Source organism: Proteiniphilum sp. (assembly GCF_034331125.1).
GTDB lineage: Bacteria > Bacteroidota > Bacteroidia > Bacteroidales > Dysgonomonadaceae > Proteiniphilum > Proteiniphilum saccharofermentans.
The window spans coordinates 115344-164361 of the sequence record NZ_JAXQGC010000009.1; the positions used below are offsets into that span (position 1 = coordinate 115344).

At 44.1% G+C, this 49018-nt stretch carries 43 protein-coding genes and 1 tRNA gene (1 of these 44 running past the window's edge); 15 read left to right on the forward strand and 29 right to left on the reverse strand.

What is annotated here, in order from left to right; genetic code table 11:
• A protein-coding gene (locus U2P89_RS02880; protein WP_313379644.1) for a hypothetical protein crosses the window boundary here: on the forward strand, positions 1-1363 show its 3' portion. It extends 74 nt beyond the left edge of the window; 1363 of the gene's 1437 nt are visible here — the last part of the coding sequence; the start codon falls outside the window, past its left edge; it ends in the stop codon at positions 1361-1363.
• Positions 1364-1585: 222 nt separating this feature from the next.
• Here U2P89_RS02880 and U2P89_RS02885 read toward each other — a convergent pair whose 3' ends face one another.
• The 8 genes from U2P89_RS02885 to uxaC all read right to left on the reverse strand — a co-directional run bounded on the left by U2P89_RS02885 (position 1586) and on the right by uxaC (position 12399).
• Positions 1586-2917: a DUF1080 domain-containing protein gene (locus tag U2P89_RS02885; protein WP_409568025.1), complete on the reverse strand. Its 1332-nt coding sequence runs from the start codon at positions 2915-2917 to the stop codon at positions 1586-1588.
• Between the two features lie 51 nt (positions 2918-2968).
• Positions 2969-4390, reverse strand: a complete 1422-nt coding sequence (locus tag U2P89_RS02890) for a Gfo/Idh/MocA family oxidoreductase (protein WP_322190569.1) — start codon at positions 4388-4390, stop codon at positions 2969-2971.
• 77 nt (positions 4391-4467) lie between these two features.
• Positions 4468-5751, reverse strand: a complete 1284-nt coding sequence (locus U2P89_RS02895; RefSeq protein WP_322190570.1) for a lactate racemase domain-containing protein — start codon at positions 5749-5751, stop codon at positions 4468-4470.
• Between the two features lie 117 nt (positions 5752-5868).
• Positions 5869-7323 (reverse strand): decarboxylating NADP(+)-dependent phosphogluconate dehydrogenase, encoded by a 1455-nt coding sequence (gnd, locus tag U2P89_RS02900; protein ID WP_322190571.1) that lies wholly within the window; start codon positions 7321-7323, stop codon positions 5869-5871.
• A gap of 247 nt (positions 7324-7570) precedes the next feature.
• Positions 7571-8650: a PfkB family carbohydrate kinase gene (locus U2P89_RS02905; RefSeq protein ID WP_076931876.1), complete on the reverse strand. Its 1080-nt coding sequence runs from the start codon at positions 8648-8650 to the stop codon at positions 7571-7573.
• 111 nt (positions 8651-8761) lie between these two features.
• On the reverse strand, positions 8762-9574 hold the full coding sequence (locus U2P89_RS02910) for an SDR family oxidoreductase (protein ID WP_313379639.1): 813 nt from the start codon (positions 9572-9574) through the stop codon (positions 8762-8764).
• Positions 9575-9665: 91 nt separating this feature from the next.
• Positions 9666-10916, reverse strand: coding sequence for a tagaturonate epimerase family protein (locus U2P89_RS02915; RefSeq protein WP_313379637.1), 1251 nt, complete (start codon positions 10914-10916; stop codon positions 9666-9668).
• A 76-nt stretch (positions 10917-10992) separates the two neighbouring features.
• Positions 10993-12399, reverse strand: coding sequence for a glucuronate isomerase (gene uxaC / locus U2P89_RS02920; protein WP_313379636.1), 1407 nt, complete (start codon positions 12397-12399; stop codon positions 10993-10995).
• 593 nt (positions 12400-12992) lie between these two features.
• On the opposite strand from uxaC, the gene kduI reads away from it, so the two are divergent.
• The 7 genes from kduI (at position 12993) to U2P89_RS02955 (ending at position 20930) form a co-directional block, all read left to right on the forward strand.
• On the forward strand, positions 12993-13835 hold the full coding sequence (gene kduI / locus U2P89_RS02925; protein WP_313379634.1) for a 5-dehydro-4-deoxy-D-glucuronate isomerase: 843 nt from the start codon (positions 12993-12995) through the stop codon (positions 13833-13835).
• A 70-nt stretch (positions 13836-13905) separates the two neighbouring features.
• The gene (locus U2P89_RS02930) at positions 13906-14697 is read left to right on the forward strand and encodes a gluconate 5-dehydrogenase (RefSeq protein ID WP_313379633.1); all 792 of its coding nucleotides are present in this window, start codon (positions 13906-13908) and stop codon (positions 14695-14697) included.
• A gap of 118 nt (positions 14698-14815) precedes the next feature.
• Entirely contained in the window at positions 14816-15955 is a 1140-nt protein-coding gene (locus U2P89_RS02935) for a DUF4861 family protein (RefSeq protein ID WP_313379630.1), read from the forward strand.
• A gap of 1 nt (position 15956) precedes the next feature.
• On the forward strand, positions 15957-16994 hold the full coding sequence (locus tag U2P89_RS02940; protein ID WP_091907992.1) for a sugar kinase: 1038 nt from the start codon (positions 15957-15959) through the stop codon (positions 16992-16994).
• 207 nt (positions 16995-17201) lie between these two features.
• On the forward strand, positions 17202-17870 hold the full coding sequence (locus tag U2P89_RS02945; protein WP_313379627.1) for a bifunctional 4-hydroxy-2-oxoglutarate aldolase/2-dehydro-3-deoxy-phosphogluconate aldolase: 669 nt from the start codon (positions 17202-17204) through the stop codon (positions 17868-17870).
• 51 nt (positions 17871-17921) lie between these two features.
• Entirely contained in the window at positions 17922-19388 is a 1467-nt protein-coding gene (locus tag U2P89_RS02950) for an MFS transporter (RefSeq protein ID WP_091907994.1), read from the forward strand.
• Positions 19389-19559: 171 nt separating this feature from the next.
• Entirely contained in the window at positions 19560-20930 is a 1371-nt protein-coding gene (locus U2P89_RS02955; protein WP_092025009.1) for an alpha-L-fucosidase, read from the forward strand.
• A 99-nt stretch (positions 20931-21029) separates the two neighbouring features.
• Here the strand turns inward: U2P89_RS02955 and U2P89_RS02960 are convergent.
• From U2P89_RS02960 to U2P89_RS02975, 4 genes are all read right to left on the reverse strand, one after another.
• Positions 21030-21103, reverse strand: a tRNA-Ile gene (locus U2P89_RS02960).
• A 143-nt stretch (positions 21104-21246) separates the two neighbouring features.
• Positions 21247-23100 (reverse strand): 4-hydroxy-3-methylbut-2-en-1-yl diphosphate synthase, encoded by a 1854-nt coding sequence (locus U2P89_RS02965; RefSeq protein ID WP_322190572.1) that lies wholly within the window; start codon positions 23098-23100, stop codon positions 21247-21249.
• A 10-nt stretch (positions 23101-23110) separates the two neighbouring features.
• Complete coding sequence (locus U2P89_RS02970) at positions 23111-23491, reverse strand: VOC family protein (RefSeq protein ID WP_076931898.1); 381 nt, start codon at positions 23489-23491, stop codon at positions 23111-23113.
• 147 nt (positions 23492-23638) lie between these two features.
• The gene (locus tag U2P89_RS02975) at positions 23639-24367 is read right to left on the reverse strand and encodes an MBL fold metallo-hydrolase (protein WP_322190573.1); all 729 of its coding nucleotides are present in this window, start codon (positions 24365-24367) and stop codon (positions 23639-23641) included.
• 225 nt (positions 24368-24592) lie between these two features.
• Between U2P89_RS02975 and U2P89_RS02980 the strand changes: the two genes are divergently transcribed.
• The 4 genes from U2P89_RS02980 to U2P89_RS02995 all read left to right on the forward strand — a co-directional run bounded on the left by U2P89_RS02980 (position 24593) and on the right by U2P89_RS02995 (position 28789).
• A complete protein-coding gene (locus U2P89_RS02980; RefSeq protein ID WP_091908002.1) occupies positions 24593-25279 on the forward strand; it encodes an MIP family channel protein in 687 nt (228 codons plus the stop codon).
• 212 nt (positions 25280-25491) lie between these two features.
• Positions 25492-26349 (forward strand): enoyl-ACP reductase FabI, encoded by an 858-nt coding sequence (locus tag U2P89_RS02985; RefSeq protein ID WP_076931900.1) that lies wholly within the window; start codon positions 25492-25494, stop codon positions 26347-26349.
• A gap of 72 nt (positions 26350-26421) precedes the next feature.
• Positions 26422-27030, forward strand: a complete 609-nt coding sequence (locus tag U2P89_RS02990; protein ID WP_091908004.1) for an L-threonylcarbamoyladenylate synthase — start codon at positions 26422-26424, stop codon at positions 27028-27030.
• A 76-nt stretch (positions 27031-27106) separates the two neighbouring features.
• On the forward strand, positions 27107-28789 hold the full coding sequence (locus tag U2P89_RS02995; RefSeq protein WP_091908006.1) for a S41 family peptidase: 1683 nt from the start codon (positions 27107-27109) through the stop codon (positions 28787-28789).
• A 30-nt stretch (positions 28790-28819) separates the two neighbouring features.
• On the opposite strand, the gene U2P89_RS03000 is transcribed toward U2P89_RS02995, so the two are convergent.
• The 14 genes from U2P89_RS03000 to dnaG form a co-directional block, all read right to left on the reverse strand.
• Positions 28820-29179: a hypothetical protein gene (locus U2P89_RS03000; protein WP_091908008.1), complete on the reverse strand. Its 360-nt coding sequence runs from the start codon at positions 29177-29179 to the stop codon at positions 28820-28822.
• A 44-nt stretch (positions 29180-29223) separates the two neighbouring features.
• The gene (gene dusB / locus U2P89_RS03005; RefSeq protein WP_091908009.1) at positions 29224-30210 is read right to left on the reverse strand and encodes a tRNA dihydrouridine synthase DusB; all 987 of its coding nucleotides are present in this window, start codon (positions 30208-30210) and stop codon (positions 29224-29226) included.
• Positions 30207-30563, reverse strand: a complete 357-nt coding sequence (locus tag U2P89_RS03010) for an arsenate reductase family protein (RefSeq protein ID WP_019538245.1) — start codon at positions 30561-30563, stop codon at positions 30207-30209. Before U2P89_RS03010 ends, dusB begins: the two co-directional genes overlap by 4 nt.
• Before the next feature lie 311 nt (positions 30564-30874).
• Entirely contained in the window at positions 30875-32965 is a 2091-nt protein-coding gene (locus U2P89_RS03015; RefSeq protein ID WP_322190574.1) for an alpha-L-fucosidase, read from the reverse strand.
• A gap of 131 nt (positions 32966-33096) precedes the next feature.
• Entirely contained in the window at positions 33097-33513 is a 417-nt protein-coding gene (locus U2P89_RS03020; protein WP_091908011.1) for an EamA family transporter, read from the reverse strand.
• Between the two features lie 10 nt (positions 33514-33523).
• The gene (locus tag U2P89_RS03025; RefSeq protein WP_322190575.1) at positions 33524-34453 is read right to left on the reverse strand and encodes a siderophore ABC transporter substrate-binding protein; all 930 of its coding nucleotides are present in this window, start codon (positions 34451-34453) and stop codon (positions 33524-33526) included.
• 178 nt (positions 34454-34631) lie between these two features.
• The gene (locus U2P89_RS03030) at positions 34632-35390 is read right to left on the reverse strand and encodes an ABC transporter ATP-binding protein (RefSeq protein ID WP_019538240.1); all 759 of its coding nucleotides are present in this window, start codon (positions 35388-35390) and stop codon (positions 34632-34634) included.
• Positions 35387-36337, reverse strand: a complete 951-nt coding sequence (locus tag U2P89_RS03035; protein WP_322190576.1) for an iron chelate uptake ABC transporter family permease subunit — start codon at positions 36335-36337, stop codon at positions 35387-35389. Before U2P89_RS03035 ends, U2P89_RS03030 begins: the two co-directional genes overlap by 4 nt.
• A complete protein-coding gene (locus U2P89_RS03040) occupies positions 36334-37275 on the reverse strand; it encodes an ABC transporter permease (RefSeq protein WP_076931910.1) in 942 nt (313 codons plus the stop codon). The genes U2P89_RS03035 and U2P89_RS03040 overlap by 4 nt, the downstream gene beginning before the upstream one ends.
• A 261-nt stretch (positions 37276-37536) precedes the next feature.
• Positions 37537-38745 carry an LL-diaminopimelate aminotransferase gene (locus U2P89_RS03045; RefSeq protein ID WP_322190577.1) on the reverse strand — a complete coding sequence of 403 codons (1209 nt, stop codon included), beginning with the start codon at positions 38743-38745 and terminating at the stop codon, positions 37537-37539.
• Positions 38746-38889: 144 nt separating this feature from the next.
• On the reverse strand, positions 38890-39714 hold the full coding sequence (gene dapF, locus U2P89_RS03050; RefSeq protein ID WP_322190578.1) for a diaminopimelate epimerase: 825 nt from the start codon (positions 39712-39714) through the stop codon (positions 38890-38892).
• 315 nt (positions 39715-40029) lie between these two features.
• Positions 40030-41340 carry an ABC transporter permease gene (locus U2P89_RS03055; protein ID WP_322190579.1) on the reverse strand — a complete coding sequence of 437 codons (1311 nt, stop codon included), beginning with the start codon at positions 41338-41340 and terminating at the stop codon, positions 40030-40032.
• A 73-nt stretch (positions 41341-41413) separates the two neighbouring features.
• Positions 41414-42313: an ABC transporter ATP-binding protein gene (locus tag U2P89_RS03060; RefSeq protein ID WP_322190580.1), complete on the reverse strand. Its 900-nt coding sequence runs from the start codon at positions 42311-42313 to the stop codon at positions 41414-41416.
• A gap of 121 nt (positions 42314-42434) precedes the next feature.
• Positions 42435-44462, reverse strand: a complete 2028-nt coding sequence (gene dnaG, locus U2P89_RS03065; protein WP_076931923.1) for a DNA primase — start codon at positions 44460-44462, stop codon at positions 42435-42437.
• Between the two features lie 112 nt (positions 44463-44574).
• On the opposite strand from dnaG, the gene U2P89_RS03070 reads away from it, so the two are divergent.
• Positions 44575-45594, forward strand: coding sequence for a branched-chain amino acid aminotransferase (locus U2P89_RS03070; RefSeq protein WP_076931924.1), 1020 nt, complete (start codon positions 44575-44577; stop codon positions 45592-45594).
• A 1-nt stretch (position 45595) separates the two neighbouring features.
• Here U2P89_RS03070 and U2P89_RS03075 read toward each other — a convergent pair whose 3' ends face one another.
• Positions 45596-46072: a CYTH domain-containing protein gene (locus tag U2P89_RS03075; protein ID WP_076931925.1), complete on the reverse strand. Its 477-nt coding sequence runs from the start codon at positions 46070-46072 to the stop codon at positions 45596-45598.
• Between the two features lie 335 nt (positions 46073-46407).
• On the opposite strand from U2P89_RS03075, the gene U2P89_RS03080 reads away from it, so the two are divergent.
• Positions 46408-47010 (forward strand): RNA polymerase sigma-70 factor, encoded by a 603-nt coding sequence (locus U2P89_RS03080; protein WP_322190581.1) that lies wholly within the window; start codon positions 46408-46410, stop codon positions 47008-47010.
• An 8-nt stretch (positions 47011-47018) separates the two neighbouring features.
• Here U2P89_RS03080 and U2P89_RS03085 read toward each other — a convergent pair whose 3' ends face one another.
• Both U2P89_RS03085 and U2P89_RS03090 read right to left on the reverse strand, forming a co-directional pair.
• A complete protein-coding gene (locus U2P89_RS03085; protein WP_076931927.1) occupies positions 47019-47324 on the reverse strand; it encodes a helix-turn-helix domain-containing protein in 306 nt (101 codons plus the stop codon).
• Positions 47296-47637, reverse strand: coding sequence for a type II toxin-antitoxin system RelE/ParE family toxin (locus tag U2P89_RS03090; RefSeq protein WP_076931928.1), 342 nt, complete (start codon positions 47635-47637; stop codon positions 47296-47298). Before U2P89_RS03090 ends, U2P89_RS03085 begins: the two co-directional genes overlap by 29 nt.
• A 138-nt stretch (positions 47638-47775) precedes the next feature.
• Between U2P89_RS03090 and U2P89_RS03095 the strand changes: the two genes are divergently transcribed.
• Positions 47776-48849: a FecR family protein gene (locus tag U2P89_RS03095; RefSeq protein WP_322190582.1), complete on the forward strand. Its 1074-nt coding sequence runs from the start codon at positions 47776-47778 to the stop codon at positions 48847-48849.
• Positions 48850-49018: the final 169 nt, after the last annotated feature.

Consider the following 49018-nt stretch of genomic DNA (forward strand, 5'->3'; position numbering starts at 1 on the left):
AAAAGTCAAAAAAGTAGATAGCTTATTAACGGTTGCATCAGCTGAAGTCTCTAACGTGAATCCAATAGGGGTAATTGAATCTGCAACCAAAGCTTTAACATTAAGCAGGGAAATCAATTACTCAAGAGGAAAGGCAATGTCTTCTTTTTATATCGGACAGGTCCTTATTTATATGGGAGATTATGAAAAATCGCTGGAATACCTACAACTCTCTCAAAAAGAAAAATACACATCGAAAAATGATATCATAAAATCAGAGATCTGCAGGATCAAGGGACAAGTATTTTTCTATTTGGGATTAAAGGAAGCTTCATTTCGTGAATTCCAAAAGGCTTACGAATACGCAATACGGATTAAAGAAAAAAAAGAACGTGACCGCTATGTGAGCTTGGCTTATGAAAATCTCGGCATAGCATATACAGCAGTGAGAAATAAGCCTGACTCAACCTTTTATTTTTATAGAAAGAATAAGGAGCTACTCGACAAAACGGACGAAAACCTTACATTCAGAAACAAAATCAACCTTTACACCCTTATTGGTAATTATTATAGGGATAAAGAGGTGTTCGACTCTGCAACCGTATGGTACAATCAGGCAAACTCACTCATTACCAAATATGATTATCCTTACTCCTCATGGCTCTGCGCACATTGGAGTGACCTCCATTTAATGAAGGGAGAACCCGACGCTGCCCTCAATTGCGTCAAAAAAGGATTGGAATGTGCAAAAAGGACAAATCTCAGAAATGAATTACCAGGATTATATCAAAAAATAACGACTATCTATTCCAAAAATGGAATGGAAGACTCCGCGCGCTTTTATCAAAACATGTACCAAGAAATCTCAGATGAGCTCTCCACCTCAAGAGAAGGAGCCACGGAGAAAGCCATGCAACTCCTTTTAGAAGAGGAACGTAAATATGCGCAGATGAGATTCAACAAGACACTCTCCATCATCGTTTATTCCATAATAGCCACGTTGTTGGGTATCTATCTATTCTGGCAAAGGAAAAAAGCAATACTGGAAGCAACAGAGCGAGAAGTATCCGTATTGCAAGACAAACTGAACGATGCCTTTGATGAGGTGATAGAATTGGCCAGAGAAAATGATCCCTCCTTTCTTGCACGGTTTAGAATGATATATCCCGAATTCATCAATAACTTGCTCAAGGCACATCCTCAATTAATTGAGTCTGAGCTGTGGCTCTGCGCGATGGTTTATTTAAATTTCTCCTCGAAAGAGATTGCCCAATACGCCTTCATTACACACCGTTCGGTGCAAACCCGGAAGAGCCGGTTAAGAAAGAAATTGGGTATTCCTGCCGATGTCGATTTATATCAATATATGATATCTCTTTCCTAGATCAATAGATCTTCCTCCCTTTTGCAAAATATCACAGCAGTAGAATTGGTGTTCTTCTGAACTATTATAGGTCATAAAATATTGTCAATCGGAAACTTTAGCTACATACATGTAACTTACGAGAATTGAAAAAAGGAGAACCTTTTCTTCCGAAGAAGAGCATGTACTCCTTTTCCAGCATCTTACGCATTTGGGATAATAAAAAAGGTATAAACCGTTCTTTTATTCCAGTTCTTTAATCTTGATATTCTGGAACCAGACTTCATCACCATGGTCCTGCAGGAGAATCAATCCCTCCTCTGCATTGCCAAAATTAGGCCAGTCCTTATATTTACTGTAGTTTACCAGTGCTTCCCACATCTGGTTGTTACGTTGGTATTCGATGATCTTAACACCATTCAGCCAATGCTCCACATGATTCCCCTTGACAACCACCATGGCGGTATTGAAGAATCCGCCACGGAAAGGTTTATCCTTAGGGGCGGGTATCAAGTCGTAGAGTGAGCCCAGTGTACGGTTACCTTCAACACCGAGTTTTGCATCAGGATGCTTCTTGTCGTCAAGGATCTGGAATTCACAACCGATAGCCGATCCTTCCCCTTTATTCAGGTTGGTATCCACAAAATATTTGATGCCGCTATTAGCGCCTTCAGTAATCCTGAAATCTACTTTCAGCATAAAGTTCTTGTAAGGGCGGGTAGTGACGATATCGCCTCCGTTGGTGGATTCGCCTCCGCCGCTTTTATGCACTTTCAGTACGCCGTTATCGATAGACCATCCTTTTTCGGGGAAATGATCCAATTTCGCACCTCTCCATCCTTCGGCGGTCTTACCGTCCCACAGCAGCTTCCATCCTTCTGCCGCTTCTCGTTCAGAGATAGTATTGGCGATTGTATTGATCTGTTTCACTTTATCATTCTCAGGGGTTTTAAACCGCTCCAGATCTTGTGTAAGTATCCTGATATTACGCCATGCAACGGTCTTTCCTTCCAGGTCGGCATTACCGATAGAATGTACCTGCAGGGCGATAAAGCCCGATAGTGTGGTATTATCCAGCAGGTCGGTGCAGGAAACACCGTTCACCCATGTACGGATAGAACTACCTATAGCCTCTATACGGGCTTTGTTCCACTCTCCGTTTTTGAATGCTTTCTGCCCCTCGGGATTGTAGTTCATCGGATAGAGCCATCCCCGACGAGCTTCGTCGTAGATACCTCCGGTCCATGCCCTTGAAGATGGATCAATTTCGAACTGATAACCATGCACACGCCCATTCATATAATCTTTCAGACTATTACTCCGGAACTGGACACCGGAATTCAAACCATCATCGACCTTGAATTCAAATTCCAGGATAAAATCGCTATACATTTTTTTTGTGGCAAGGAATGTATTGGGGGTATTCATTTTTGAAATACCGACGATGGCGTTGTCCTCTATTTTGTATTCCGCAGTACCGTTCAGTTTTTCCCATCCCCGCAAGTTACGACCATTGAACAGATTTTCCCATTTCGGCTCCTGTGCCCATGCAGAAATGGTTACTATCGCTACCATAGCTGTTATTACTATTTTTTTCATCATTTTTTCTTGTTTTTAATATAGAAGTTATATCTTATAAAAATCTTCCCATCCTTTTCTCGGAGGCTCCCCGGTGAGATATGCATTCGCAAAGGTATCGTTGGTAACCCGTTTGGTATTGCGGTCGAACACAATCTTGCGGTTTAGCCGCTGTGCAGCTACACCCAGGCAGAACACCTGACTCAGAGGAGCGGATATTTCAAACGGAGAACGTGTTTTCTCCTTGCCCTGGCAAGCCAACAGGAAGTTTGCAAAATGGTCGGATGGGCTCTTCGGCACTTCGGGAAGGTCTTTCTCCATCGCTTTTGCCTTCTCTTCAGGGATAATGCTCAGTGTACTACCATGCGACCCTCCCTTGAAGGTAAGCTCCTTGCTATAGATCTCTTTACCCGGATTCAACTTGGCCGGTTGTATCTGTCCACCTCCCACGGAAGGAATATTGGGATCGAGTTCCGATACACCGTATCCTTCGGGAACAGACGGGATATTGTCCAGACCATCATACCAGGTGATAACCAGTGGAGGCATATTTCCACGTGCAGGGAATTTGAATTCTATGGTACTCGACATCGGGAAAAAATAATCATTATGATCTTTCAACCTCAATGGGGTCACTTCTTCCGGTAAGCCGAGATCGAGAAATTCATGCACCGTGTCTATAATATGCGCGCCCCAATCGCCCAAGGCTCCCATTCCGAAATCATACCAGCAGCGCCACTGTCCGTAATGGAAATCTTTGTTGTAGTCATGGTATCGCTGTGCCATCAACCATATATCCCAATCCAATGTTTCGGGAATAGGTTCGGCAGCGGGGAATTTTTTGATATTGGGATCCCATCCGTGCCAGCGACGCGGGTTGTTCATGTGTGCCGTCACAGCCGTCACATCTTTGATAATACCCGCCTCTTTCCATGCCTTAAACTGGAAATAGTTGGCCTCCGAATGGCCCTGGTTACCCATCTGGGTGACTACATTCGGATACTTCTTTGCGGCTTTCAGGAGCAGTTCCGATTCATGGAAAGTACGGGTCAATGGTTTTTCCACGTAAACATGTTTACCTTCGGCCATCGACATCATTACCGCCGGGAAGTGAGCAAAGTCGGGAGTAGCAATAGCCACTGCCTCAATCTCGTTACCCATTTTGTCAAACATTTCCCTGAAATCTTTGAACCGTTTTGCATTGGGAAACTTGTCGAGTGCCTTCTTTGTATGTTCAGCTCCCAAATCAACATCACAAAGGGCAACTACGTTGGCTAATCCCGTCTTGTCGAAATCGTTGATGATTTCCCATCCCCTGTTTCCAATACCGATATGGGCCAGATTCACCTTTTTATTGGCACCTGCAACCCTACTGTAACTGGCAGCATTCATTTTGGTAGATATACCGCCCATGGCCAACCCTGCTGACGCCAGAGCTGTGTTTTTGATAAATTCTCTTCTCGTTGTCATGATATATATGGAGTTTATATTGAAATTTAAAAATATAGTATTTATTCGTGCCGACTGATACCTACTCTCAGGAAAAATTAAGCAAACCGGTCTTTATGTGCCCATAAACCAAGAGCAGGACTCGAGATATAGTAGACCTCCTCTCCATCGTCAAGCCTGTTAAAGCCCTCTTTAAGACGTAAAGGGTCATATTTTTGCATAACCTCATCTATATCACCCCACCGGAAACCAACACTCTCAATCTCTTCCCGTGTAAGGTTCCAGGCCTCTTTTCCGGGACAGTAGGTAACGGAAAAGCGTCCTTCGGATGACCCGTGAATAAGATGTGCCGCCGCACCCAGATTATCCCTTAATTCCTGATTTTCGGACACCGCCTTCAATGTATGGGGTGTACCGAAATAGCCATACTTGCGGATCAACAAATCGATTGTTTTGTCTTCTCCAAATTCTTTCAATGCAGGAGCCAGTACGATCAGTTCTCCTCCGTCAGCGATAGCCATCCGTGTGCGATAGACCGATTTATTTCCTAACCATGTACTTTTAAATTCGGTAGGATCAAGCCATACAATCACCTTTTTCAATGGTTTCTCCACCATTACAAAATTGACCTGCAGAGAGAGCCGGGCAGCCCGGTCGAATACCTCCAGACCATCTCCCACAAACAGTCCATAGGTCTGTTGCACTCCTTCGGAATTTACCCCTACCACAGTCAGGACATAAACGATAGGCAACTCCTTTAAATAGTTTTCGGTAGCATAGTTAAATACACGCCTGACCGGGGTATCAGATTTTCCCATCATCCGTTCCATACCGTAAACGGCTCCTATATAATGGCTCTTATTGATCCCTTCACTTCCACCGGTACCAACCAGGATATTCTTGTTGTAGTTGGCCATCCCCACTACTTCATGAGGTACTACCTGTCCGATGGAGAGGATAAGGTCGAAACCGCCTTCTACCAATAGTTTATTTACTTGTGCCGGCCAGGCGAAATCCACTTTACCTTCCGAGATATCACGAATGTACTCAGCCGGTACCTCACCCAACGTAATTACATCATTCCTCCAGTCATGGTCGCGAAAAAGTGTTTTAGGCGTCTTTCCAAACATATGGTCGATCTGCCCCTCAGTCATGGGGGTATGTGTCCCCAAAGCCGGGAGAATATCAGTCAGTTTGTCACCGTAATATTCCCATGTGATTTTGGTGAGTTCCCCGGCACGGCTGGGCAGGCGGGTATAATCAGGCGGAACGGCAAGAACTTTTTGCCGTTCGCCCAATTTATCCAATGCTTCATACAATCCCCTCCTCATATCCTCATGAGAGAGAGCGGTCGTGGGAGAACCATTTTCGTAGTAAATCATCCTTTTTAAGTGAAAAGTGAATAATTAATAATGAAAAATTGGGGATATCGGATGTGAGAACTTCCAGACTTTTCACTCTCCCTAGTCCCCGGTCTTTCCACCTTTTTACACCAAATATCAAACATCATACGTCGTAGAGGCAGTGTTTCCGCCACGTCCGGTCCAATCGGTATGGAAGAACTCGCCACGTGCTTTGTCCACCCTTTCATACTGATGGGCACCGAAATAGTCACGCTGCGCCTGCAACAGGTTAGCCGGGAGTCGTGCGCTTCTGAAACCATCGAAATAGCACAAAGCTGAAGTAAGTGCCGGTACAGGAATTCCATTCTGTAAAGCTGTTGCACAAACTCTGCGCCAGCTCTCTTCTGCTGATAACACTGCTCCTTTGAAGAAGTCGTCAAGCAAGAGATTTTCCAATGAGGGGTTGTTATCAAACGCTTTCTTGATATCACCCAGGAAACGGGAGCGGATAATACATCCACCGCGCCACATCAGGGCGATCCCCCCGTAATTGAGATTCCATCCATACTCTTTGGCCGCTTCCATCATCAAGTCGTAGCCTTGCGCATAGGAGATGATCTTAGCTCCGTAGAGTGCCTTTTCCAGATCATTGACAAACTGCTGTTTATCTCCTTTGAATTCAGGTTTTTTACCGGAGATAGCCTCCGAGGCTTTAACCCTCAGATCTTTCTGGGCTGAAAGACAGCGCGAGAAGACCGACTCACCAATCAGCGTAAGGGGAATACCCAGGTCAAGTGCTGATACGGCTGTCCATTTACCGGTTCCTTTTTGTCCTGCGGTATCGAGGATCTTTTCTACCAACGGGCTTCCATCTTCATCCTCATAAGCCATGATATCAGCGGTAATCTCTATCAGGTAGGAGTCCAGCACGCCACTGTTCCATCTTTTGAATACTTCATGCTGCTCAAAGGCATCCATGCCGAGCAGTTCTTTCATCAGGTGATATGCTTCGTTGATGATTTGCATATCGCCGTACTCGATGCCGTTATGCACCATCTTCACAAAGTGGCCGGCACCGTTCTCGCCCACCCAGTCGCAGCAGGGAACACCCCCATCGACTTTAGCAGCGACCGCCTGGAAGATCTCTTTCACATGAGGCCACGCTTCCGGCGATCCGCCCGGCATCATGGAAGGTCCTTTGAGGGCTCCCTCTTCACCGCCCGAAACGCCAGTACCGATATAGAGCAATCCTTTACTCTCTACATATTTCGTTCTGCGGATGGTATCGGGGAAATGGCTGTTTCCACCGTCGATAATGATATCACCCGGTTCTAGCAGCGGGATAAGCTGTTCGATAAAATCGTCCACAGGCTTACCTGCTTTTACCAACATCATTACTTTACGGGGTCTTTCTAAGGATGCCACCAACTCCTGTAGGGAATGAGCTCCAATAAAATTCTTCCCTTTTCCCCGTCCGTTGACAAATGCGTCGACTTTGTCGACAGTACGGTTGAACACGGCTACTGTATAGCCTTTACTTTCCATATTGAGGACCAGATTTTCACCCATTACGGCCAATCCGATCAATCCGATGTCTGCTTTTTTATTCATTGTATATTTTATTATATTTCAGATCCCATATTCAAGATTTGGCTTACGCCGATTGTTAATTGACTACGTCGAACGTTGTTTCAATTCAGATTTGGGATGTTGGATTTGGATATTAGGAATCGTTTCAGACTGATCCATTGGCAATTAGTAATTAGTAATTGGTAATTAAAATCACCTTCCCTCTGTTCCCGTTCTCCCCAGTCTCCCGATCTCCTCAGTCTTCCTACTTTCCTCGTCTCCCCGGTCTTCAACGGACCACTCTCGCGTTACCTTTCCAGATGCTCCATATCACTTCCTCATCGGCCGGCTGGGCATAATCTGTCAGGAAGGTAGTAGCCAGTGCACCACTCGCCCAGGCAAACTGCACCCATTTTTCGGGTTCCATCCCTTTCAGGATACTATAGAGCAATCCCCCCACAAAACCGTCACCACCACCAATCCGATCCATCACGTTGATCCTCCGTAATGGAGCTTCGTACCAGTTCCCATTTTCATACACAATAGCACCCCAGAGATGCTCATTGGCGCTAATCACCTCACGCAGCGTATTGGCAAAAACCGAAACATGAGGAAACGCTTTATGCGCATTCAGGATCATCCCTTTGAAAGCATCCAGCGTTCCACCAATATTTTCACCTCCTGCTTTCGGACCTTCAATACCGAGGCAAAGCTGAAAATCTTCTTCATTACCTATAACTATATCGGAAAGAGAAACAATCTCCGTAAATGCTTCTTTCAACTCCTTTTCCCGACCCTTCCAAAAAGTCGCGCGGTGATTCAGGTCGAAAGAAATTAGGGTATCATGCTTTTTGGCATAACGCGCTATTTCGAGACAGAAGTTGCTTGTGTCAGGAGAAAGTGCCGCAATAAGGCCGGAAAGGTGTACCACTTGTACGCCTTCCTTACCGAAGATCCGTTCCAGATCAAAATCTTTTACATTCAGCGTTTTTCCCACTTCACCTGCCCGGTCGTTCTGTACCCGCGGACCACGCAATCCAAAACCGCTGTCGGCAATATTGAATTGATGCCGATATCCCCAGGGATCGCCCTGAGGCACCTCAGGCCCCTCATACTCCATATTGCGTGCCTTCAGGTCAGCCTTGATAAAAGCAGCGATCGGGCTATCTTTCACAAAAGTTGTGAGTACCTTTACAGGGAGACCGAGATAAGAGGAGATACTTGCCACATTGGTCTCTGCGCTGGTTGCCTGCATCCGAAACATATTGGTACTCTGCACCGGCTGTGCATCTACCGGCGTAATGCGTACCCCCATACTGGTAGGTACCACCAATGAATATTTGAATTCTTTTCTTAATACTAAAGACATTTTGATTGATGTGATAATTTATTAATTTGATGATGTGGCGATTGAGAATTGACGATTGACAGTTAACCACATCCCATATTTTAAATTTTGAATTTTGAATCTGAAATCCAATCAAATACTGAACGAATCGAAGCCTCCGTCAACGATGGCTACCGTTCCCGTCACAAATTTCGAAGCATCGCTTACCAGATAATGGAGCGTTCCCAACAAGTCTTCAGGATTCCCGAATCGGCGGAAAGGGGTGTGTGCAATAATGGTATTTCCCCGTGCGGAATAGGATCCATCGGGATTAGTGAGTAATGCCCTGTTCTGCTCTGTAATGAAAAAACCGGGACATAACGCATTCACTCGAAAATCTTCACCGAATTTAATAGCCAGCTCTCCTGCCATATATTTGGTGAAGTTAGTAACTGCCGCTTTGGCTGCGCCATATCCTGCGACACGCGTTAGCGGACGCAAAGCCGATGCAGAAGAGATATTTACGATATTACCCTTCTTCTCTCTGACCATATATTCAGCAAAAACCAGTATGGGGATAACCGTTCCCATCAGATTCAGATCGACCACCTTCCGGAAATCGTCAGCTTTCAAATCGAAGATAGTATTATCGGGACCGATAGTCGCACCCGGCATATTTCCACCGGCACCATTGATCAGCACATCTATCTTGCCGTATTTGGCAGCAATTTCTTCAGCATTTCTCTTCAGCACTACCTCATCAGTCACATCAGTTTGAAGGAACATGACATCTCCTCCGGCAGCTTTTACTTTTTGTATCAGTTCGTCGCCTTTTTCTTTATTCCGCGCCAGTACCGCCACTTTTGCACCGTGTGCGGCCAGATACTCTACCATTGAAGAACCCAATACTCCGGTTCCACCCGTGATAACAATCACTTTTCCTTTAATATCAAATAATTCGTACATAATTTATTGATTTAATGATCCGGCAAAAATAGGCTACCTGTTTTATTTTTCAACCTTATTTCCCGTAAAATCTTCTTCATTAAAACTAGCTCTATATATTAAACAGTCTCCTGAGGTGCCTGTCGTAGATATTCTCTTCCACACATCTACCGATTACGTCGGCATATTTGACGAGCAGGTCGGTATATTCGCTTCCCATTTCCGCAGCTACTTTATACGCCACATGAATGAGTTGACGGAAATTGGGATTGTAATCAGGATGTCCGGGGATGTGCCGGAGCGTATTGGCAAACTTCTCCCCCGTCCAGCTATTGACCTCCTCCACGGAAGGGAGTTGTGAGCCATCTATATTGATCACATCGGCATAGGGAGCGCACAGTTCCTCCTGCCTGTTATATGAATTCTCATAAATCTTTTTTGCCAGCTCAAGCCCTTCTCCGCCAGCTACGGCCAGGCCGATCACCTCCTCGAGCCAGGTGGTACCGGCGGTTTTCAGATGGAGCCCCTTGTCGTGTCTTGCGATAATGTCTGCCATGATCGGGTAAATGGAGAATTTATCACTCCCCGAGTGAACGCTCAGCTTCAACTCTTCAGGCAGTCCAAATTCTTTCACTGCAAAATCGATCACAAGCACATCTTCTTCAAACTCTTTGGCAAACTGTACCAGATCGCCTACGTAATCGACGCCCTTATTAAAGCGGCCTGTAAACTTAGGAGCAATTGTCTGGGCAGGTACACCCTTGTCGGCAAGCATTTTCAAAATAAAAAGCAACTCGACCGGAGTCTGAGGAGACTCTACTTCGTCCATAGAAACTTCCGTGATGAAGTTACCTTCTCCCTTTTCCTTCTTCAGATAGGCATAGATCTCCGATGCGTGCTGTGTGGCGGCAAGGAACTTGGCGGCGATATCACGCAATAACTCTTCAGTTACATTCAAAGGCTCCTCCATACCGGGAATTTGCAACTTGTCCATATATTTCTGACAGGAAGCTACAAAAGCAGCTACTTCTTCCGGATCGCTCTCATTACCTATAAATGCGGCAACATCTAACGTAAAGAAGTCAGATACCTCTACATATTTAGCAACCGTGCTGAGATTGATATGATCGGCATCCACAAAATAGAGTCCTTTGAAATCCAGGGTATTGACAGCCTCGTCAGCCTCCCTGCGGGTATCTGCCGGTTGTGTACCGACATAAATATGTTCCCTGTTAGATTTATTCCATACCGGACTGATATCCAATCCTCCTTTTTCATTCGCCTTCATGATAGCACGCAACTGGGCTTTTCCCTGATGAGTGAACCTATCTCCTACTCCTATACTATATTTTCCTAATTGCATAATTGTAAAGTGAAAAAGTAAAAATTAAAAGTGAAAAATGAATAATTCAAGACTTACCCAATCCTAAATCCTAAATCTAAAATCTAAAAAACTGTTTCGCATTGTTATAAGATATATCCTCTACCATCTCCCCAAGGAATTTCATTTCGGAAGCAGGCAACAGCCCCTGCTCGACGTCATTCCCAATGAGATTACATAATATCCGCCGGAAATATTCGTGACGCGGATAAGAGAGGAAACTGCGTGAATCGGTCAACATTCCTACAAAGCGACTCAGCAGTCCCAGATTAGAGAGAGAGTTCATCTGCGCCTCCATCCCTGTCTTCTGATCAAGAAACCACCATCCTGAACCAAACTGTATCTTTCCTGCCACTGATCCATCCTGGAAGTTGCCGATCATAGTAGCGATGAGATCGTTATCCCTTGGGTTCAGGTTATAAATGATGGTCTTGGCCAACCGGTTGTCTTTGTCCAGTTGATCGAAGAAACGGCTCATCGCTTTTGCTACATTAAAATCACCGATAGAATCGAAACCGGTATCAGGACCGAGTTGTTTGAACAAGCGGGTATTGTTGTTACGGATAGCTCCATAATGGAATTGTTGTGTCCATCCTTTTTCCCAATCCATTATGGCACCTTCATAAAGCATGGCCGATTTGAATTTCAGTATCTCCTCTCTTACCAGTTCTTTTCCACCATACACTTTATTGAAGATCTGTTCAATTTCGGCCTGTGTATAGGGTTCGGCATAGAACTCCTCGATACCGTGGTCGGAAAGTTTACAACCCACACCGGCAAAGAAGTCGTGTCGCTTACGAAGTGCTTCGATCAGGTCGCTGAACCGGTTGATGGTCACTCCCGACACATCAGAAAGTTTTTCCAGGTATGCACGGTACTCTTGCGGATTCTCCACCGCCATCGCTTTATCGGGACGCCAGGTCGGCAGGACTTTGATCTCAAATTGCTCCTCTTTAAGCGCCAGATGATGCTCTAAACTATCGGCAGGATCATCGGTGGTACAGACCACCTCCACTTTAAATTTTTTCATCAATCCCCGGGCAGAAAATTCAGCAGTACGCAACTGCTCTGTACATTTGTCGAATATCTCTTTCGCCGTTTCAGGTTTCAGGAGCTTGTCAACACCAAAAGCAGTCTTTAATTCCAGGTGAGTCCAGTGATACAATGGGTTCCGCATGGTGTAGGGCACCGTTTCGGCCCATTTCTCAAATTTTTCCCAATCGGAGGTATCTTTTCCGGTGCAGTACCTCTCTTCCACTCCATTGGTGCGCATGGCACGCCACTTATAGTGGTCTCCTTCGAGCCATATCTGACCCAGATTATCGAAAGCATGATCCTTGGCGATATACTCAGGGTTCAGGTGACAATGATAGTCAATAATAGGTTGCATTTTTGCATGTTCATGATACAACTCTTTCGCTGCATCCGTCTGAAGCAAAAAATCTTCATGAATAAAACTTTTCATACGATTAAAATTATTTATTTTCTAATGTATCGTATGGAACTCGCTTATAGAAAATGTTCTTGTGTGAGAACAGTTATCATGCTCGTTTCATACTAAAACTATTTTAAAAATGGATATTTTCCGCGCTAGGACTCACTGTTGTCGTACACAATCCATACAAGTCCCCAAAGTTATATATTTTTATTTGATAATTACCGATACAGAATGATTTAATTTTCTTACCATCTCATCCAGACATTTCCGAAATTCTTTTTCATTTTTTACAGGTTACCGGTCGAGTCGATTTCCATTGGTACTTCGACACCTCTCACAGCGCCGATTACTTCAGAAGATGGCACCACCATCAAATATGAAAACGGTGTACAGGTTCTTATTCTCTGACCACCTATTCTCCCTACGAAGGATACAGGATAGCTTTCAATAGAACAAAAGGAAGCGTAGAAGTATACTCAGCGAAACTGATATTTTATTCCACCAAAACATTGATTTTTTTGATATAATTAGAATAAATAGTAACTTTGTGCGTGTACACGGGCTCTATTGTAGAGGGTGTTCTCCATCGCAAACAACAGATTATCAAAAAACAAACATATATGAAGACAAATTATCAATTACGTTATGCAGCACATCCCGAAGATGCAAAATCTTATGACACGCAGCGTTTGCGAAGAGATTTTCTCATAGAAAAAATATTTGCTCCGGATGAAGTGAATATGGTTTATTCGATGTACGACCGTATGATTGTAGGGGGAGCGATGCCGGTAAACGAACCGTTACACCTGGAAGCGATAGACCCGCTGAAGCAACCTATTTTTTTATGCCGCAGGGAACTGGGTATCTTTAATGTAGGTGGCAAGGGAAGAGTAAAGGTAGGAGAAACTGTTTTCGAACTCGATTATAAGGAGGCGCTCTATCTGGGTTCAGGTGAACGTGAAGTGTATTTTGAAAGCGACGACGCAGCCAAACCGGCAAAATTCTATTTCAATTCGGCTACGGCCCACCGTAACTATCCCGACAAGAAAGTAACCAAAGCCGATGCGATAGTCGCTGAAATGGGTGCGTTGGAAACCTCCAACCGAAGGAATATCAACAAAATGATCGTGAACCAGGTACTACCTACCTGCCAGTTGCAGATGGGGATGACAGAACTGGATCCCGGAAGCGTATGGAATACCATGCCGGCACATATCCACTCCCGCCGGATGGAGGCCTACTTCTATTTTGAAGTGCCCGAAGACCAGGCGGTATGCCATTTTATGGGTGAACCCGACGAGACACGTCATATCTGGATGCATGATGACCAGGCGGTACTCTCTCCCGAATGGTCGATCCACTCCGGTGCAGCCACCAGTAACTATACCTTCATCTGGGGTATGGCGGGCGAGAATCTCGACTATGGCGATCAGGATTTTTCAAAAATAACAGATCTACGATAAAAATAACAGCCCGGAACTACACGGATATGATGTGAAAAATCTCGGGACTATAAATTAAGAAAGAAATAATATGGTTAATTTTTCATTAGAAGGAAAAATAGCACTGGTGACAGGTGCGTCTTACGGTATCGGGTTTTCCATGGCCTCTGCTTTTGCAGAAGCAGGAGCGAAAATCGTATTTAACGATATCAATCAGGATTTAGTGGACAAGGGCCTTGCGGCTTATAAGGAGAAAGGGATAGAAGCCCACGGTTATGTATGTGACGTGACAAATGAGGAAGCGGTGAACCAATTCATTGCCCGGGTAACGGAAGAAGTTGGGGTCATAGATATCCTGGTAAATAATGCCGGTATCATCAAGCGTATACCGATGCACGAGATGAGCGCTGCCGAATTCCGCCAGGTGATCGATATCGACCTGAACGGGCCGTTTATCGTTTCAAAGGCGGTCATCCCCCATATGATCAAAAAAGGGCACGGAAAGATCATCAATGTCTGCTCCATGATGAGCGAACTGGGACGTGAAACCGTTTCTGCCTATGCGGCTGCAAAAGGTGGATTGAAGATGTTGACAAAAAATATCTGTTCCGAGTACGGGGAACATAACATCCAGTGCAACGGTATCGGTCCGGGATATATCGCCACACCACAGACCGCACCTTTAAGGGAGAGACAACCTGACGGTTCTCGCCATCCTTTTGATTCATTTATCATAGCCAAGACACCGGCAGCCCGGTGGGGAACTCCCGAAGATCTGGCAGGACCGGCCGTCTTCCTTGCTTCGGATGCATCTAATTTTGTGAACGGACATATACTGTACGTTGACGGGGGTATTCTGGCATATATCGGGAAGCAACCATAAGTAGGAAGGTAGATAAGTGGTTTGGAGACTGGGGAAGCAAGGAGACTGGGGCAATCTCATTCAATCTCCCATCAATCTCATTCAATCCCTTAGCGAATAAAAATCAAAATAGTTGGTAATGCAAACAAAATTTTTCGTGCTAATTCTGGCAGCAACAATCTTTATCGGATGTAGCCCCTCAAAACAAGCGTTGACAGTGGAGGTAAGCAACCCGGGAGCGATAGATAGAGAAAATGAGATGGTAGAACTCACCTGGGAAACGATACAGCAAAAACTATCGCTTTCTGCAGAGGAAACGATCATCATAACCGGTGACAACGGGCAGCAACTTCCCTATCAACTTGTGACCAATGGAACCGGACAGACAGAAACACTCATCTTCCCGGTCTCCCTGCAGGCAGGACAAACAGCCTCTTTCCAGATTGCAGTAGGCAAACCGGAAACATTTACACCTCTTGTATACGGACGCCTGGTACCCGAACGGAAAGACGACTTCACATGGGAAAATAACCGTACCGCATTTCGGGTATACGGTCCAGCGCTAAAGGCAACCGGTGAAATCAGTAACGGGATGGACTTCTGGGCCAAGAAAACGGAATCATTGATTATCGACAAGTGGTATAAAGACGATCTGGCAGGTGTGGCCTCATACCATGAGGATCATGGGGAAGGACTGGATTTTTACAAGGTAGGAAGGACCCTTGGCCTTGGAATGACTGCTCCTGTTGATAACGATACATTATGCTTAGGTGACAATTTCGTAACAGCAGAGATCCTCGATAACGGACCGCTTCGTATTACTTTTAAACTTACCTACGATCCTTACCAAGCAGGAGACAAGATAACAACGGAAACCCGCGTCATCTCCCTGGATGCATATAAACTCTTCAACAAGGTGACCAATATTTTCGAGGTGGAAGCCGATGAACTGACTGTCGCTACCGGAATTGTAATGGAAAAAGGTAAACCGGAAATTACCTTTGGCGACAACTCCGGTATTATTGCTTACGAAACCCCTGCCGATAACGTCAACGGTACCATTTATACCGCTGCTATCCACCCCAACGGATTCACTGATATCAAAGTGGCAAACGGGCATTACCTGGGATTGAACAATTATAAATCCGGCACATCCTATACCTACTACGCTGGTGGAGGATGGAGCAAAGCCGGATTCGACAGCTTTGATGCCTGGGTCCAGTTTGTAAAACTGGAGAAAGAAAAAATAGATCAACCTTTAACCATTCAGATAAAATAAAATGCAGAAAGTGGTAACTTTCGGCGAGATCATGTTGCGTCTTGCCACACCTGATTATAAAAGATTCATCCAGTCGGATCATCTTACGGCCACCTTTGGCGGTGGCGAAGCCAACGTAGCCGTTTCCCTGGCAAACTACGGTATTCCCGTGGAGTTTGTCACCCGCCTGCCCGAAAATGATATTGCAGCATGGTGTATCTCCGACCTCAGGAAAATGAATGTCGGAACACAGCATATCCTGCGCGGCGGTGAACGGGTAGGGATTTATTTCCTTGAGACCGGCGCCGTGGCACGTCCCTCAAAAGTAGTCTACGACAGATCCCACTCTTCTATCGCAGAAGTGGAAAAAGGGATGTTCAACTGGAAAGAGATACTCAAAGATGCATCATGGTTCCACTGGACAGGTATTACCCCTGCACTCTCGCAGGGAGCTGCCGATGCCTGCCTTGAAGCGATCCGGACAGCCAATGAACTGGGAGTAACCGTTTCATGTGACCTCAACTATCGGAAGAATCTCTGGAAATACGGAAAAAAGGCATCCGAAATCATGCCTGAACTGGTAAAGGGATGTGATATCATCCTCGGTAATGAAGAGGACGCAGAGAAAGTGTTCGGCATCAAACCGGAGGGGTTCGAGGTAGAGCATACGTCAGGAGAGGTAGATGCAGCGGAATTCGAATCGGTTTGCCAACAGCTTATGCAAAAATTCCCGCGTGCGAAGAAAGTGATCATTACGTTGCGCGGTTCTATCAATGCCAATCACAACACTTGGGGCGGATGCCTCTATTCAGATAAGCTCTATCAATCCAGAAGATATGATATTACCCATATCGTGGACAGAGTGGGTGGAGGCGACTCTTTCATGGGAGGACTCATTTACGGATTACTGAACTATACCGGTGACGACCAAAAGGCGCTCGACTTCGCCGTAGCTGCCTCCTGCTTAAAGCATACCATCTATGGCGATTTCAACCTGGTTACCGTAAAGGAAGTGGAAACACTGATGAAAGGCGACGGATCAGGAAGAGTGGTACGTTGAAGACCGGGGGATCGGGAGATTGGGGGGAACGGAAACAGAGGGAAGGTGATTTTAATTACCAATTACTAATTACCAATGGATCAGTCTGACACGATTCCCAATATTCAAATCCAACATCCTACATCTCAATTGGAAATCGACGTAGTCAATTAACAATCGGCGTAAGCCAAATCTTACATCCTAAATCCAAAATCTAAAATTAAAAAAATGGCTAAATTTACAAGACTACAAGTCTATCAGACCATAGTAGATACGGGTATTGTACCTGTATTTTACCATTCCGATACCGAAGTGGCAAAAAAAGTGTTGAAAGCATGCTATGAAGGAGGTATCAGGGCGTTCGAATTTACCAACAGGGGTGATTTTGCGCATGAGGTGTTTGCCGAACTGGTGAAGTGGGCAGACAAAGAATGCCCGGAGATGATATTGGGTATCGGATCCGTAGTAGATGCACCGACCGCCGCACTCTATATTCAATTGGGGGCAAACTTTGTAGTAGGCCCGTTGCTGAATCCGGAAGTATTTAAAGTTTGTAACCGCAGGCAGATAGCCTATTCACCCGGTTGTGCCACTGTATCCGAGATTGGTCTGGCCCAAGAGCTGGGTGCCGAGATCGTAAAAGTATTTCCGGGTGGTAATGTAGGTGGGCCGTCATTCGTGAAAAACATCAAAGGGCCTATGCCCTGGTCCAGGATTATGGTCACAGGCGGGGTAGAGCCTACCGAAGAAAATCTCTCGGCATGGTTTCGTGCAGATGTAACAGCAGTCGGTATGGGTTCCAATCTATTTCCAAAAGAGGTGCTAAAGAACGGAGAATGGCATAAAATCACCGAATTATGTAGGGTGAGCTTGTCAATTGTCAAGAAATATCAGTAAAACAGAGATATTGATAAACACAGGACAAAAATAATCCAAATTATAAAAATCATGAGTAAATTACAAGAAGTAGGAAATGCAAAAATGACCAATTTCCGGTGGACAGTGGTCGCAATGTTATTCTTCGCAACAACCATCAACTATCTGGACAGGCAGGTGTTATCACTCACATGGGATGAATTTATCAAACCCGAGTTTCACTGGAACGAGTCGCACTACGGAACAATTACTTCATTTTTCTCCATTTTTTATGCCTTCAGCATGCTCTTTGCAGGCCGTTTTGTAGAGTGGATGGGAACTAAGAAAGGATTCCTTTGGGCAATCGGCGTTTGGAGTGTTGGCGCCTGTTTACATGCTGTGTGCGGTATTGTCACTGAAGCCTATGTTGGTTTGAGTAGCAAGGCCGAGTTGATTGCAGCAACAGGAGATGTGGCAGTGGTGATTGCCACTGTCAGCATGTGGAGCTTTTTAGTGGCACGTGGTGTACTCGCACTTGGTGAGGCGGGTAACTTCCCTGCAGCCATCAAGGCGACAGCCGAATTTTTCCCAAAAAAAGACCGTGCTTATGCCACTTCTATTTTTAACGCCGGGGCATCCATCGGTGCATTGTTTGCTCCTTTGACTATTCCCCCTTTAGCTAAAATATTCGGCTGGGAGATGGCATTTATCATTATCGGGGCCTTAGGTTTTCTCTGGATGGGATTCTGGGTTTTCTTGTACGACAAACCGGCCGAAAGTAAAAGGGTCAACCAACTTGAGTTGGATTATATTGAGCAGGATAAACATGAATTGGGCGAAGCCGAGAAGAAACCAGGTGTAGCAAAAGTATCATTGAAAAAATGTTTTTCCTACAGGCAAACATGGGCATTCGTAGCCGGAAAGTTTATGACAGACGGTGTTTGGTGGTTCTTCCTGTTCTGGACTCCTTCTTACCTGAATACACAATTTGGGATCAGAACTTCTGAAGGATTGGGTATGGCGTTGATCTTTACACTCTATCTGATTGTTACCGTATTATCCATTTATGGTGGAAAACTACCCACAATTTTCATTAACAAAAGCGGCCAGAATCCGTATACTGCAAGAATGAAGGCAATGTTGATTTTTGCATTTTTCCCATTGGTAGTACTGCTTGCACAACCCTTGGGCGTAGAATTCGCCTATTTAGGTAAAAATGCCGCCTGGATTCCTGTCCTGCTGATATCTATCGGATGTGCCGCACACCAGGCATGGAGCGCTAACCTCTTTTCAACCATTGGTGATATGTTACCGCAGGGCGCTATCGCCACTGTAACAGGTATTGGAGGAATGGCCGGAGGGGTAGGATCCATGATTTTGCAGAAAGGTGCAGGTAATTTATTTCATTTTGCGGGCGAAACCAATATGACATTTATGGGATTTGAAGGTAAACCTGCAGGTTATTTCATTATCTTCTGTATTTGTGCTTTTGCCTACCTGATCGGATGGACAATCATGAAATCACTTGTTCCCAAATACAAACCAATTACTGATATGTAATTTCATGCAGTAATTATTATATGAAGAAGAGGATACCTAACATGTTTGGGATATCCTCTTTCTTTTTATCGCATTCCGGTACAATGAACAGGAAAAATTGAAGGATAATGTAAAGTAATTCATTAACTTTGGGGAATATAACTTTGGGAAATAACTAATATTTTAAATACGATGAAAAAGTTGATAATCATTCTTCTTGTCTTTGCGTTCTCTTCCGCACAGGCACAGTATAAGGCCGACTGGCAATCACTCGACAAACGCGAAATACCTTCCTGGTGGCCGGATGCCAAATTTGGAATTTTCATTCATTGGGGATTATATTCCGTACCGGCGTATGCTCCTGTGGATGAAGTAAAAGGAATCTACGAAAAGTATGCCGAACATTATTACAACCGCTTACTGGCCGGAAATAAACTGTTTACCGATTTTCACGACAAGCACTATGGTGAGAATTTTAAATATGCCGATTTTGCCCCCATGTTCAGGGCGGAATATTTTAATCCAGCCAAATGGGCAGACCTTTTCAAAGAAGCAGGAGCAAAATATGTGGTACTGACATCGAAACACCACGATGGATTCTGCCTGTGGCCAAGTAGTCAAACACCCCATTGGAACAGTGTTGTGATGGGACCTCATATGGATATTATAGATACACTCTCGACCGCTGTACGCGATGCGGGATTGCGTTTCGGACTATATTACTCGTTGCTCGAATGGGGACACCCGTTGTACACACAATCCACTATCGAAAAATGGGTGGATACCCATATGATCCCACAGATGAAAGAGTTGGTAAACACTTACAAACCCGAAATAATTTTCTCTGACGGAGAATGGGATTACGATAGCAAGACGCTCAAAAGTGAACAGTTCCTGGCATGGCTATATAACGAGTCCCCGGTAAAAGATTCGGTAGTGGCAAACGACCGCTGGGGTAAGGAAACACGCAGTAAACATGGCGATTATTACACTACGGAGTATGACCTGGTACATAATAATGAAGGTATCGGTGACAAAGCCGACCATCCCTGGGAAGAGAGCCGTGGCATAGGGACATCGTACGGCTACAACAGGTTTGAGACTTCCGCACATTATCTCTCGTCGAAGCAACTGATCCATATCCTGATTGATAAAGTTTCCAACGGAGGTAATTTCCTGTTAAATGTGGGTCCCGATGCCACAGGAATGATACCGGTAGTCATGCAAGAGCGGCTGCTCGATATGGGGAAATGGCTGAAAATTAATGGTGAGGCCATCTATTCTTCCCGTCCGTGGCGAAACGCCAATAAATCCGAGAACGAACAGATTTCTTTCACACAAAGGGAAGGTAACCTGTATCTTATCCTCAAAGAATGGCAACAGGCTCCAATTACTATTCCGGGATTGGAACAGGCAGCAAAAGTAGAGTTACTGGGATATGGGGGGAAGGTTGATGTATCATTTGAAAACGGCCGGTTAACCATTACACCACCCGTTTTGGCTATCAATGAATATCCGTCGCAACATGCCTGGGTATACAAGATTTCGGGTTTTAAAGACTAAATCAAAAAACTGTGTTTTTCTAACCCAGAGAGGAGAATAACAACCTTATAATAATGAAAAAAGAGCTACCCTGAAAAGTAACTCTTTTTTCAAAAAAAGTGGTCCCAACTGGGCTTGAACCAGTGACTCCCTGATTATGAGTCAGGTGCTCTAACCAACTGAGCTATGGGACCTCTCTTTCAGCTTTTAGTTTTACCGAAAGCGGGTGCAATATTACTGCTTTTTTCGGAAATTACCAAAATAAATACCAATAATCCTCTTTTAAGCGATTATACCTATTTTTCTCCTCAGACCCGGGTGGAGCAAACCCCACAGGTCAATTTCTCTCCGGTTCAATCCAGTCACCGTGATCTTTGATCAGTTGTATCAAACGTTCCACCGCCTCAGCCTGAGGGATATTTTTCTCTATCAGCTCTTTCTTGCGATAGAGTGATATCTTGCCGTGCTCAGCACCTACATATCCGTAATCTGCATCAGCCATCTCACCGGGGCCATTCACGATACAGCCCATCACCCCTATTTTCAGATGCTTGAGATGGGAGAAATGCTGCTTGATCAACGCTACTGTAGCCTGCAGGTCGAATAATGTCCTTCCGCAACTGGGGCAAGAGATAAATTCGGTCTTGCTTGTCCGCACCCGTGCTGCCTGCAGAAGACCGAAAGCATAAGCATCGAGATTGGTTATATCTATTTGCCCCTGGTTACTCAACATAATACCGTTGCCAAAACCATCAAGAAGTACAGTCCCAAAATCCACACCGCCTTTGATCTGAATATCTTCGGCTTCATCTTCGGCATAATTCCGCTGAAGAATTACCGGTACCCGGCAATCCGCGTTCAACAATGCATGAAAGAATGCCCTCTGCTCACCTACCCCGTTCTGATGAACGGTAGTAAGGATCACCGCTATTTTGGGCGTCTCTTTCAGGAAAGCGACCACCTCGTCCGAGAGTTCGGGATAAGAGAGTCGCAGGAACTTTACTTCTGCATGGCAATCTCTTATTTTATCCAAAGAATCGACCGTAAAGAGCGGAAAATTATCTATTTTCTCTTCCCAATAGGGATAATCGACAATAGACTTCATTCCTTTCGGGAAATTAACCGGCATACGGCTTCCTATATAAATATAATCGGGGATGAAATGCGGGTTGACCGACATATCATCAATCTTACTCCTATCGGAAATTACCACAGGCAAATGTTCCCCTCCGATATTCCAGACCGGATCCGTTTCACGCCGGTCTGTAGAGTAAGGGGAAAAGCCGGGATAAATTTTGCCCTCTATGGATGCATGCCCTTTTCTCAGGTTTACATAATCCACCAATTTTCTGGCTACAGGTACTTCCACTTCAGGATCTTCACTCAATGAAACACGAATGGTATCGCCTAACCCGTCGCTCAACAAAGCACCGATACCTACAGCCGACTTCATTCGACCATCCTCTCCGTCTCCGGCTTCGGTCACTCCCAGATGGAGCGGAAAATGGATATTCTCCTTGTCCATGGTTGCTACCAATAAACGAACCGCTTTGGTCATCAACAATGTATTGGAAGCTTTCATCGAAATCACAATATCGGTAAAATCTTCATCTATGGCAATTCGCAAGTACTCCATACAGGATTCTACCATCCCTTCGGGAGTATCGCCGTAGCGACTCATGATACGATCCGACAGTGAACCGTGGTTCACACCGATACGTACGGCAGTGCCATGTTCCTTGCAGATACGAAGAAAAGGAACTACTTTGGAACGTATTTTCTCCAGTTCCTGTGCATACTCCTCATCGGTATATATCAACTCGGCAAAAGTCTTTTGTTTATCCACAAAATTACCCGGATTGATACGCACTTTCTCCGCGATAGTGGCTGCCACCTCTGCCGCACGGGGATTAAAATGAATATCAGCCGACAGGGGAGTGGTATATCCCTTATCCCTTAACTCTTGGTGTATTTCCCGTAAGTTATTGGCTTCACGTACACCCTGTGTCGTCAGACGGATCAGGTCAGCACCGGCAGCAATGATGCGCTCACATTGGGCAACACTACCCTCGGTATCGAGCGTATTGGTATTGGTCATCGTCTGCACGACAACCGGACAATTTCCGCCCATGATGATATTCCCCACATGTACGTCAACAGTAGGACGGCGTTTGTAATTGAAAAAATCCATATTTTACTATTTATTTCTTCAAAGGTAATACTTCTATCCAATATCCGTCGGGATCAATGATAAAATAAAGCCCCATTTTGTGATTTTCGTAACATACACAACCCATTTCCTTATGAAATGCTCTTACCTCATCATAATCTCCTTCTACACGGAGGCACAGATGCTGCTCGTTGTCACCCATATTATATGGCCTGTCCCAATCGCGAAGCCATGTGAGTTCGAGTGAAAAACCGGTGACACCATCTCCCAGAAAAACTAATACATAAGATCCGTCCAGTGCTTCCTTCCTGCGCACTTCCTTCAGTCCCAATGCCTTGTCATAAAACTCAATACTCTTTTGTAGATCGAACACATTAATATTATAATGGTCAAATCTTGCTTTTATTTCCATATTCTTTTGATAATTGATAATTGACAGTTGAATTTTCTTCGGAATGAGGGCAGAGGCAAGCTTGCTTGTACTATGCCGAATGACGACAGAAAATCAATGGAGTTAAAATTGAAAATTAGTGAACTCTAAAACCTCATATCCTACATCTTACATCCCAAATCCAAATGATTGTCCCCGATGTGATAACGGCAGATATTGGCAATCATACCAGGCAGCAATCTCTCCAAACCGGTTTGCTTTATCATAATTCTCTCCAAAATGCATCGGCAGGAAGAGATCGGTTTTTATACGTGATACAAATTGTTCCGCACCCCGCATAAAATCTTTTCCCAGCCGAGGATCAACAGGAAACATTGCCAAATAGAGACGATTGGTCTCTTCCGCCAACAGCTCCAGCTCACATAGAAAATAATTTTCATAGGAAAGAGCCTCTTCGGTACTGACCTCTTCACTCCAGTGCCAGTTATTCAAATCCCCGGCATGAAAAAAATGCCGGTTATTGTACCCCACCAGAAAAGAACCTCCGGCGTCAGTCGATCCGAACGCTTTTATTGTCAGTCGATGGTCTCGATACACCTCTTCTTTTTCGAGATAAAGTGCATCTCCAGTTTTGGATACTCCACTTTTTAATAACTCCTTAGAGAAAATATAGTGGATATTCTTTTTCCATTCACCCCAGGAAAGAATTTCCGGATTAAAATGATCATAATGCGAATGCGAGCATAAGACATAAAGCTCCTCCTCCTTATTGAGCAGGTAATCTTTCACCCAGCCAGAACCATCTTCACGGGGTGTATCTTGATAATAGTCGAAGAGGATCGAGAACCCTTCAAATTCAATCAGATAGCAACTGTGATATATATAGGTGATTGTCATAACTGAAATACTTACTATTAATAACAACTGACCGGACAAATGTTCAATGGGTTTCACATAAAAATTGATAAAAACATTAAAACAGGAAACCACAGTGTATCTGTGAATTTGTTTCTAAAAAATATGTGGATTCCCTCCACAATTTTCAATTTGGCTCGTAAATTATTACAAATTAATTTTTTTCTTTGCAGAATAGTGTATGTTTTACTAAAATATCAAAAAATCATGAAGAAGTATTTGGCAGAAATGATCGGTACGATGGTACTGGTATTAATGGGCTGCGGTGCAGCCGTATTTGCAGGGGCAGGACAACCTTTTGATTCTGTGGGTACGTTAGGCGTTGCTTTCGCATTCGGCCTTTCGGTAGTGGCAATGGCTTATGCCATCGGTAGTATTTCGGGATGCCATATCAATCCGGCTATCACACTGGGGGTATTCCTCTCGGGCAGGATGAACGGTAAAGATGCAGGCATGTATATGATCTTTCAGGTGGTCGGTGCTATTTTAGGTTCTTCCATCCTCTGGTTCCTTGCAAAAGATTCAGATTCCACTACCACCCTCACCGGGGCAAATGGCTTTGCCGACGGACAGTTGTCAATTGCCTTTGTAGCAGAAACGGTGTTCACTTTCATATTTGTACTGGTTGTACTGGGAGTGACCGCTAAGAATGGCCTGAATAAATTTGCCGGACTGGCTATCGGTCTGGCATTGGTACTGGTACACATTGTCTGTATCCCCATCACGGGAACTTCAGTGAATCCGGCCCGCAGTATAGGACCAGCCCTTTTCGAAGGAGGTGCGGCATTAGGACAACTTTGGTTGTTCATTGTAGCTCCGTTGCTCGGTGCTGCGATAGCTGCCATTGTCTGGAAAGGGATTACAGTAGAGAATGATGCAATGGAAGCTGCATAATTCAGGTATCTGAAAATTTAGAAGAAAGGGAGTGGATCTATCGGTCCACTCCCTTTTTTGTGGGTATCGAGAACTTATTTCCACGCTAAACGTTTAGTTATTGCACATTTTTTGTAAATTTGCGCAGTTTTTCGAAACGAATCACGGCAAAATTCAAATAAAAGTTTGGTAATAATTGAACTTTTACTTGGAGAATCAAAATTGAAAAAATTATGAGTTACAATTTATTAAAAGGTAAAAGAGGTATTATCTTCGGTGCGTTGAACGATCAGTCTATCGCCTGGAAAGTAGCTGAAAGGGCTGTTGAAGAAGGTGCCATCATTACATTGTCAAATACTCCCGTTGCAGTCCGTATGGGAGATACGGCCAAACTGGGAGAGAAGCTTAATGCCGAGATCCTTCCGGCAGATGCCACCAATGTGGAAGATCTTGAAATGGTTTTTTCCAAATCGGTGGAGATATTGGGTGGAAAAATTGATTTCGTTCTCCATTCCATCGGTATGTCGCCCAATGTTCGTAAAAAACGGACATATGATGACTTGGATTATGATATGCTTGCCAAGACTCTTGATATCTCAGCCATCTCCTTTCACAAGATGCTGCAAGTAGCCCGTAAATTAGACGCTATTGAAAGAGGCGGCTCAATGCTCGCACTCACTTATGTAGCTGCACAACGTGTCTTTTACGGTTATAACGACATGGCCGATGCCAAAGCACTGTTGGAATCCATCACCCGCAGTTTCGGATATATCCTTGGCCGCGACAAAGGGGTACGTGTAAATACCATTTCGCAGTCACCGACAATGACTACCGCCGGAAGCGGTGTAAAAGGGATGACCGACCTGATGGATTTCTCTGAACGGATGGCTCCCATCGGAAATGCTGATGCCGACGATTGCGCCGATTACTGTATCGTGATGTTCTCCGACCTCACGCGTAAGGTAACCATGCAGAATCTCTATAACGACGGAGGATTCTCCAGTATGGGTATGAGTCTCCGTGCAATGAAACAATATAGCAATGGGCTGGATGAAAATCGCGACGAAGAGGGAAATGTGATCTACGGATAATATTCCACTAATTATAAATAAATTAGCTTCGATCGATAAGGTTGAAGCTATTTTTTTATACATTTGCAGGTTATGATAGTGAAATTATATAATGAAAACCCCAATCCGCGGGAAATTGAAAAAGTGGTCTCAGTACTTCGTGACGGAGGTATCGTGATCTACCCTACCGATACCCTTTACGGTATGGGGTGCGATGCCCTTAACGTGCGTGCGGTGGAAAAGATATGCGACCTGAAAGGGATCAATCCGCAAAAAAGTAATTTATCGATCATCTGTAATGACTTGAGCATTATCAGTGAATATGCTAAAGTGAGCACGCCCGTCTTTAAGCTGATGAAACGAAACCTACCCGGACCATTCACATTCATTCTGCCAACAACATCGTCATTGCCCAAAATCTACAAGAACAAAAAGACTGTCGGCATCCGTGTCCCCGACAATAATATCGTCAGGGAGATCGTGGCACAACTTGGCAATCCGGTATTGAGTACATCCGTAAAAGACGATAATGATGAGATGGAATATACCACCGATCCGGAACTGATCCACGAGAAATGGGGAGAGATCGCAGATATCGTGATCGACGGCGGTTTTGGAGGAGTTGAACCTTCTACGGTGGTCGATTGTACTTCTGACGAACCGGAGATTACCCGACAAGGCAAAGGAGTGTTAAATTTCTGAGATTTTATAAACGCAATTAAATTCTTTTCTATTTTCGCTGTCTAACATTTTAATTAATTGCATAAAAGCCACAATTATGAAACGATTATTTCTCATCTTCCCTCTTATCGCCACATTGATAATTGTGGTCTCATCCTGCGATCCCAAAGAGACTCCGGACACATCACTGGGAGATGTTGTTTCAGTCACATATGATGCCGCAAGCCAATCGTTTGTAGTAAAATATAGCAAAGGTGCTGAAAAAAAATACCCTGCAGAAATAGACAATACAACAAATCCGCCTACAGCCAGTGCTGTTTTAGAGGATGGTACTTCGGTATGGACAAACAATGCAAATGCTACAGGAGAGGCATCTACTGCCAACAAAGAAACAGTCAACTACGTAAACGAATGGATCTATGATGAAATGGCTATTTATTATTTATGGAACAACGAATTACCCCGGAATCCGGACTATTCACTAATCCCCAATAAATTTTTCAATTCCATCTTATATACATTTCACCCTACAACTAATCCTGATGGTGACCGTTTTTCATGGATTCAGGAAAATTATGTAGATCTATTAGATAATCTGAGCGGCGTAAGTTCCTCAGAAATAGGCTTCGAATATATTTTTGTCGGAGTAACTGATGCCCAATATTATGCATTGGTGCTTTATCCTAAATCGGGGACAGACGCAGAAGCGAAAGGAATTAACAGGGGAAGATTTATTATTCAGGTAGACGGAAATGACATTACTCCCGACAATTACAGTAGTTTGTTTGGAGGTAACGGAACAAAACGCCTGCGTATGGCAGATTGGGTCTACGATCCGGATGAACAGGGCTTCTATCTACAGGATTCCGGCGAAGAAATTATTCAAATGCATTCCAGATATGCAGAAAATCCAGTCTATTTTGATAATATCTATACAATAGGGGATAAGAAAGTAGGATATCTGGTATATAACTTTTTTGCCCGGGACAAGGGAGATGACAGTAGCGACTACGATAAGCTCCTGATAAGCAAACTCAGCAGCCTGCAATCGCAAGGGATCAATGAGATGGTACTCGATCTTCGCTATAACGGCGGCGGCGCCGTATCGTCCGCCATTGCCCTTGCCAGTGCATTAGTGAAAAACAGGTCTACCAACAATGTATTGGTCACATCAGAATATAATAACCTTGTTCACAGCGAGCTAAGAAAAGAGTATGGTGCCGATTATAATAAGGAGTATTTTATTGATAAGATTATGGATACTTCTGTATCAATTCCTTCATTAGATTTACCACGTCTATATGTACTCACTAGTGAATGGACCGCATCTGCCAGCGAACTCATAATAAACGGGCTAAAACCGTATATGGATGTAATTTTGATCGGTGAAACCACCTATGGAAAAAATGTAGGCTCCATTTCTATCTATGAAGAAAATGATCCGAAAAACAAATGGGGGATGCAACCTATTATAGTAAAATATTACAATAGTAACGGAGAATCAGATTTTACGGCTGGATTTAATCCCAATTATGAAGTGGATGAATTCGAGGATCTGTTTTTATTTGATTTTGGAGATACGAACGATCCTCTCCTTGGGACAGCTTTATCTCTTATAGGCGGACAGACATTGTCTACCCGTGTCTCATCAATCTCTACACCGTTTCGCTCTTCACAGGTAGATGAAAAAGCTTCTGTCAAATTGCGACAAAACAGACTCCGTTTTGATATGCATGATGATGTGCGTGGAGACGCTATCAGAAACTTGATGAAGAAGTAGAAACAAAATTAGTAGATAAAGGATAAAATATCACTTTGCCCACAATGGGTGTTTCTTTATCCTTTTATTCTCAATCGCGTCATATTTGATATACTGGTCACGTTCCAGAATTTTTTGCAGTTCCGTATCGCGTTCCTGTTTCAGTTTTTCAATACGTTTCTGCTTCTTACATAGAAAGCAATGTTCGGCTTTATTGACTTCCAGCAGAAAATTCAGTTCCGTTTCCCGGAGTTGTTGTGCCTGCGCATCATCAAAACCGATCAATTCCTGCATGGAGGTAATTTTTTCTTCCACACTGTTTGCCAATACCTTCTCTATAATAGAAGACTGTTGAGCGGAAAGACCTATAATTGTCAACAATAAGATAGACAGGACTAAAATCTTCTTCATATCTATTCTGATTTTTTACTAAGACCATTACAACAGGAAACTGTTTAATCCACCCGGAATTTCTCCGGTATCTCATCCATAATGGAGAACAGTTCTTTGAGGGTATTGGCACGCAGCATGGCAATGCGTGTGGCTTTAAAATCAGGGATACCTTTAAATAAAGGCGTGGCAGCCAGGTGGCGGCGCATATGGAGGATCCCCCGCGTTTCGTCGATCCGCTCCACACTTTCGAGTACCTGTTTCTTCAGGATATCGAGATACCAGCGGAATGGCTCTTTGGGCAGATGCTCTCCGGTCTGCAGGTAATGCTTTGCCTCCCTGAATATCCAGGGGGCACCGATGCTTCCACGCCCGATCATCACCGCATCCACACCCGTTTCATCAAAACGCTGCCGGCACTGCTCCACCGTGTCTACATCGCCATTACCGATAATCGGGATATACATACGCGGGTTATTTTTCACCTCCCGGATCAATGTCCAGTCGGCCTGACCCTTGTACATCTGGGAGCGGGTGCGCCCGTGAATGGTCAATGCCACGATACCACAGTCCTGCAACTGTTCTGCCAACCGCACGATAATTTTAGAGTCTTCATCCCATCCCAGTCGGGTCTTGACCGATACCGGTTTTTTTACCGCTTTGACCACCTTCTCGGTAATATCGAGCATCACATCAGGTGTTTTCATCATCCCCGAACCGGCTCCCTTACCGGCTATCTTCTTTACGGGACAACCAAAGTTAATGTCGATAAGATCAGGATCGGAATCTTCACAGATTTTGGCGGCCTCCACCATCGCTGCAGGATCACTACCATAAATCTGTATCCCGAGAGGACGCTCCTTTTCACTGAAGAGGATTTTTTCCTTGGTTTTCTTTATATCGCGGATAAGGGCATCACTCGATATAAACTCGGTATAGACCATATCGGCTCCGAACTGCCTGCACAGCAGCCGAAACCCGATATCGCTCACATCCTCCATAGGAGCGAGAAAAACGGGATTATCCGGAAGTTCTATATTAGCAATCTTCATCCTAACTTTTCTTTCCACTCTATTTCGTTAAAGCCGACCAGCACAAAGTCGTCAGCCACGATAATGGGACGTTTTACTACCATACCATTGGAAGCCAGAATCCCGAGTAACTCATCACGAGAGGCTGTTTTTACCTTTTCCTTCAAATTCTGCTCCTTGTAAACCAATCCCGATGTATTGAAGAAACGGCTGATAGGCAGACCGCTTCTGTCAATCCACAGCGAAAGTTCTTCGCGGGTAGGATTCTCTTCCACAATGTGCCTTGATGTCACATCCACATTGTTTTCTTCCAGCCATTTGGCAGCTTTACGGCAAGTGCCGCATTTGGGATATTGTAAAAAAAGAGGTTTCATTCTATTATTTTATTTAGAATCAGGAATCAAGACTTATTTTAAGCAGTCAGAGCCGGGAAATTAGAATTCAGAATTTAGAAGTTTGGGAAGTGGGAAAGTAATTAATTACCAATTAACAATTACTAATTACCAGTGGATAACGTGCCACAAATCCCATATCGAAAATCCCAAATATAAAATCTTAAATCTTGAATCTATATACAAAGATAATCAATGAGATGTAAATAATAAAATATAGCCACAACGGCGAAAAAGTCTGGTCTCAACAAAACCGTCAATCTTATCCGGAGAGACAGGTTAAGCGGAACTATCTAACGGAGGATCAGATTAATATTGTTCAAACGCAGCGGCGAAACATTCGAAGACGAATCGGCAGAGCGGATAGAAATCCGGTGTTCATCACCTCTTCCCAATGTGACAGGTGAAAGTTTCTGTGTATATACCGTCCACTCATTCAACGGAGTGATGCCATAAGTAAGTTCTTTCTCAAATCCGTTATAATATTTAATTATTAGTTGATTTTGTCCTTTCTTTAGCGGTAAAAGCACGATCTCGTCCTGTTGCTTTATCCTCTCGGGAGAAAAATGAGCTGTGACGTATTCACCATTCAGCAGGATATAGACAGCATTGCCGCTTTTGATCTTCACGGCCGCAGTTTGTTCACGTACCGACTCCAATTCCTGCAGGAAGACCACACTTGCACGCGGAAGGATTGGCTCGGTATGGCTCTCGCCGTAACGGAAATCATCGACTGCCATCCAACGCGAACCGGCGGCATTCACATCCACCTCCTGTATACCCTCTTCTTCTACATTCCCAAAAACACCCCTGCCCGGTTTTCTGTACAAATTACCCCATTTCACGCTGCTTCCGGGGAGCTTTACCGTTTCGGAAGCATCCGCCTCCAAAGTGACGGGGTATTTCTGCCCGTCGATCTCCCATTCAATCTTTCGGCCTCTTTCATTCCCCGTGAAAGTGATTTGTGGCGAAAGGGACCGTTTACCGGAACGAAGCACCCAATCGTAACCAATCACACTCTTGTAACCTGCATAATAGTTAAGGCTGGAATGGCCAAAGAGGCAAACAGCATTTCGGGGAGTTAATATCCCGTTAGTGACTACTGATGGGGGAATAACACTATAGCCATCCTCAAACGTAATCTTCAATACGGGAATGGCTTCTCCGGCTGAAACAGCAGAGAGATCGATCTCCAACTGCTCTTTGTTTTGTGAGTAAGGCAGCAGATCTCCCGATGACAACAGGCTCACTCCGCTTACTTTACCATTGAAACCGGACAGTTCGATCTTACCGGACGCCGGCATTCTTTCCACAAAGGCAAACAAATTCCCTTCTTTCGTAGTGATATCACCCCAGGCGAACGGTTGATGGAACGGGTTGTGATGAGTTCCATAGATAGCTTCATTATTGGATCTCACCCATTTACCAATTTCAAGTAAGACCTCACGTTCGAACTCTACCACAGAGCCATCCCCTTTCGGTCCGATATTGAGCAGGAAATTTCCTCCCCTGCTGACCACTTTGATAAGGCTTTCTATTTTTTCTCTTACTTTCAGTTGTACCTCACCCCTTTCTTGCCAGGAACGGTAACCCCAGGTTTCATCGAACATGGAAGCGGCCGTCTGCCAGGGTACACCGATTTGATAATCAGGATATTCATTATCTCCCATCACCGAAAAATCCACATAATCGTTCCCCAGGCGGCCACTGATCATACATTGCGGCTGCAGCCGATTGACCAGTTCATACAATCCCTTACTTTGCTCAGGCGTAAGCGAACCCATATCAAACCAGATTTCGGAGAGAGGCCCGTAATTCGTCATAATCTCCTCTACCTGCTTCAGGTTGAACGCATAATGCTCCGGTGTCAGCGGGTCAGCATTATGACTTGAAATAGGATAAGCCTGAGGGAAGTGCCAGTCGATCAACGAGAAATAGACACCAAACGCAATCCCACCCCGTTCACAGGCTTCGGCCAGTTCTTTCATCAAATCCCTGCCGTAAGGAGTAGCATCCACAATATTGTAATCGGTATGAGCAGAATGATACATGCAAAACCCGTCGTGATGCTTGGATGTGAAGACGATCGATCCCATTCCTGCCTCTTTTGCGAGCGACACAATACTGTCGGGATCCCAATTGACAGGATCAAATTCGTTGGCTGTATTCCCATACCAGTCACTGAAGATCCCTGCGAACGATTGGATCTGTTCACTATAACCCCGCGTGACGGGCTCACCTTCATATACACCTCCATACACGGAATACAATCCAAAATGAATAAACATGGAGAACTTACGGTCGAGCCACTCCTGCGACGGTTTTTCCTGTGCGGAAAGTAAGACAGCACAGCAACAAAGAATCAGGGTTGTTTTCAGTTTCATCTGATATTCAACTTTGAGATAACATTTTTAGCATCAAGTACCGGAACAATTTAGCACAAAGATAATGATTACAAATTATCTGACCCCTAAATTTAATAAACTATCCACTGGCCGTTTGTTAGCTCAGTACTTTACTTCACCACCAGCAGCAATGTCCCGGCTACAATCAACACCGCGGCAATAGCCGTACGCAAGGTGATGGTTTCTCCCAGAAAGATCGCAGCCAATAAGATTGTCAGAACAATACTAAGTCTATCTAACATGGCTACCTGAGTAACATCACCGAGTTGTAACGCTTTGAAATAGAATATCCAGGAGAGGCCGGTAGCTACTCCCGATATAACAAGAAAAACAATATTCTGCCATGATAGGGTATGGATCCCCTTCGTTTCACCCCGACTGAAAACAATTAGCCAGATCATGATCAGGATAACAATAGTCCGGATCCCGGTTGCGAGATTGGAATTGATATTCGCTACGCCTACCTTGGCAAAGATTGCTGTAAGGGCAGCGAATAAAGCTGAAAGGAGAGCATACACCCACCACATGTCTTTTATTTTAGAGTGCCTTTGATACCTCGTCTATCATCATATTGACGGATGTGATTCCGCCACCGGCAAGATACCATACTTCGGGATTCAAATAAAATATTCTCCCGTTCTGAGCGGCATTGGTCTGCTTCACAAGCTTGTTTTCTACCTCTTCTTTATCCATAACAGCATTTCCTACGATCATGCTCCGGTCGACGATAAAAATAATATCCGGATTGGCTTTCTGGACAAATTCACTCGACACAGGTGTACCGTGAATTTGTGTACCCAACCCTTTTTCAGCTTCCTGATAGCCCAGTACATCATGGATGATACCGAAACGAGAGCCACTACCGTAGGCGCTGAACCGTCCCCTGTTATGCAACAGGATAAGCGCTCTTTCATCCGACGCTTCCACTTTTGCTTTCATCTCTTCGACCTTCGTTTCGATCTCCGCGAACGCCCGGTCTAACTCATCCTGTTTACCAAATACCCGTCCGAGATCGTCCAGATTGGCTTTAAAAGCGCCAAGGAAATCGGTAGTTCCCATTACGGTAGGATACATCACCGGAGCGATGGCAGAAAGGTCTTTATAGAAATCGGCCAGCCTTCCTCCGATGATGATCAGATCAGGCTGCAGTTCATTAATTTTCTCCAGATTGACCTCTACTACGGTTCCTACATCCACTATGGAAGGATCATCTTTGTACTTACTTAAGTGGCTTGGTACTCCTGATTTAGGGATTGCGACAGGTTTAATACCCAGGTAATCGAGATTCTCCAAAGCGGAAAAATCAAGAGCTATCACCCGTTCCGGATTCACAGGTACCTCTACCGTCCCTAAAGTATGAGTTACTGTAACAGTCTCTCCTGTTCTCTCTCTTTGTTGCTGGTTACCGGTACAACCGGACAGGGCGATGATTGTGCCCAATGCGAAAAGGAATATTTTTGTTTTCATACCTCTTTGATTTGTTGATTGATTAATTTAATGTTTGAGAAATTAGAACTAAGAAGTTCAAGAAGTAGAGAAGTAATTAATTACCAATTATCAATTACTAATTACCAATTTCTTTTGAATTTTGAATCTTAAATTTTAATTTTTCACTTTTAGTTTTTAGTTTACAACGTCTTAAATTTTACATAAAATAATTACAGACTTTTTTCTGATTAAACTCCGATACATTGATCGCGATGTCGAACACATCTTCCAACACTTTTTCATTGATAATGTTGTCAGTAGTATCACAATATTTCACTTTACCATCTTTCAGGGCAACAATATAATCGGAATAATGAGATGCAAAATTGATATCATGCAACACGATAATAATGGTTTTATTCCATTCATCTGCCAGCCTGCGCAAAGTCTTCATTGTTTGTACCGAATGTCTCATATCCAGGTTGTTCAACGGTTCGTCGAGCAACACATACTCCGTATCCTGTGCCACCACCATCGCCATATAAGCCCTCTGTTTTTGTCCACCACTCAATTCATCGATATAGGCATTTTCAATATCTTTCAGATCCAAAAAACGGATCGCCCTGTCTACTTTTTCATTGTCTTCATCGGTCAGCTTATCCTGCGAATAGGGAAACCGGCCGAACGATACTAACTCCCGCACGGTCAGCTTCAGCCGTATATGGTTGGATTGTTTCAGAATAGAAAGTCGTTGTGCCAATACCTTATTCTTATAATCAGACACATTCTTTCCATCTACCGTCACCACACCGCCGTCTTGCGCCAGCAAACGACTTACAATGGATAGCAGGGTACTTTTTCCTGCACCGTTACTCCCGATTAACGAGGTAATCTTTCCTATGGGAAACTGCAAGTCGACACCATCCAACACAATCTTCCTGCCATATTGTTTTGATATATTTTTTACTTCAATCATAGTTTTCTTACTCGTAACAATAAAAACATAAAATACAATCCCCCCACAAGATTGATAATAGCACTTACCGGGATAGAGAGATGAAAGAGCCGCTCCATTACAAATTGCCCACCCAACAAGGTGACGGCAGTAACCAGACAACAGGCAGCAATAATTACACTATGCCGGTGTGTCTTAAATAACTCATAGGTGAGATTGGTCACCAGCAGGCCCAGGAAAGTGATAGGGCCGACCAGAGCAGTGGAAACTGACACCAGTATAGCAATAATTATCAGGAAGAGTTGTACCGTACGGTTATAATTCAGTCCCAGGTTAATTGCCTGATCCCTGCCCAATGCCAGCACATCCAGATATTTGGTCGTCCGAAAACCGACAACCAGAAGCACTACCAATACTCCCGCCGAGGGCCATAACAGATCACGGTTGATCTTGTTGAACGTAGCAAACATCTTACCCTGTACGATAAAATAATCGCTCGGGTCAATCAGCAACTGCATAAACGAACTGAGACTGTTGAACAGGGTACCCAGTATAATCCCGACAAGCAGTAATAAATAGAGATTGTCTTTTCCCTTCCTGTATATTAATATATATAGTAAAAAGGCAAATCCAATCATTCCCAATACCGACAGGAAGAAATTATCTAGACTACTGAGTACATGGAATGTCAAATCACCATAGATAAACACGATCACGGTCTGGATCAGCAGATACACCGATTCAAATCCCATGATGGAAGGGGTGAGTATCCGGTTGTTGGTAAGCGTCTGGAAAGCGACGGAGGAGTAAGCCACACAGCAGGAGACAACCAGGATAGCCAGTACTTTTACACCTCGTAGACGCAGGGCAAACTCCCAATTGCTCCCCATATCATAGAAAAGGAAGAGGGCAGCCGCTACCAACAATAACAGGATCGTAACCAGAAAATTCTTTTTTATCCCCTTCATCTCTTCCTTATTATCAGTATGAGAAAAATGATTGCTCCGATAATACTTACCGTTACCCCGATAGGTACTTCGTAGGGATATATCACCACCCGGCCGGCAATATCGCATAACAGGAGGAAAATAGCTCCCGACAAGGCAACCAGAGGCAATGTTTTCTTCAGGTTATCTCCAAAGAGAAGACTCACTACATTGGGAACGATCAGTCCCAGAAAAGGAATGGCGCCCGCAGTGATCACCACAGCACTTACAGTGAGTGATACGCAGAAAAGACCGATATTCATGATTGCTGTATAATTCAATCCCAGATTCCGGGAAAAATCCTCTCCCATCCCTATGACAGTGAACTTGTTGGCGTAGAGGTAAGTGATAATGATGGCAGGCAGGCTGAGATAGATCAGTTCATAGCGCCCTTGCAGGATACCCGAAAAATCACCCATCATCCAGGCATTGGTATCCTGCACGATGTTCAGTCTTACAGCGAAAAAGGTGGATATCGAACCAATGATCCCTCCGAACATCAATCCTACCAACGGGACAAACACTACGTTGCGGTAGCGTATCTTCCGCACAATAGCCAGAAAGATGAGGCTGGCAACAAACGTAAAGAGGAAAGCCAATATCATTTTTATGGCCGACCCTGCCGTAGGAATAAAGATGAGAAAGATAAGCAACCCCATTTTAGCTGCTTCGAGCGTACCGGCTGTAGTAGGAGCCACAAACTTATTCTGTGTCATCTGCTGCATGATCAAACCGGATATGCTCATTCCTACTCCGGCGAGTATCAGTGCAGCCGTGCGGGGAATACGACTGATAGAGATCAGTGCTAACTTCTCCGCATTCCAATGAAATATATCGGCAACAGAGATATCTGCCACCCCCACGAAGAGGGATACCACCGCACACACAAGTAAAACAAGCGTAAGAATAAGTGTTCTCAAATAACCTCCTTTATATTATCGGCATAAAATCGCACACACCCACATTCCACAACGTGATTGCCATAGAAAAACGATGAATAGCCGATTTCATTAAGGTACAAAGGTACAAGCAGCCGTTATTCCTTACAATAGCAATAATTGAGTATTCACACACTCATTTTCACCCTTAACCTACCATTTTTGGGTATAAAAACAGATCGTATTCTTAAAATAGACGAATCCAGGAATCCCATTTATTTGAGAAGAGAATAGGTAGTTTTATTATTGTTGGAAATTTTTTATTCTTTCAATCGCCTCTTCTGTTTTCTCCAAACTATTGAAGGCGGTCAACCGGAAATAGCCTTCGCCTTTGGAGCCGAATCCTACGCCGGGTGTGCCTACAATATGGCACTCCTGGAGCAGGCGATCGAAAAATGTCCATGAATCCATGCCACCGGGACATTTCAGCCAGATATAGGGAGAATCTTTGCCGCCAAAGAAAGTCCATCCTTTTTCTGTTAGTCCTTCCCTGATCATCTCCGCGTTACGCATATAGTAAGAAACCATTTCGCGTACTTCCTGTTGGCCCTCCGGTGAATAAACGGCTTCGGCTGCCTTTTGGACAATATAGGGCGTACCATTGAATTTGGTGGACTGGCGGCGGTTCCATAAGCCGTTCAGCGATATATTGCTCCCTTCTGCGGATCTTGCTGTCAGCACTTTCGGCACCACCGTATAGCTACATCGCAAACCGGTGAATCCGGCATTTTTGGAGAAAGAACGGAACTCGATGGCACACGCTGCAGCTCCCTCAATTTCATAGATGCTATGAGGTATTTCCTTGTCCCGGATAAAAGCCTCATAGGCCGCATCAAACAGAATAAGACTCCTGTTTTCCAACGCATAATCCACCCATTGTTTGAGTTGTTCCCTGGTCATCACCGTACCCGTAGGATTGTTGGGATAACAGAGATAGATCACATCCGGGCGCTGCGAAGGCATTTCGGGCAGAAAACCATTCTCCTCTCCACAAGGTAGCAACACAATCTTTGAGGACTTACCCAAGCGCATAATATTGGTGTCGAGATAGACAGGATAGACAGGATTGGTGATAGCCACAACATTGCCCTCTCCCAGGATATCACCAATGTTACCCGTATCGCTTTTAGAGCCGTCACCCACAAAAATTTCACCGGGTGAGATATCAATCCCTCTCTGCCTGAAATCGACCTCCGAGATCTTCTCCCGCAAAAAAGCATATCCCTGTTCCGGTCCATAGCCGCGAAAAGTCTCCTTTACACCCATTTCATCCACTGCATTATGCATGGCTTGGAGAACAGATGGAGGCAGAGGCAGTGTCACGTCTCCGATCCCCAACCGGATAATATCGGCTTCGGGATGTGAAGCACTGAATTTCTCTATTCTTTTAGCTATGGTATTGAACAGGTAACTTTCATTTAGTTGCAGATAGTTCTCGTTGATTTCAAACATATATTCGATTTGTTGATTGAATGAGATTGAGTGAGATTGAAGAAGATTGGTTAAATCTAACCACCTAGACATCTTTCCACTTTTTTTTCCACTTATAATTGGCACATTATTCACTACTTGTCCCGATTTATCGGGATTGGCACATTAAATTTCGCCTTTGAATACAAAATGGGCATCACCGGTAAGATAGACCTGATTGTCATCCCTATCCCATTCAACTTCAAGTAGTCCTCCTTTGAGTTGAACAGAGGCTTTGGTATCGCACCGGCCTGTGATCACCCCGGCGACCAACGAAGCACATGCTCCGGTTCCACAGGCAAGCGTCTCGCCGCTTCCTCTCTCCCATACCCGCATCTTCAAATGGCTTCGGTCAATCACTTCAATAAATTCCACATTGGTCCGTTGCGGGAACAAAGGTTGATGTTCGATCAGTGATCCAATTTTCTCAATATCCAGCTTATCAATACCGTCCATAAAGATGACTACATGCGGATTGCCCATTGAGACAAAGGTGATGGGACACTCTTTACCATTCACCGACAGGGGATAATTCACCATCTCAGGAATTGTAACCAAATTCGAATCGGAGAAAATCGCTTTTCCCATATTTACCCGGACACTTTCTACCTTATTGTTCTGTGGATTCACCGTCAACAAAAGATATTTTATCCCCGATTTGGTGTTCAATGCAATCTCCTTTTTTGTAGTCAATCCTCTTTCATAAAGATATTTGCCCACGCAGCGTGCCGCGTTGCCGCACATCGCACCTTCACTACCGTCGGCATTATACATCTTCATCGAAAAATCACCCTCTTCATCAGGTCCGATAAGGACAAGCCCATCACTTCCGACACCAAAATGACGATCACTTATCCGGCGGGATAATACTTCAGGATCATCCACTTGTTCTTCGAACAGGTTGACATAAATGTAGTCATTACCTGCGGCTTGCATTTTTTCAAACTTCATACGATTGAAACTTTGTTGCATTCTCTATCAAAATAGGGTTTGGCACCGGATCCCGAAATAATGATGCCCTATTATCCAAAAAAACACCTGCGTGATTCCATAGAATCAGGCAAGTGTTTTAAGATTATATGCAATAAATGTGATCTGCTTTATCATCTGGACTACATTATCGCGACTGAAACAAAATACTATATCCTCCTCAGTAAATATTTAAACGATTTCGTATAAAACAACCCATTCAAATAGAAAATTGCTAATTATTTGACAAAAATACAACTTTTTGTTTTATTTTCATGTAAAAAACAATCAAAAGTTTTATTTATATTTCACCCATTTCACCATCTCTTTGATAGATGGCTTCTTACCGTACATCAAAATACCTACCCTGTAGATTTTGGCAGCAAGTATCGATATAAGTATAAATGTACCATAGAGCAGCACGACCGACAACAGTTTCTCCCACAATGGTATTCCGAAGGGAATACGCACCATCATCACAATGGGCGAACTGAATGGAATCAGTGACGCCCAGAAAGCCAGGGGTCCGTCGGGATTATTCACGCTATAGAATCCGGCCAGGAAGGCAAACACGATAATAAGCGTTACAGGAGTCATAAACTGGCTTGTGTCCTCCTCACTATCGACTGCCGATGCAAACATGGCGAAGATAGACGCGTACAGGATATATCCTCCAATGAAAAACAGGATAAAATAGAAACCGATCTCCAGCCAGTTGACTGACATAACCGTATTCATGATTCCTTCCATATCGAAGCTACTCATTTCGGCCGGCATAGCAGTGTCCATCTGTCCGGGAGAGGCGATAAAAAAGGAGAGTCCGCTGAAGAAGAGTCCCATCAATATCCCCCAGATAATCAATTGGGTAATCCCTACCAATCCGATTCCTACCACTTTACCCACCAGCAGGTTGACCGGTTTTACGGAAGATACCATCACCTCTACGATCCGGCTTTTCTTCTCTTCCAGCACCGCCTGCATCACCATGTTGCCATACATCAGTATAAACATATAGATAAGTATGGTGAACAGCATCCCGATGATGGTAGCCAGTTCGGTAGAGGATTCCGAGACGCCTCCGCCGCTGTCGAGGCGTAATGTCCGCAAAGAGACCCTTGATCCTTCTTCCACAATGGAGCGTACCTGTGTAATAGCTTCCCTGTCCACATTACCCGACGATGAAAGATCATCCAACTTTTGTTGTGTGACTTTTTCGTTCAACGTCCTCACAATCATCGACTGGAGCTCCTGTGGAGCCTGTTTCTGGGATGTGAGCGAAACCGCCCGGGGATTTTTGTTCAGGTCTTCGGTAATCTGTAAAATAGCAAACAGGTCCTTTCCCAATCTCGATTCCGGCTCCTGCTGCTCCGATCCGCCTATCACCTGAAACTGATAAGCATCAGTTGATTTCAATAGTGGTGCATAGATACCCGTATTGTCTATTACGGCTACATTCTTCACACTCCCGTCATTAAGGGTAGAAAGCCATAGGGGGACTAATGACAAAGCCACCATCAATAACGGCATAAGGAGCGTAAGGATAATAAATGATTTCTTTCTTACCCTGGTGATATATTCTCTTTGGATTACTAAACCTAATCTGTTCATGTGCAATGGATATTCAGTTGATTTTTAAATTCCCTGTGGAGATTTAACTCATCGAAAACGATTAATTGTATTTTTATCTTGTGACGGTTCTGATGAACACATCGTTCATGGTAGGCAGTTCTTCATCGTAACTCATTACCTCATACCTGTCGAGAATTAATCTCACCAGTTCATTACTGCTGATATCGCCCTCCTTTTGGATACGCAGATCAATAAATTCATGGTAAGGCTCTTTCGACAACAAAGTAAAGGAAGGATGTTCCAGATCGAATTCATTGCCCATCAGCCGGAACCGGAAAATATCGGGACGATGTTCCTTGCGGATATCAAATACTTTTCCCTGCAATACCACCTGCGACTTATGGATCAGCGCGATATTATCACACAACTCCTCTACCGATTCCATATTGTGTGTAGAGAGAATGATGGTCTTTCCTTCATCCTTGAGGCGTAACATTTCCCTCTTCACGATATCCGCATTCACGGGATCGAAACCACTGAAAGGTTCGTCGAAAATCAACAGATCAGGATTATGGATTACGGTGGAGATAAACTGTACTTTCTGCTGCATCCCCTTCGATAATTCCTCTACCTTACGATTGTACCAGTCCATAATGTCGAATCGCTTGAACCATATCATCAATTCACGATGTGCATCTTTTTTAGATAATCCCCTCAGTTGCGCCAGATACATCGCCTGCTCCCCTACTTTCATTTTTTTGTATAATCCGCGCTCTTCGGGCAGATAACCGATTTTGTACACATCTTCGGCTTTTGAGGGGCGACCGTCGATCATCACTTCCCCACTGTCAGGGGCAGTAATACGGGTAATGATACGGATAAGCGTAGTTTTACCCGCACCATTCGGTCCTAACAATCCGAAAACAGTAGCACGGGGAACCTGAATACTCACTTTATCCAGCGCCAGATGATTGGCATACTGCTTTACTACATTACTGGTTTCTAAATACATCTATTTTAATTTAATTACCAATTACTAATTACCACGGGAAACGAACTATCACCGGAAATACAACTATCGGCGAATCCATTATCGCAAAGCTATATCGTGCGAAGCATACTATCATCTTAGTCTAATATTTTAGTATAATCCTTTCTCCCAACTCTTTCGAGAGAATTTTTTTGATCTCTTGCAACTGCTGGAGCCGGACAATAAGAGAAAGAGAATCATCCGGATTACTTTTTCGCATCTCCTCTTTTATCTCCTTGATCTGTTGCAGGACATAGGCATTTTTCAGTTCTGTCGTCGCGCGGGGCACATAGGAATTCAGCAGGTTTTCCTCCAACAGTCGGGAATCTTTGTCATCGAGTTCTTCTCCCAGTATCTTCGCATGGATCTTACTCAGATGATAGCGGTCACTCATCAACTCCGATGCCAGTTTGCTGATAACCGGATCGACATGCGACAGAAAATGACGACCGGAATCGAAATCCATATCCTCCATATACGCCACAGCTTCTTCAAAAATCCGTTTGTACAAGCCAGTAGTAAACGTGATATTATCACGCTCCAGGTCGAACTTTACAAATTCCGTTACACCCGGCCCCTCTTCTACCAACACATCCTCTTCAATGACCTCTTTACCCTGTTTCCGTTTCTGTTTTTCAAACTTACGGTAAATAGGTCTGTTACCATAGCGGACTACATAACGTAGTATCTCCTTTTCATATTTTTCGTAAGGACTTTTTAAAGAAACCTTGCTTTTTGTCTCTTCCCCGGGTATTGGCATATCTTCCGGTTCACGCTCCGGCAGCAAAACGGGCTCTTTCTCTTTTTGTTCCTTCTTCCTTTCGTAATTGCGGCGACGTATCTTATTGATCTCCGAAATCAGTACCCGCTCCTGTATATTCAACAGTTGGGAGCATTCCTGAATATAAACAGAACGGGTAATGGTATTAGGTATTAACGCGATACTCTCCACCACACTCGATATCAATCCTGATCGCTTGACGGGATCATCTCCCACCTCTTTCAACAACAGTTGTGTTTTAAAACGGATAAAATCGACCTCATTCTCCGCAATATATTGATGAAAACCCTCTGCATTCTGCTTTCTTGCAAACGAATCGGGATCCTCTCCTTCGGGAAGAAGTACTACTTTCACATTCATACCGTCTTCCAGCAGCAGGTCGATCCCTCTCAGCGCTGCTTTAATCCCCGCCGCATCGCCATCATAGAGGACAGTAATGTTCTCGGAGAAACGGTGTATCATACGGATCTGCCCGTAGGTAAGCGCCGTCCCGGAAGAGGCCACCACATTTTCAATTCCCGCCTGATGCATAGAGATCACATCAGTATATCCTTCCACCAGAAAACATTTGTCCTGTTTTACTATGGCATTTTTGGCGAAATAAATTCCGTAGAGTTCCTTGCTTTTGGAATAAATCTCACTTTCGGGGGAGTTCACATACTTCCCCGTATTCTCTGCCTTTTTGAGGATACGACCACCAAAAGCGACTACCTTCCCCGAAAGTGTATGGACAGGAAAAATCACCCTTCCACGGAAACGGTCGAAAAGCGGTTGATTGTCGTTACCGGTAGATAATCCTGTTTTCAGCAAGTAATCGCGTTTGTATCCGGCTTTCTGTGCCTCGACCGAGAAGGCATCGCGTTGCTCCAGGCTGTAACCAAGCTGGAACTTTTTCACGATATCGTCGCGGAATCCTCTTTCGCGGAAATAGGAAAGTCCGACGGCCTTCCCTTCGGGATGCGTATGAAGTATCTTTACAAAATAATCACGGGCATACTCATTGAGGATAAACATACTGTCCCGATCGCTCTGGGCCTGCTTCTCCTCATCGGTAAACTCTTTCTCCACCACCTCGATATTGTACTTGCGGGCAAGATACTTCAACGCCTCGTAATAGGAAAGCTGCTCATGCTTCATCACGAAGTGTATCGGGGTTCCCCCTTCGCCGCAGGCAAAACACTTACAGATATTTTTGGCGGGAGAAACGTAAAACGAAGGAGTACGGTCGTCATGGAACGGGCACAAACCCACATAGTTCACCCCCCGGCGGCGGAGCGTGACAAAATCGGATACGACATCTACAATTTGTGCCGCATCCTGAATACGTCCTATAGTTATCTGGTCGATCATTTGGCAGTACGAAAATACTAATTTTTCCTGTAAAAGAATGCTAATTACAAAAATAAAGCCCTATATTTGTAGGGTATTTAGTCTAACTCAAATACTATTAAATATTACGAAAATGGATGCAATCGACTGGTCGAATTTATCATTCGGCTACATGAAAACCGACTATAACGTCCGCTGTTATTACCGCGACGGCAAATGGAGCGATCCCGAACTGGAAACATCGGAATATATCAACCTTCATATGGCAGCTACCTGTCTGCATTATGGACAGGAAGCCTTTGAAGGGCTAAAGGCTTTCCGCGGGAAAGACGGTAAAATCCGCATTTTCCGGATGAGAGAGAATGCACTGCGTTTGCAATCCTCCTGCCGCGGCATCATGATGGCGGAACTGCCGGTAGAACGCTTTGAAGAGATGGTGCTGTTAGCCGTGAAGAAAAATGCACATTTTGTACCGCCTTACGAGAGTGGAGCATCATTGTATATCCGTCCGCTGCTGATTGGTACCAGTGCCCAGGTAGGAGTAAAACCGGCCAAAGAATATACTTTCCTGATTTTTGTCACACCGGTAGGTCCTTACTTTAAAGAAGGTTTCAAACCTACTCCTATGGTCATCATGCGTGAATACGACCGTGCCGCTCCACTCGGCACAGGGACTTACAAGGTGGGTGGAAATTATGCCGCCAGCCTGCGTTCGGGTGAGAAAGCACACGAAATGGGTTATTCCGCCGTGCTTTATCTCGATGCAAGGGAAAAGAAATATATCGACGAGTGTGGCCCGGCCAATTTCTTCGGGATCAAGGACAATACCTATATCACCCCGAAATCGGAATCCATCCTGCCCTCCATCACCAATAAGAGCCTGATGCAACTGGCTGAAGATATGGGAATGAAAGTAGAACGCCGCCCGGTTTTGGAAGAGGAACTTGCTACCTTCGAGGAAGCGGGAGCCTGCGGTACGGCTGCAGTAATCAGCCCCATTTTAAGGATCGACGATTTGAGTGAAAACAGAAGTTACCATTTTTCCAAAGACGGCAAAGCAGGCCCGGTTAGCGAGAAGTTATACCATAAACTACGTGCCATCCAATATGGCGACGAACCTGATAAGTACGGATGGGTAACAGTGGTGGAGTGATTTATTCACTACTCCATTCCTTATATGGATGCATGGACAGGAACGAGTTGTAATACCGCACATTTCCGGTCACCTCATCTCCCAGCCAGTCGGGGCGATCAAACGATTCTTCTTCATCTTCCAGTTCGATTTCAGCAATAACCAACCCATCGTTATCGCCGTAGAATTCATCTACTTCGAACAGATGTCCACCGTAATCAATTAAGTACCTGGTTTTTTCAATCACCGGATTTTCACATAACGCAAGCATCTCTTCGGCATCCTCCATAGGAATCTCATATTCCCATTCATGGCGTTTGATTTTGCCTTCTGCCAAAGCGCTCTTGATAGTGATAAATGCTCTTTCACCCTTGATCCGTACACGGATCACACTTATTCCGGAAAGGGAAAGATAACCCTGTTTGATAGAAAAACTTTTGGATGATTGTGATTTATAATCACCCCCGACAAGAAACTTGCGTTCAATTTCGTATCCCATATGCATTAAATATATGACAGTTATAACAAAGAAAATGTGAAAGTGTTGCGTGTATGAGAATACAAAAAAATAACTATGCTTTTAAAATTCCGTAATCGCTACGAAAAAATAAAAACATAGTTAAGATTTTGGTTGGATTAAAAAATCAATGCGCGTAATTCTATTTTTCAATGAATCCGGAACAAAAATAGAGAATTATTCCCTATGAATGATGATATTTGTAAAACGATTCAAGTATCTGTAGAAAAATTCCACAGTGGAGTCTTTACAACATATTTTCAACCCCCGGATACGTATGGTTGATTTTTGAGGTGTCTTTATTTAAAATCCGTTGCATGCAACGTATCGAACCCGACATACAACAACTATTCACCTGCATAAAGGAAGATGATAAAGAGGCGTTCAATTGTTTATTCCGATTGAAATACGAGTCACTCTTGTTTTTTGCGAAAAGCTACCTTGGCGAAACGGGGAAAGCAGGTGAGGTGGTCTCCGACCTGTTCGTCTGGCTTTGGATGAACCACGAACGCATTGGCGACATTGGTTCACCCGAAATCTATCTTTTTAAAAGCGTGAAAAACCGTTGCCTGAACGCTCTAAGGGATTCAAGTAAGGTCGTGCCACTCGACGAACAACCCATAACGGAACAATCATTGGCCGACAGCAATCCTCTTTCAAGAATGGAACACAAGGAACTGTCGGCAAGACTGCATGCTCTTATCGAAAACCTGCCCGATCAGCAAAAACAGGTTTTCAAGATGATAAAGGAAAGCGGTCTCTCTGCCCGACAGACAGCCAAAATTCTCCACCTTTCACACCGAACCGTCGAGACACATCTCTATAAAGCCGTGAAAAAACTCGAAGAGGAAATCACCCTCTATCTGGGCTATTCTCCCCGCAAAAAGCAAATGAAAAAGATAATGGCAGTGTTGTGGTAATTTTAAAATTATCCTACTTGCCGGGTGATCTCTATCCTCAAATTCAAAGCATTCATGATACGGTAAAAAAATCCTACGCTCGGATTAACAATACCATTCTCTATTTTAGAAATATAGGATTTATCCACTCCTAATCTTTTTGCAAGCTCCGTCTGGGTGATCTTTTCACTTTTACGCGCATCCAGAATGACCTGCCCGGTATAAAAGGCATATGCCCTTTCATCGAATTCGGCCCGTTCCGGCGTACCGGGTTTTCCGAATTCTTTTTCCAGTTCAGCACTTAAGTCATGTATTTCGAATTCCTTTTTGTTCATTATATTCTCTTTTTATTTTTAATGCTTTTTCTATCTCCCCTTTCGGGGTTTTTTGTGTTTTCTTACGAAACCCATTGAAAAGGACAACTATTTTATCTTCATCAAAAATGAAAAACAGTCGGAATATATTTCCATTATATGTTATTCTCAATTCATACAAATCATCTTTTATATATTTGATAAATTTGACAGGTAATCGATCTTGAGTTTCGAGCAATAATAATACGTATTTTACTTTCAATTGCTCTTTATCGGTCAATGAATGTAAAAATGTATGATAGTACTCCCCAAAAGCAATAATCTTCCTTCTCATGGCACAAATATATATAAAGTTGATATATATTGCAACTTTTATGGCTGTTTTTTATTGCATATCGGAATTTTTTTTTCTTATCGCTACGTATTTTTTGTCGCCGCTGTGTCCTTATTATAAACGACAAACTTTACAGCAATGACAAAAGAAACATTTGTCGCTTTATTATCCAAAGAGATAGGCGGTAATATATCGGAAAAAGAGCGGGCGGATCTACAGCAAACGCTGACAGAGAACCGTCAGTTGAAGGAAATCTATGATGAAATCTATGGATTCATGCAGGATAGAGAAGCTCTGTCCGATGTAGATATTGATGCCAGACTGGATGAAGTATGGGATAAGATCGCCGGAATGCCTGAAACCGGTTACCATATATCGGAGCCACGTAAACGTATAATGCCGTCTGCCATTGTTTGGCATCCGCAAAAGCCGTTACAGTCAAGTAAACATATAATCCCCGTATGGGCCCGGATTGCCGCAGCGATAGCTATCCTGATCGGATTAAGCTGGTCGGCTTACTATTATCTTTTACCCAAGCAGGAGCTTTATAGCCAGGTGATGGAGTCAGGCGATGAGAACCTGTACGCCGTCCTTGATGACGGTACACAGGTGTGGCTTAACAAACACTCCCGAATCGCATATAATGACCGTTTTGGCGAGAAGGATCGTAAAATACACCTCACTGGTAAAGCGTTCTTCGATGTAACACATCGTCCCGAGGTACCCCTCACCGTAACCGCACGCGACATAGATGTGACGGTAAAAGGAACCGCCTTTAATGTGGATGCTGCCTCTTCGGACATTGAAGTGGCGCTGATACGCGGATTGATAGCAGTGAAAGACAACCGGAGGAAAAATACCAAAGAGATATTGTTACAACCTAACCAAAAAATCGTAGTGCGTGACGGTCATATCATCTCGGGTGACAGTAATTATGTTGTCCGTGATTTGGTACAGGAAAACGATACGATCATTCCCGAAACACAATGGTTGAAAGGCTCACTGGTTTTCCAGAAACAGCGGTTTTCCGATTTAGCCAAGCTAATGGAAAAGCGTTATCAGGTAACCATAAAAATAAAAAATGCCGCATTGGCAGAACAGCGTTTCACGGGCAGTATCAAGAGCGAAACACTACAACAGATGCTTGACGCCCTGAAACAATCCTATCCATTCACCTACGAAATAGACGGTAAAGAGGTTATTATCCACTGAGTCATTATCGGCTAAATAAAAAATATCATCACTATAGAGCCTGTAAGAAAACCTAAAACAGTACACGCATGCAACATACCACCACACAATATTTGAGAACAACTCTACTTTTAATTAGTCGACCCTTAAAAAGCATTCAATAGTCTATAATACAGTAAAATAGTAGATA

What these genes read in the sequence shown, in the direction of transcription:
- U2P89_RS02885 (WP_409568025.1), bottom strand. Translation starts at nt 2,917, where the DNA reads ATGGTAGCGATAGTAACCATTTCTGCATGGGCACAGGAGCCGAAATGG.
- U2P89_RS02890 (WP_322190569.1), bottom strand. Translation starts at nt 4,390, where the DNA reads ATGACAACGAGAAGAGAATTTATCAAAAACACAGCTCTGGCGTCAGCA.
- U2P89_RS02895 (WP_322190570.1), bottom strand. Translation starts at nt 5,751, where the DNA reads ATGATTTACTACGAAAATGGTTCTCCCACGACCGCTCTCTCTCATGAG.
- gnd (WP_322190571.1), bottom strand. Translation starts at nt 7,323, where the DNA reads ATGAATAAAAAAGCAGACATCGGATTGATCGGATTGGCCGTAATGGGT.
- U2P89_RS02905 (WP_076931876.1), bottom strand. Translation starts at nt 8,650, where the DNA reads ATGTCTTTAGTATTAAGAAAAGAATTCAAATATTCATTGGTGGTACCT.
- U2P89_RS02910 (WP_313379639.1), bottom strand. Translation starts at nt 9,574, where the DNA reads ATGTACGAATTATTTGATATTAAAGGAAAAGTGATTGTTATCACGGGT.
- U2P89_RS02915 (WP_313379637.1), bottom strand. Translation starts at nt 10,916, where the DNA reads ATGCAATTAGGAAAATATAGTATAGGAGTAGGAGATAGGTTCACTCAT.
- uxaC (WP_313379636.1), bottom strand. Translation starts at nt 12,399, where the DNA reads ATGAAAAGTTTTATTCATGAAGATTTTTTGCTTCAGACGGATGCAGCG.
- kduI (WP_313379634.1), top strand. Translation starts at nt 12,993, where the DNA reads ATGAAGACAAATTATCAATTACGTTATGCAGCACATCCCGAAGATGCA.
- U2P89_RS02930 (WP_313379633.1), top strand. Translation starts at nt 13,906, where the DNA reads ATGGTTAATTTTTCATTAGAAGGAAAAATAGCACTGGTGACAGGTGCG.
- U2P89_RS02935 (WP_313379630.1), top strand. Translation starts at nt 14,816, where the DNA reads ATGCAAACAAAATTTTTCGTGCTAATTCTGGCAGCAACAATCTTTATC.
- U2P89_RS02940 (WP_091907992.1), top strand. Translation starts at nt 15,957, where the DNA reads ATGCAGAAAGTGGTAACTTTCGGCGAGATCATGTTGCGTCTTGCCACA.
- U2P89_RS02945 (WP_313379627.1), top strand. Translation starts at nt 17,202, where the DNA reads ATGGCTAAATTTACAAGACTACAAGTCTATCAGACCATAGTAGATACG.
- U2P89_RS02950 (WP_091907994.1), top strand. Translation starts at nt 17,922, where the DNA reads ATGAGTAAATTACAAGAAGTAGGAAATGCAAAAATGACCAATTTCCGG.
- U2P89_RS02955 (WP_092025009.1), top strand. Translation starts at nt 19,560, where the DNA reads ATGAAAAAGTTGATAATCATTCTTCTTGTCTTTGCGTTCTCTTCCGCA.
- U2P89_RS02965 (WP_322190572.1), bottom strand. Translation starts at nt 23,100, where the DNA reads ATGGATTTTTTCAATTACAAACGCCGTCCTACTGTTGACGTACATGTG.
- U2P89_RS02970 (WP_076931898.1), bottom strand. Translation starts at nt 23,491, where the DNA reads ATGGAAATAAAAGCAAGATTTGACCATTATAATATTAATGTGTTCGAT.
- U2P89_RS02975 (WP_322190573.1), bottom strand. Translation starts at nt 24,367, where the DNA reads ATGACAATCACCTATATATATCACAGTTGCTATCTGATTGAATTTGAA.
- U2P89_RS02980 (WP_091908002.1), top strand. Translation starts at nt 24,593, where the DNA reads ATGAAGAAGTATTTGGCAGAAATGATCGGTACGATGGTACTGGTATTA.
- U2P89_RS02985 (WP_076931900.1), top strand. Translation starts at nt 25,492, where the DNA reads ATGAGTTACAATTTATTAAAAGGTAAAAGAGGTATTATCTTCGGTGCG.
- U2P89_RS02990 (WP_091908004.1), top strand. Translation starts at nt 26,422, where the DNA reads ATGATAGTGAAATTATATAATGAAAACCCCAATCCGCGGGAAATTGAA.
- U2P89_RS02995 (WP_091908006.1), top strand. Translation starts at nt 27,107, where the DNA reads ATGAAACGATTATTTCTCATCTTCCCTCTTATCGCCACATTGATAATT.
- U2P89_RS03000 (WP_091908008.1), bottom strand. Translation starts at nt 29,179, where the DNA reads ATGAAGAAGATTTTAGTCCTGTCTATCTTATTGTTGACAATTATAGGT.
- dusB (WP_091908009.1), bottom strand. Translation starts at nt 30,210, where the DNA reads ATGAAGATTGCTAATATAGAACTTCCGGATAATCCCGTTTTTCTCGCT.
- U2P89_RS03010 (WP_019538245.1), bottom strand. Translation starts at nt 30,563, where the DNA reads ATGAAACCTCTTTTTTTACAATATCCCAAATGCGGCACTTGCCGTAAA.
- U2P89_RS03015 (WP_322190574.1), bottom strand. Translation starts at nt 32,965, where the DNA reads ATGAAACTGAAAACAACCCTGATTCTTTGTTGCTGTGCTGTCTTACTT.
- U2P89_RS03020 (WP_091908011.1), bottom strand. Translation starts at nt 33,513, where the DNA reads ATGTGGTGGGTGTATGCTCTCCTTTCAGCTTTATTCGCTGCCCTTACA.
- U2P89_RS03025 (WP_322190575.1), bottom strand. Translation starts at nt 34,453, where the DNA reads ATGAAAACAAAAATATTCCTTTTCGCATTGGGCACAATCATCGCCCTG.
- U2P89_RS03030 (WP_019538240.1), bottom strand. Translation starts at nt 35,390, where the DNA reads ATGATTGAAGTAAAAAATATATCAAAACAATATGGCAGGAAGATTGTG.
- U2P89_RS03035 (WP_322190576.1), bottom strand. Translation starts at nt 36,337, where the DNA reads ATGAAGGGGATAAAAAAGAATTTTCTGGTTACGATCCTGTTATTGTTG.
- U2P89_RS03045 (WP_322190577.1), bottom strand. Translation starts at nt 38,745, where the DNA reads ATGTTTGAAATCAACGAGAACTATCTGCAACTAAATGAAAGTTACCTG.
- dapF (WP_322190578.1), bottom strand. Translation starts at nt 39,714, where the DNA reads ATGAAGTTTGAAAAAATGCAAGCCGCAGGTAATGACTACATTTATGTC.
- U2P89_RS03055 (WP_322190579.1), bottom strand. Translation starts at nt 41,340, where the DNA reads ATGAACAGATTAGGTTTAGTAATCCAAAGAGAATATATCACCAGGGTA.
- U2P89_RS03060 (WP_322190580.1), bottom strand. Translation starts at nt 42,313, where the DNA reads ATGTATTTAGAAACCAGTAATGTAGTAAAGCAGTATGCCAATCATCTG.
- dnaG (WP_076931923.1), bottom strand. Translation starts at nt 44,462, where the DNA reads ATGATCGACCAGATAACTATAGGACGTATTCAGGATGCGGCACAAATT.
- U2P89_RS03070 (WP_076931924.1), top strand. Translation starts at nt 44,575, where the DNA reads ATGGATGCAATCGACTGGTCGAATTTATCATTCGGCTACATGAAAACC.
- U2P89_RS03075 (WP_076931925.1), bottom strand. Translation starts at nt 46,072, where the DNA reads ATGGGATACGAAATTGAACGCAAGTTTCTTGTCGGGGGTGATTATAAA.
- U2P89_RS03080 (WP_322190581.1), top strand. Translation starts at nt 46,408, where the DNA reads ATGCAACGTATCGAACCCGACATACAACAACTATTCACCTGCATAAAG.
- U2P89_RS03085 (WP_076931927.1), bottom strand. Translation starts at nt 47,324, where the DNA reads ATGAACAAAAAGGAATTCGAAATACATGACTTAAGTGCTGAACTGGAA.
- U2P89_RS03090 (WP_076931928.1), bottom strand. Translation starts at nt 47,637, where the DNA reads ATGAGAAGGAAGATTATTGCTTTTGGGGAGTACTATCATACATTTTTA.
- U2P89_RS03095 (WP_322190582.1), top strand. Translation starts at nt 47,776, where the DNA reads ATGACAAAAGAAACATTTGTCGCTTTATTATCCAAAGAGATAGGCGGT.